This is a genomic window from Streptomyces sp. NPDC047043 (genome assembly GCF_040644055.1).
GTDB lineage: Bacteria > Actinomycetota > Actinomycetes > Streptomycetales > Streptomycetaceae > Streptomyces.
The window spans coordinates 74,265-129,655 of sequence record NZ_JBEYVO010000006.1 but is presented as its reverse complement, the minus strand read 5'-3'; the positions used below and the strand labels follow the sequence as shown (position 1 = coordinate 129,655).

Sequence of the window (55,391 nt, the reverse complement as noted above, 5' to 3'; positions counted from 1 at the left end):
CTCGAAGCCGTCGAGCACCGGCACCTCCTCCAGCAGCAGCTCCGCCGCGTAGGACTCGCTCACGGGACCCTGTCGTCGTACGACGACAGGGTCTCCGGTGTTTCCGGAGCCCCTCTCGGCGCGCTGCCGGGGCCGGATACTGTGCGGCCATGGCGAACGCAGAGATCGGTGTAATCGGCGGCTCGGGCTTCTACTCGTTCCTCCAGGACGTGACCGAGGTCCAGGTGGACACCCCGTACGGCCCGCCCAGCGACTCCCTGTTCTTCGGCGAGATCGCGGGACGGCGGGTCGTCTTCCTGCCCCGCCACGGGCGCGGCCACCATCTGCCGCCGCACCGGATCAACTACCGGGCCAATCTGTGGGCACTGCGGTCGGTCGGCGTACGCCAGGTGCTCGGCCCGTGCGCGGTGGGCGGCCTGCGTCCCGAGTACGGGCCGGGCACGCTGCTGGTGCCGGACCAGCTGGTCGACCGTACGAAGTCCCGGGTGGGGACGTACTTCGACGGGCTGCCGCTGCCCGGCGGCAACGTGCCGAACGTGGTGCACGTGTCCCTGGCCGACCCCTACTGCCCCGTCGGGCGGGCGGCCGCGCTGAAGGCCGCGCGCGGGCGGGACTGGGAGCCGGTGGACGGCGGCACGCTGGTCGTGGTCGAGGGGCCGCGCTTCTCGACCCGTGCCGAATCGTTGTGGCACCAGGCGCAGGGCTGGTCCGTGGTGGGCATGACCGGCCACCCCGAGGCGGCGCTCGCCCGTGAACTGGAGCTCTGCTACGCGTCGTTGACCCTGGTCACCGACCTCGACGCGGGCGCCGAGACCGGCGAGGGCGTTTCGCACGACGAGGTGCTGCAGGTGTTCGCGGCGAACGTGGACCGGCTGCGGGGCGTGCTGTTCGACGCGGTGGCCGCGCTGCCGGCGAACGAGGACCGGGACTGCCTGTGCACGAAGGCGCTGGGCGGAATGGATCCGGGGTTCGAGCTGCCGTGACGAGGTGACGGGGCGGAGGTCGGGGGCGGAGGTCGGGGGCGGAACTTCCCGTTCGGGTGAGGGAGTTGTCCACAACCCGTCCGTCATCCACCGGCCTCGGCGGGCTTCGGCGAAAAGCCTCATCGTGGGCCTGCGAGCCCGTCGTGGGCTTGCGAGCCGACAGCCCGTCTCCTCGTCGCAGGTGGTGATCCGTATGTCCCTGTCCTCTCCGCCTCTCTTCCCCTCCCCTCCTTGTCCGCACCCGCCCGGCACCGATGCCCCCGCCCCGTGCGAGGTTCCGCACTTCGCGCCGGTGCGGGTGCGCGGCGGGCGCTTTCAACTGCAGCGGCTCGTACGGCACCGGAGGCGGGCCGTGGCGATGGGTCTCGCCGTGACCGCGGCCGCGCTGGTGGCGGCGGGCCCGCGGGACGCCGAGGGGGCGCGGGGGCATCCGGTGGCCGATCCCGTACGCAAGCACCGTGCCGTCGAGCTGGTGTCCGCGCCGGTGCGGATCGCCGACGGGGCCACGGTGCGGCTGCTGCGGCCCGGCGACCGGGTGGACGTCATCGCCGCCCAGGAGACGGCGACGGGGGGCGATGCCCGCGTGGTCGCGCGCGGGGCGCGGGTGACGAAGGTGCCGGAGCCGTTGGAGAGCGCGGCCGACAGCGGGGCGCTGGTGGTGCTCTCGGTGCCTCGTACGGCTGCGGCGCGGCTGGCCGGAGCGGGCGCGACGGCACGGTTGGCGGTGACGCTTTGCTGAGCCTCGTACCGTCAAGTTCCCCTTTCGAACCACCCCATTGGACAGAGCGCGCTCGTGTTGACGTAGGTTGCGGAGCTGTTTGTTCCACAACATGCGCGCGCGAGAAGAGGCCCCGAGGTGAGCGAGAAGAAGGAACCGAGCATCTGGCAGGGCTTCAAGGCCTTCCTGATGCGCGGGAACGTCGTCGATCTGGCGGTGGCGGTGGTCATCGGCGCCGCCTTCACCAACATCGTGAACTCGCTGGTGAAGGGGATCATCAACCCGCTGATCGGAGCGATCGGCACGAAGAACCTCGACAACTACGCCTACTGCCTCAAGGACCCGTGCAAGGGAACCGGCGACAGCGCGACGGGTGTGCGGATCCTGTGGGGCTCCGTCCTCGGTGCCACCCTCACCTTCGTGATCACCGCGGCCGTCGTCTACTTCCTGATGGTGCTGCCCATGTCGAAGTACCTCGCCCGCGTGGAGGCCCGCCGCAAGGCGCGGGAGGGCGCGCACGAGGTGCTCGAGGTGACGGAGCTGGAGGTGCTCAAGGAGATCCGCGACGAGCTGGTCGCGCAGCGTGGGGCCGGGCGCAACGAGCGGTAGCGGCAGCGGGGCGCGCGGCTCAGAGGTGGTGGGGCGGCTTCTCGTCGAGGAAGCGCTTCAGGTCGGCCGCGGAGTCGCCGTCGGAGCCCGGCCGCTCGCCCCAGCCGCGGTCGGTGTCGTCCGAGGTCTGCTGGTCCAGCGGGTCGTCGAAGATCAGCGCAGGCTTCGGGGCGCGCGGCTCGGGGGCGGGGGCGGAGGTCATGCGTCCAGGGTACGGCCAGGCAGGTGCGGGGCAGGCGGGTCGCGCCGGTGACTCCCACCGCATGCAGACCGTGCGCCGCGAGAGCGGACCGTGGGTGCCTGCAAGGGAATTCCCGCGGGATATCTGCTGTGCTTGGACCCATGACGACCAGCTCGACTCCGCCTCCCGCGTCCTCCGGCAGACCCGCGGGCCGCAGACCGCTGCGCAGGCTCACGGCCCGGGGCCGCGACGAGGCGCACCGCGTGGCCTCGCCGCTCGAGCTCTTCTTCGACCTGTGCTTCGTCGTGGCCATCGCCCAGGCGGGCGTCCAGCTGGTGCACGCCGTGGCCGAGGGGCACGCGGGCGAGGGGATCCTCAACTACGCGATGGTGTTCTTCGCCATCTGGTGGGCGTGGATGAACTTCACCTGGTTCGCCTCGGCGTACGACAACGACGACGTGCTCTACCGGGTCGTGACGCTGGTCCAGGTCGCCGGGGTGCTGGTACTGGCGGCCGGGGTCTCGCAGGCGTTCGAGGAGCACGAGTTCCTGGCCGTCTGGCTGGGCTACATGATCATGCGGGTCGCCATGACGGCGCAGTGGCTGCGTGCGGCGCGGTCGACCGAGGGCGCCGAGCGAACGATGGCGCTGCGGTATGCGGCGGGCGTATCGCTGTGCATGGTCGGCTGGCTGGGGCTGGTGGTGCTGCCGGAGGACGCCCGGCCGTGGGTCTTCCTCGTGATGGCGGTCCTGGAGATGTGTGTGCCGCCGTACGCGGAGAAGGACCACCCCACGTCCTGGCACCCGCACCACATCTCCGAGCGGTACGGGCTGTTCACGATCATCGTGCTCGGCGAGACCATCGCGGCGGCCACCGTCGCCGTGAAGTCGGGCGTCGAAGAGAACGACGCCCTGGCCGATCTGCTGCCGATCGCGGCGGGCGGACTGCTGATCATCTTCGCCGCCTGGTGGATCTACTTCGTGGTGCCGATCCACGGCCATCTGCGCTCCAACCGGCAGGCCTTCCTGTGGGGTTACGGCCACTACCTGATCTTCTCCTCGGCCGCCGCCATCGGGGCGGGGCTGGAGGTGGCCGTGGAGCAGGCGGTCGGCAAGGCGCACATCTCCACGCTGGCCGCGTCGGCCGCGGTGACCCTGCCGACGGCACTGTTCCTGCTCACGGTCTGGGGGCTGCACTCCCGCTTCTACAAGGTGGGCATCGCCCAGCAACTGGTGCTGCCGACCACGGCGTTGCTGGTGATCGTCTGCACGTTCCTCGGCGGCTGGGCGGTGTTCGCGGCGGGCATCGTGTCGGCGCTGGCGGTGGCGACGGGCACGACACTGACGGCGCGCATGGTCGCCCGGGAGCGCGGCACGAGCGGGTCGAGCGGGGAGCGCGCGACGAGTCCGGTCGCCTGACCGGGGCGCTCGCACGGCGGGCCGGGCGAGACTGGGGGCATGACAAATGACGCATTGACCGACGTCACCGGAGTGCGGGTGGGGCACGCGACGCGCACCGGCAGCGGTTGGCTCACCGGCACCACGGTCGTCCTCGCACCGGAGGGCGGCGCCGTCGCCGCCGTGGACGTGCGCGGCGGCGGTCCCGGCACCAAGGAGACCGACGCCCTGGACCCGCGCAACGTCGTGCAGAAGGTCGAGGCGATCGTGCTGACCGGTGGCAGCGCGTACGGGCTCGACTCGGCGTCCGGGGTGATGGCCTGGCTGGAGGAGCAGGGGCGCGGCGTGCGCGTCGGCCAGGACCCGACGCACGTCGTGCCGGTGGTGCCCGCCGCCTGCGTCTTCGACCTGGGCCGGGGCGGCGACTTCCGGGCGCGGCCCGACGCGGCCACCGGCCGGGCCGCGGTCGAGGCGGCCGCGGCGAGCGCGGTCGGGGCGCGGCTGCGGGAGGGCTGCGTGGGCGCCGGCACGGGAGCCGTCGTGGGGGCGATGAAGGGCGGGGTCGGCACCGCGAGCACCGTTCTGGGCTCGGGGATCACGGTGGCCGCGCTGGTGGTGGCCAACGGGGTGGGGTCGGTGACGGATCCGGAAACGGGGGCTCTGTACGGGGAGTTGCTCCAAGGGCGGGTGACATACCCGGAGGCGCAGGTGCACGAGGCCGCTCGCCGGCGCCTCACGGAGACCTCGGCGAAGAACGCGCGCCCGCCGCTGAACACCACGCTCGCCGTGGTCGCCACCGACGCGGACCTGTCGAAGGCGCAGGCGCAGAAGGTGGCCGGTACGGCGCACGACGGCATCGCGCGGGCCGTGCGGCCGGTGCACATGCTCAACGACGGCGACACGGTGTTCGCGCTGGCCACCGGAGCACGGCAGCTCGACGCCGAGCACCCCCTCGCGCTGAACGACATCCTCGAGGCGGGCGCGGACCTGGTGACCCGCGCGATCGTGCGCGCGGTGCATGCCGCCGAGTCGGTGGACGGGCCGGGCGGAGTGTGGCCGTCGTACGGGGAGTTGTACGGGCGCAGGTAACAGAGGAGTTGTACCGGCCCAGGTAACAACCGAGCTGCATCCGTGGGCGATTGTCCCGGTTCTGTCACGTGATCGCGTTCATGAGGGACGGAGGGAACCTCACGGGCCGTCCCGTCCCTCTTTCCCCACGCACTGGAACGGACCACGCACATCACACGAACCTGGAGCAGCCCGTGACAACGCCGGACATAGCAGCGCGGCGCGCACTGGGGGCCTGTGCCGCCCTGATGGTCGGCGCCCTCACCCTGACCGCCTGCGGCGGCAACGCCAACGCCGACTCCACCATCGACGGCAAGGACGGCAAGGGCTCGGCCAAGACGTCCACGGCGAAGATCGTCATCTCGGCGAAGGACGGCTCGACCTCCGCGTCGATCAACACGACCGGCGTGAAGGTCAGCGACGGCAAGCTGACCGACGTGAAGATGACGGTGGCGGGGACGGGACAGGCCGTACCGGGCTCGATATCCGCGAACGGCGGCGCGTGGAAGCCGAAGGAGCAGCTGGAGCGCGGGACGAAGTACCAGATCTCGGCGACCGCGAAGGACGCGAGCGGCAAGACCGCCGCCGCCAACTCGATCTTCACGACGGTCACTTCGGCCAACAGCTTCATCGGGACGTACACGCCCGACAACGGCACCACGGTCGGCGTCGGAATGCCGGTGTCGTTCAACTTCGACAAGGTCATCAGCGACAAGAAGGCCGTGCAGTCGCACATCACCGTCACCTCCAGCAGCGGCCAGAAGGTGGTCGGGCACTGGTTCGGCTCGCAGCGGCTGGACTTCCGGCCCGAGGAGTACTGGAAGGCCGGCTCCAAGGTCACGATGAACATCGACCTGGACGGCGTCCAGGGCGCGAACGGCGCCTACGGCGTGCAGAAGAAGACCGTCACCTTCACCATCGGGCGCTCACAGGTCTCCACGGTCGACGTGAACACGCAGACCATGACGGTCGTGCGGGACGGCAAGACCCTCAAGTCGGTGCCGATCTCGTCGGGCGCCCCGGACCACACGACGTACAACGGGCAGATGGTGATCTCCGAGAAGTTCGTGCAGACCCGCATGAACAGCCGGACGGTCGGTCTGGGCGGCGAGTACGACATCCCGGACGTGCCGCACGCGATGCGCCTGACGACCTCGGGCACCTTCATCCACGGCAACTACTGGTACAACAAGGGCAATCCACCCTTCGGCCGCACCGGCACCAGCCACGGCTGCGTGGGCCTCGCGGACGTACAGGGTGCACAGGGCGCCACCAACGCCAAGTGGTTCTACGACAACTCACTCATCGGCGACGTCGTGATCGTGAAGAACTCCCCCGACAAGACGGTCTCCCCCGACAACGGGCTGAACGGCTGGAACATGTCGTGGAGCCAGTGGACGGCGGGAAGCGCCGCTTGATCGTCTCAAGGGCTGCATGAACAGCGGGTTCTGACAGTTCGTCGGGCCGCGTGGGAACATCTCACGCGGCCCGCTCGTTTTCTGTGCGTACGTTTTCTCGGTTCCCGGACATGATGTCCGACCGAGGGGCTACGGTATGCACCCACAAGGTGACATGCAGCAACGCCGGGAGAAACCTTGAGCGTTCCGTACGAGACGGCAGCGTACGAACCACCCGAGTCGCCCGAGTCTCCGGAGGAGCACCTCGCGCGGCTCCTCGGCCGTGCCCTGAACTCCTTCGAGCTGCCGGACGAGACCATACGGCGGCTGGACTGCGCGCTGGCGCACGACAGCTCACTGCACTCCGCGCACCACAGCGCGGGGATGCACCGCGAGACGTACCGGCACACCTGGCTGCTCGTCGACGGCTCGGCGCTCACGCTGTGGGAGCTCGTGCACAACACCGCGCCGGGCAGCGCCGCTCAGCACGAGGTGTATGTCGACGAGGAGGAGCTGCGCACCGCCACCGCGCGCTTGCCCCTGCCGCCGGACGCGCCGGACTTCGAGCTGCCGGTGACGGTGCAGCTGTCGCCGATCCCCGCGCCTCGGCATGCGTATGCGCCGGACGACTCGGCGGACCACGCGCGCCGGCTGCTGCGCCGCGCGGAGAACCCGGACGGGCCGGGCGCGGAGACCGCCGCCCTGCTGGCGACGGCGTTCGCGCACCAGATCACGCAGGCCTTCGGCCGCCCCTGCCGCGCGGGGCGCGCCGGGCTGTGCTTCTCGCTCTACGAGCACGCGTTCCTGCTGCGCGACGGCGAGGAGGTCTCCCTCTGGGAGGTCGAGCACACGGCGACGCCGGACGGCCGGCACATGTGCGAGGTCTACGTCAGCGAGGACGCGGCCCGGGACGCGATGGAGCGCCGGGCGGCGCAGGTTTCCTGACGCGCCCGAGCCCCTCCGCCGCGCGGTCTCTCAGCGGCCGTCGCTGAGCCGTTGTACGAGACCCGCGAACGCGTCCCGCTCCGCCGCGCTCAGCTCGACGGATTCCAGTGGGGGCGCGGACCGGCGCTGGCGCGGGAGGGCGCTCAGGGGCCGGCCGTTCGGCCACAGGACCAACCCGAAGTGGCCGCGGCGCGCGAGGCTGATCAGGCCGAACACCCAGACGGCGGCGGTGAGGGCGAGAATCACCACGCCCATCGACTGGAAGACCGAGACGTGCTCATCAGGCATGCGTTCCAGTAGACACCACGGTCCGGGACTTTGGTCCCGGACCGTGACGTATCTCGCAGTCCTGACAGGTGCCGCACTTGCCGCCAACTTGCAGTGATCAACTCACAGCGCGCCAAAAGGACATGCGGTCGGCCGTGGCCCCACCCGCGGGACCACGGCCGACCGTCATGCGATGTGCGGCATTTCGCCGGTTACGCCGCCACCGGCTGCTTCGCCTCGGCCGTCGCCGCGGCCGTGCCGTCCGCCGTACCGGCGCCGACGGCGCCCGGGGCCGGCTTGCGCATGCCCTTCAGGACCACCACCAGGGCGGTGCTGACGCACACGCCGACCGCGATGGCGATCAGATAGAGGAAGGCGTTGCCGATCAGCGGGACCACGAAGATGCCGCCGTGCGGGGCGCGCAGGGTGGCGCCGAAGAGCATCGACAGGGAGCCGGTGATCGCACCGCCCACCATCGCGGACGGGATGACGCGCAGCGGGTCGGCCGCGGCGAACGGGATCGCGCCCTCGGAGATGAAGGAGGCGCCGAGGACCCAGGCGGCCTTGCCGTTCTCCCGCTCGGTCTGCGTGAAGAGCTTGCCGCGGACCGTGGTGGCCAGCGCCATCGCCAGCGGCGGGACCATACCGGCGGCCATGACCGCGGCCATGATCTTCATCGCGGAGTCGCTCGGGTTGGAGACCGCGATACCGGCGGTGGCGAAGGTGTACGCGACCTTGTTGACGGGGCCGCCGAGGTCGAAGCACATCATCAGGCCGAGCAGGGCGCCGAGCAGGAGGGCGTTGGAGCCGGACAGGCCGTTCAGCCAGTCGGTCATGCCCTTCTGTGCGGAGGCGATGGGCTTGCCCACGACGACGAACATCAGGAACCCGACGATCGCCGAGGAGATCAGCGGGATCACCACCACCGGCATGATGCCGCGCAGCACCGGCGGGATGTTGATCTTCTGGATCGCCATCACCACACCGCCGGCCAGCAGACCGGCGACCAGACCGCCGAGGAAGCCCGCGCTGATCGTGGACGCGATCATGCCGCCCACGAAGCCGGGTACGAGGCCCGGCCTGTCGGCCATGCCGTATGCGATGTAGCCCGCCAGGACCGGGACCAGGAAGCCGAAGGCCACGGCACCGATCTGGAACATCAGGGCGGCCCAGCTGTCGGTCTGCGTCCACACGAAGTGGTCCATGACCGAGGGCGCCGACTTGATCTTGTAGCCGCCGATCGCGAAGCCGAGGGCGATCAGCAGACCACCGGCCGCGACGAACGGGACCATGTAGCTCACGCCGGACATCAGCCACTTGCGGAGCTTGGTGCCGTAGCCCTCGCCGGACTCACCGGCGCGCTCGACCGGCGTGCCCGCGCCCGAGGGGGCGCCCGAGGTCACCTCACCGCGCTCGGCCTTGCCGCGCACCTCGGTGATCAACTCGCCGGGCCGGTTGATGCCCGCCTTCACGCCGACGTCGACGGTCGGCTTGCCGGCGAAGCGGTCCTTCTCCCGTACGGGGACGTCGTGCGCGAAGATCACGCCGTCCGCCTCGGCGATGACGGCCGGGTCGAGCCGGGTGAAGCCGGCCGAGCCCTGGGTCTCGACGACGACCTCGACGCCCGCCTCGCGGCCCGCGTTCTCCAGCGACTCGGCCGCCATGTACGTGTGGGCGATGCCGGTCGGACAGGAGGTGACGGCGACGATGCGGAAGGGGCGCTCCTCGGAGGCGGGGGCGCCCGACGCCGGGGCGGACGCGTCGTCGACGCTCGCGCCCGGCGCCGGGGCCGTGCTGCCCGCTGCGGCTTCGGAGGAGGCCGCCTCCGAAGCCGCAGCGGAGTCTTCGGGGCCGGCCGCCGGCTCGTCGCCGCGGATCAGCGCGGCCGCGGCCGCCGCGTCGCCCACCGAGCGCAGTGCGTCGGTGAACTCGGCGTTCATCAGCTGCCGGGCCAGCGACGAGAGGATCGTCAGGTGGGCGTCGTCGGCGCCGGCGGGCGCGGCGATCAGGAAGATCAGGTCGGCGGGACCGTCCGCCGCGCCGAAGTCGATCCCGGCCGCGCTGCGCCCGAAGGCGAGCGTCGGCTCGGTGACGTGCTCGCTGCGGCAGTGCGGGATGCCGATGCCGCCGTCGAGGCCGGTGGGCATCTGTGCCTCGCGGGCGGCCACGTCGGCGAGGAAGCCGTCCAGGTCGGTCACCCGGCCCAGGGCCACCATGCGCTCGGCGAGGGCGCGCGCCGCCGCCTCTTTGGTTTCGGCGGACAGGTCGAGATCGACCAGGTCCGCGGTGATCATGTCGCTCATCGCGGGCTCCTTCGCACGCGTATCGCCCGGGGCGTGGGGTGGGCGGGGGTGGGGACGGGGGTGCAGTGGGGGGTGGGGCATTCGGTGCCGGAGGAGGCGGGGCCGGGGAAACCCCGCCTCCCGAGGGCGGCAGGACGGCTCAGGTGGCCCTGCCTCCCGTCGGCGGCGGCGAGTAACGGGGTGCCTCGCCGCTTCGGGGCCGGTCCGGACGGCATGAGGCCGGACAATACGGGATACGTCATGACACCGGCTCCTCGAGTACGCGGTCCACCGGTACGTCGCTGGTCACGGTCACGGCGGCCGGGTCCAGGTCGGCCGGAGTCGGCATCACACTGCCGGGCAGCTGGACGGCCGCCGCGCCGTGCGCGACCGCGGAGGCCAGCGCCTCCGGTCCGGTGCCGCCCGCGATCAGGAAACCGGCGAGCGAGGAGTCGCCGGCGCCCACATTGCTGCGTACGACATCGACGCGCGCGCTGCCGAACCAGGCGCCCGCGTCGTCCACGAGCAGCTGCCCGTCGGCGCCCAGGCTCGCGAGCACGGCGCGCGCGCCCATCTCGCGCAGCTCCTCGGCCGCCTTCACCGCGTCGCCCACGGTGAACAGGGGGCGCCCGACGGCCTCCGCGAGCTCCTCGGCGTTCGGCTTCACCACGTCGGGCCGCTCGCGCAGCGCCTCCAGCAGTGCGGGCCCGGAGGTGTCCAGGGCGATCCGGGCGCCCGCGGCGTGCGCACGCGCGACGAGGTCGGCGTACCAGGCCGGTGCGAGGCCCCGCGGCAGGCTGCCGCAGCAGGCGATCCAGGACGCGTCGCGCGAGTGCTTGCGCACCGTCTCCAGGAGCAACTCCTGCTCCGCCGCCGACAGTTCGGGACCCGGTGCGTTGATCTTCGTGAGCACCCCGTCCGCCTCCGCGAGCGCGATGTTCGAGCGGGTGGCCCCGGCGACCGGGACCGGCGCGACCTCGATGCCCTGCGCGTCGAGCAGATCGGCGACGAGCGCGCCCGGCGCACCACCGAGGGGCAGAACCGCGACCGTGCGCTGCCCCGCGGCCGTGACGGCTCGCGAGACGTTGACGCCCTTGCCGCCCGGGTCCATGCGTTCGCCGGTGGCCCGGATGACCTCGCCGCGCTCCAGCGACGGAATCTCGTACGTACGGTCCAGGGACGGGTTCGGGGTGACGGTGAGGATCATGCGCGCACTACTTCCGTGCCCCCGCGCTCGATGGCGGTGGCGTCTTCTGGGCTCAGCCCGCTGTCGGTGATCAGCAGGTCCACGTCGCTCAGGTCGCCGAAGCGGGCGAAGTGCTCCTGGCCGTGCTTGGAGGAGTCCGCGAGCAGCACGACACGGCGGGCCGCGGCGACCGCCGCGCGCTTCACCGCGGCCTCGGCGAGGTCAGGGGTGGTCAGGCCGTGGTCGGCGGAGAAGCCGTTGGCCGCTATGAACAGGAGGTCCGCCCGGATCTCGGCGTACGCACGCAGCGCCCAGGCGTCCACGGCGGCGCGCGTACGGTGCCGTACCCGCCCGCCGACGAGGTGGAGCTGGATGCCGGGGTGGTCCGCGAGGCGGGCCGCGATCGGCAGGCTGTGCGTGACGACGGTGAGCGAGGTGTCCAGGGGCAGTGCGGCGGCGAGACGGGCGACGGTGGTGCCCGCGTCGAGGATCATCGTGCCCTCGTTCGGCAGTTCCGTGCGGGCCGCCTTGGCGATGCGGTCCTTCTCGTCCGCGGAGGTGGACTCGCGCTCGGCGAGGTCCGGCTCGAAGTCGAGGCGGCCGACCGGAATGGCACCGCCGTGCACCCTGCGGACGAGGCCCGCGCGGTCGAGGGCCTTCAGGTCCCGGCGGATCGTCTCCGCGGTCACCTGGAACTCCTCGGCCAGCGACACCACGTCCACCCGGCCGCCGTCACGGGCGAGCCGGAGGATCTCCTGCTGCCGCTCCGGTGCGTACATGTCCGTTCGCCTCCGACCTGTGCCCGAACTTGTGGTTTCAATCGGAGGCTACGCCCGGATTTCCGGAAAGTAAACAGGTTCGGGCACGATCGGGCATGAACGGGCATCCGACCTGGGCATGAACGGACTTCCTGCCCGGCTTCCACAGGCGCGAACCGGTCTCCCCAGCACGAAGAAGGGCCCGGCACCCATGTGCCGGGCCCTTCCTCTCCCCTGTTGTCGACGGGCCGTCGCCGCGCCGGCCGCGTGGTTCAGCCGACGAGTTCGGGCTCCTTGTCCGCCACCGAAGGCTCCGCCTCGGCCCCGTCCACATGCTGCGCCGACCGCCTCGGCAGCGCGAACATCAGCAGGAAGATGACGACCATGACGGCGGCGACCCACCACAGCGCGTGCTGGAAGGCGTTCACGAACGCCGGACCCACCTGCGCCGGCTTCAGCCGGTCGGCGATCTCGCCGAAGAACACCACCGACACCAGCCCGAGCCCGAGCGCGTTGCCCATCTGCTGCACGGTGTTGATGAGGCCCGAGGCCGACCCGGCGTGCTCGCGCGGCACCTCCGACAGCACCGCGTCCGTCAGCGGCGCGAAGATCAGGCCCATGCCGACGCCCATCACGACCAGCGGGAGCGCCATCTGCCAGGAGGCGATCCCCATGCCGTAGCGCTCGGACTCCCAGATGTAGAGCAGCACGCCCGCCGCCATGACCAGCGCACCGGCCTGCAGCACCTTCCGGCCGAACCGCGGCACCAGCTTCTGCACGGACATTCCGGCGGCCGTCGAGACGGCGATGGAGAAGGGGACGCCGGTCAGTCCCGCCCGCAGCGGGCTCCAGCCCAGGCCGATCTGCATGTACAGGGTCCAGACCAGGAAGAAGACGCCGAGCCCGACCCCGAACACGGTCTGCACCGCGATACCGGCGGCGAAGCTCTTCACCTTGAACAGCGACAGTTCGACCAGCGGCGAACCGTCCCGCGCGGTCTTCCGCTTCTCGTACGCCACCAGCGCCGCGAAGACGACGAGCGCGCCGGCCATCGACACGTACCCCCACACCGGCCAGCCCAGCTCACGGCCGCGGGTCAGCGGGTAGAGCAGCATCAGCAGACCCAGGGTCACCAGGGCCACGCCCACCAGGTCCAGCTTCAGCGCCTTCGGTGCCTTCGACTCGGTGATGAAGCGGCTGCCCAGGATCAGACCCGCGATCCCGACCGGCAGGTTGATGAGGAAAATCGGCCGCCACTCCAGCCCGAACAGGTTCCACTCCGTCAGCAGCGCGCCCAGCAGCGGCCCGGACACCGCGCCCAGCCCCACGATCGCGCCGAAGAGCCCGAACACCTTGCCCCGCTCGTGCGCCGGGAACGTGGCGTGCACGATCGACAGCACCTGCGGCACCATCATGGCCGCCATACCGCCCTGCAGGATGCGCGAGGCGACCAGCATCTCCGGGTTGGCGGCGAAGCCGCACAGTGCCGACGCGAGTGTGAAGCCGCCGATGCCGACGAGGAACAGCCGCTTGCGGCCGTGGATGTCGCCGAGCCGCCCGCCGGTGATCAGTCCGGCGGCGAAGGCGAGCGCGTAACCGGCCGTTATCCACTGGATCTGGCTGAAGGACGCGCCCGCGTCCCGCTGGATCGACGGGATGGCGATATTGACGATCGTGACGTCGACGAGGTCCATGAAGGCCGCGGTCATCACGATCGCGAGAGCGAACCAGCGGCGCCGGTCCGCGGCGGCGGCCGGTCCGGCCGGGCTGTCGGCAAGGGTTTCGGTGGAGGTCATGTCTCGAAGTTACGACTCCTGTAGGTCAGATCATGTCCTAGTTCTACGGCATCCTCGAACTCATGACGACGGACACCCCGGCACGGCTGCTGACGCTCCTGTCCCTCCTCCAGACGCCCCGCGAATGGCCCGGCGGCGAGCTCGCCGAGCGCCTCGGGGTCTCCCGCCGCACCGTCCGGCGCGACATCGACCGGCTGCGCGACCTCGGCTATCCCGTGCAGGCCAGCATGGGCGCCGAGGGCGGCTACCGGCTGGTCGCGGGCAAGGCGATGCCCCCGCTCGTGCTCGACGACGAGGAGGCGGTGGCCATCGCGGTCGGCCTGCGCGCGGGCGCCGGGCACGCGCTGGAGGGCGTGGACGAGGCGTCCGTACGGGCCCTGGCCAAGCTGGAACAGGTGCTGCCCTCCCGGCTGCGCCACCGCGTCTCCACCCTCCAGGCCGCGACCACACCGCTGACCAGCGGGGACGGCGCGAGCATCGCCCCCGAGACACTGACCGTCATGGCCTCGACGGTGGCCGGCCACGAGCGGCTGCGCTTCGCCTACCGCGCCGGCGACGGCACCGAGTCGCGCCGCGTGACGGAACCGCACCGCCTCGTCTCGACCGGACGCCGCTGGTACCTGATCGCCTACGACCTCGACCGCGCCGACTGGCGCACCTTCCGTGTGGACCGCGTGAGCGAGCCCTTCGCGACCGGCGCGCGGTGCGCCCCGCGGGAGCTGCCGACAGGAGATGCGGCGGAGTATCTGCGGCGGTCGATGCAGCGCCATCAGGAGTCGTACGAATTCGAGGTCACCTTCGCCGCGCCCGCGGAGGCGGTGGCGGCGCAGGTCCCGGCCTGGCTGGGGACACCGGAGCCGGTCGACGCGGACTCCTGCCGGCTGCGGGCCGCGGTGGGGGACTCGCCGGAGTGGCTGGCGGTGCGAATCGCGCTGCTGGGCTTCGAGTTCACGGCCCAGGAACCGGCGGAACTCGTGGATCACGTACGGGAGTTGGGCGCGCGGTTGACGCGGGCCGGGGGCGGGTGACGGCGGCGGCGAAGTGCGGCTCGCCGCTCGCGGCGGAGCGGATGCCGACGTTGTCGGCATCCGCCCTGTTCCGGACCCTGTTTCACGAAGAGTCAGCGGGCCGTGTCCCTGTGGCACAATCTGCCATTCGGCGGGCCACCCCGGGGTTCAGGTTCGGGGTGCCCCGCCGTTCAGCATGCCCGCGTCAGGCAGAAGTGAGAGCCGGGCCCCGGCACCCGGGGGGAGGGGCGCCGAAGCCCGGCTCAGGAGAGTCCCGGCGCCGGGGGGGGGATGTGCGTCGGGACTTGGCTCTTGGGTGGGACGGGAAGAACTTCAGGGCCTGGGACGGATCCGAACTCCCGTGCCCTGAAGTCTTGTTCCCGTGGCATTGACAGTTGAAGCGGCGTTACATGGCCATGTTTGCGCGGTCTTTCGCCACCCGGCGTACGCCCCTGGCTTACGCCGCCGCCTCGAAGCCGGTCTGCCGGGCCAGCTTCTTCAGCTCCAGCAGCGCGTGCTTCTCGATCTGGCGGATGCGCTCGCGCGTCAGGCCGTGCTCCTTGCCGACCTCGGTCAGCGTGCGCTCGCGGCCGTCCTCGATGCCGTAGCGCATCTTGATGATGGAGGCCGTGCGCGGGTCGAGGCGGCCGATGAGGTGGTCGAGTTCCTCGCTGCGCAGGAGGGTCAGCACCGACTGCTCGGGCGACACGGCCGAGGTGTCCTCGAGCAGGTCGCCGAACTGGGTCTCGCCCTCGTCGTCCACCGACATGTTCAGCGAGACCGGGTCGCGGGCCCAGTCCAGGACGTCGACCACGCGGTCCGGGTTCGAGCCGAGCTCGGCGGCGATCTCCGCGGGCTCCGGGTCGCGGCCGTGCTCGCGGTTGAACTCGCGCTGCACGCGCCGGATCCGGCCCAGCTCCTCGACCAGGTGGACGGGAAGGCGGATGGTGCGGGACTGGTCCGCTATCGAGCGGGTGATGGCCTGACGGATCCACCAGGTCGCGTACGTCGAGAACTTGAAGCCCTTGCGGTAGTCGAACTTCTCGACCGCGCGCACCAGACCGGCGTTGCCCTCCTGGATCAGGTCGAGCAGGGGCAGTCCGCTACGGGGGTAGCGCCGCGCGACGGCCACGACCAGGCGGAGGTTGGAGCGGATGAAGATGTCCTTGGCGCGCTCACTGTCGTCGACGAGGGCCTGGAGCTCCTCGCGGGTGGCCTCGGCCTTGGACTCCTCGTACCCGTCGAGAACCTGTCGCGCGAACACACCCGCCTCGATGATCTGGGACAGCTCGACCTCCTTGGCGGCGTCGAGCAGCGGTGTGCGCGCGATCTCGTCGAGGTACATGCCGACCAGGTCACGGTCGGCGATCTCGCCGGCGTGGGCGCGAACACTGCTTGCCGCGTCGGCCGTCTCGCCGGTGGCGGACTTACGACGGGCGACGGCACGGGTTGCCATGCGTGCTCCCTTGCGATGGTGGGCTGGCGGGTGGTCCTTCAGACGCCCGGCACTCGGCTTCGAGTACCGCTCAGCACCTTGGTCGGGTGCCCTGCATCCGATGGAAACAACGACTGGAATCCGGACAGAATTCCCAACCCGCCCCCCGATTTTTCTGATCATGCAGTACCCTGTCCGGCCACGTGAGGAGGTCCGATGCCGTCGGAACGTACAGAGGTGCAGGTCAGGCCGGGAGTCGAGGGGGACCTCGAAGCCCTCACCGACATCTACAACCACTATGTACGTGAGACGCCCATCACATTCGATACCGCGGTCTTCACTCCGGAAGAACGCCGCCCTTGGCTGCTCTCCCACCCTGAAGACGGCCCGTATCGCCTGATGGTTGCCGCGGATGCGGACACACAGGAAATTCTGGGCTACGCCACATCCAGCCCTTACCGCGCGAAACCGGCCTACGAGACCTCGGTCGAGGTGACGGTCTACCTCGCCCCGCACGCCGGCCGGCGCGGCATCGGCACCCTCCTCTACAAGGCCCTCTTCGAGGCCCTGGCCGTCGAGGACCTGCACCGCGCCTACGCGGGCATCGCCCAGCCCAACGAAGCGTCCACGCGGCTGCATGAACGCTTCGGGTTCCGCCACATCGGCACGTACCGGGAGGTGGGCCGGAAGTTCGGCCGCTACTGGGACGTGGCCTGGTACGAGAAGGAGCTGTAGGTCAGCCGAACTGCACCGACCGCTTCGCCATCCCCATCCAGAAGCCGTCGATCACCGACTTCTGCGCGTCCAGCTCGCCGCTGATCTCCGCCGCGCCCATGGTCACGAACAGCGGGGCGAAGTGCTCGGTGCGCGGGTGGGCGTAGCGGCCGGCCGGGGCCTTGTCGAGGAAGTCCAGCAGACCGTCCCAGTCGCGGGCCTCGAGGGCATGCCTGCCCCAGTCGTCGAACTCGGACGACCAGGTGGGCACTCCCCCGCCGGTGTGCCGCAGCGCAGCCAGGTTGTGGGTGAAGAAGCCGGAGCCGACGATCAGCACACCCTCGTCGCGCAGCGGCGCGAGCTTGCGGCCGATCTCCATCAGCCTGACGGGGTCGAGGGTCGGCATGGAGATCTGCAGGACCGGGATGTCGGCGGCCGGGAACATCTCGACGAGCGGGACGTAGGCGCCGTGGTCGAGGCCGCGGTCCGGGATGTCCTGCACGGGGGTGCCGGGGGCGCGCAGCAGCTTCCGTACGGATTCGGCGAGTTCGGGGGCGCCGGGGGCCCCGTACCGCACGCGGTAGTAGTGCTCGGGGAAGCCCCAGAAGTCGTAGACGAGCGGGATCGTGTCCACCGCGCCGATGGCGAGCGGGGCCTCCTCCCAGTGGGCGGAGACCATGAGGATCGCCTTGGGGCGCGGCAGGTCGGCGGACCAGGCGGCGAGTTCGCCGGGCCAGATCGGGTCGTCCGCGAGCGGCGGGGCGCCGTGGCTGAGGTAGAGGGCGGGCATGCGCTCCCGGGTGGCGGCGGACATGGCGGTGACTCCCAAAACTAGAACAATGCTTGAACTCTCAAACTCTCCCTGTCAGGAGGATACGCCCCGTTTGTTTAATTTTCAAGGAGAGCTCTCGTACGATGGATGCATGAACACTGCATCCGCATCCGCCGAAGTGGCACCAGAAGCAGAGCCATCCACTGCCGAGACCCGCTGGCTCGACGACGACGAGCAGCGCATCTGGCGCTCCTACGTACACGCCACCACTCTCCTCGAGGACCATCTCGACCGCCAGCTGCAGCGGGACGCGGGCATGCCGCACATCTACTACGGCCTTCTCGTCGGCCTCGCCGAGGCCCCGCGCCGCCGGCTGCGGATGACCGAGCTGGCCATGAAGGCGAAGATCACCCGCTCCCGTCTCTCGCACGCGATCGCGCGCCTGGAGAAGAACGGCTGGGTGCGCCGCGAGGACTGCCCCTCCGACAAGCGGGGCCAGTTCGCGGTGCTGACCGACCAGGGCCACGACGTCCTGAAGCGGACGGCACCGGGCCATGTGGCGGCCGTACGGCAGGCGGTGTTCGAGCGGCTCACGCCACAGCAGCAGGAGTCCCTCGGCGAGATCATGCAGATCGTCGCCGAGGGACTCCAGCCGAGCGATGCGGGTGCGGACCTGCCCTGGCTCCGCTGAGCCGCTCACTCAGGGGGCCAGGGCAGGTCCTGGGGGTCGTACGTACGAGGCGTCCCCTTCCTCCTACGTACGGATGGTTCCGAAGGGGTACGGCCGGACGGTCGCCGTCAGTGGGCGACCACCGGCACCGCGAGCTCGTCCTCGACGCCGTCCTCGGACCCGGCCACGGTGGTGGAGCCGGGACGGCCGGCGTTGACGAGGGCCACGACGATCACGGCGGCGAGCACCAGCATGCCGACGGCGAACCAGATCGCGTTGGTGTAGCCGTGCACCGCACCCTGCATCTGGACCAGCTGCGCCTGCGACTTGGAGGTCGCGCCGGCGATGTGGTCCTTGATGTACGACGTCGTCGCGGAGGCGGCGATCGTGTTCAGCAGGGCGGTGCCGATCGCGCCGCCCACCTGCTGCGAGGTGTTGACCATCGCGGAGGCGACACCGGCGTCCCGGGGCTCTACGCCCAGGGTGGCCAGGGACATGGCCGGCATGAACGCCGTACCCATGCCGAGACCGAGCAGCAGCATCGAGGGCAGGATCGTCGAGGCGTACGACGAGCCGATCTCCAGCTGGGTCAGCAGGAGCATGCCGCCGGCCGCGACCAGGAAGCCGGGGCCCATCAGCGCCCGGGCCGGGACCCGGGTCATCAGGCGGGTACCGATCTGGGTCGAGCCGATCATCATGCCCGCGATCATCGGCAGGAAGGCGAAGCCGGTCTTGATCGGCGTGTAGCCCTTGATGACCTGCAGGTAGTAGGTGAGGAAGAGGAACGTGCCGAACATCGCGATGATGGCGATGCCGAGCGAGAGGTAGATGCCGCCGCGGTTGCGGTCGGTGACCACGCGCAGGGGCAGCAGCGGGGCCTTGACCTTGGCCTCGGTGACGACGAAGGCGAGCAGGAAGACCGCCGACGCCACGAACAGGCCGACCGTCAGGGAGTCGCCCCAGCCGTCGGACTCGGCGCGGGTGAAGCCGTAGACGAGCGAGACCAGGCCGAGGGTGGACAGCAGCACGCCCGGGATGTCGAGCGGGTTGCGGTTGCGGCCGCCCTCCGGCTCACGGATGACGAAGTACGCACCGAGCGCCGCGACGATCGCGAACGGGATGTTGACGAAGAACGTCCAGCGCCAGTCCATGTACTCGGTCAGCACGCCGCCGAGGATGAAGCCGACGGCGCCGCCGCCACCGGCGATCGCACCGTAGATGCCGAACGCCTTGGCGCGCTCCTTGGCGTCCGTGAACATCACGGCGAGCAGGGAGAGCGCGGCGGGCGCGAGCAGGGCGCCGAAGACACCCTGAAGGGCGCGGGCGCCGAACATCATGGCGCCGGTGGTCGCCGCACCGCCGAGCGCGGAGGCGGCGGCGAAGCCGACGAGACCCACGACGAAGGCGCGCTTGCGGCCCCACAGGTCGGCGATCCGGCCGCCGAAGAGCAGCAGGCCACCGAAGGCCAGGGCGTAGGCCGTGACGACCCACTGCCGGTTGCCGTCCGAGATGCCCAGGTCGGTCTGGGCGGAGGGCAGCGCGATGTTCACGATGGTCGCGTCCAGCACGACCATCAGCTGGGCGAGCGCTATGAAGACGAGCGCTTTCCAGCGGTTGGCGTCGCCGGACTTCTCGACGGCGCCTGGAGCCTTTGCGGCTGTTTCAGACATGGGGGTACCCACTTCGGGACTTCGTGACGGAAAAAACGTGTCTTATGGGGACGGCTCGTCTACGCGTCTACGGCGACGGCCGATGAGTCGGTGTAGTGACTGGCTTCGAGTGCGGAACTAATCGCAGGGCCGGCGCAGATCCTCCACGGTGACGGCCGTGCCCGGCAGGACCGAGCGGGCCGGGGCCCGCAGTCCGTCCAGGAACAGCTGCAGATGACGGTGGACGAAGCGGTCGTTGACGAGGCAGTCGGTGCCGGCCGGGGGCCTGCTGAGCTGGGCCACGACGACCATCAGGTCGCCGACGCCGACGTCGGGGCGGAGTTGGCCGGCCTCCTTGGCGCGGTCCATGAACTCCTCGACGGTTCGCTCCAGACGCTCGCGCGCCGCTTCGAGATCGGGGTGGTTCTGGTCGAAGGTGCTGGAGACCATCGGGCACAGCGCGCTGATCCGCTCGTCGGCGGCGGTGTGCACGAAGCGCTCCAGCGCCTCGAAGGCGTCCCCGCTCTGCGCGAGCGCCTGCTCGGCCGCCTCCGACGTCCGGTCCATGACGGAGCAGACGACCTCGCGGACGAGCGCGTCGCGGTCGGGGAAGTTGCGGTACACCGTGGCGTTTCCGACGCCTGCCCGGCGGGCGATGTCGTCGAGCGGCACATACGGGCCGTGCTCGGTGAACATCTCCCGGGCGGCGGTGACGATCCGCTCCCGGTTGCGCAGGGCGTCGGCGCGCGGCCGGGTCACCTTGCGCTGTGCGGGGTTCGCGGTCGTCGTGGCGGTCACAGTGCCCTCCGTTGGCTGTGTTGTCGCGATCCGGGGAGCCGGTCCCCGGTTCGCTCGGACACCTGACTAAACGGGGAGACGCTCCCCGCTTATTTCAGGTTGACGGGAAGTTTTCGTGTGACCCGAGTCACACCTTCCTGGCACTGAAACCCACGTTCGGACTCCTCCAGCGCGCGCCCGCGCATCCGCACACACAGGGTGATCGAAAGGGCGCAGCCAGAGACGACCCGCGGCTGCCATGGACGAAGGACCCGTGCATGCCGCTCCGTCACCGGATACGCGCCCGCCGCGGGGCCGCCCTCGCCGTCGTGACCGCCCTGACCCTGGCGGTCAGTACGTCGGCAGGCACCGGGCGCCAGAGGGCGGCCTCCACGGCGGCCGGGGCGAATCCCATCGCCCCGGCCCGCACCGCGGCACTCGGCCCCTGCATGATCAACGGCAACCGCGCGGTCCAGATGTCGGAGGGCGTCCCCACCCCCGCCGGTTACTCCCGCTCCACGGGCACCGTCCACGCCCTCACCCTGATGGTCGACTTCTCCGACACACCCGGCCGCGGCAACGCCCTCGGCCGCTTCCACGAGTTCTTCCCGAAGACCCGCCAGTGGTTCCGCACCGCCTCCTACGGCCGCCTGGACTACCGCCCGGAGATCCCCGTCCCGCACTGGCTGCGGATGCCGAAGCCGTTCAAGGCGTACGGCATAGAACGCGGCGCCCCCTTCGACTCCGGCTACCGCAACCTCGTCCAGGACATCGTGAGCGCGGCCGATCCCAAGGTCGACTTCCGCGACTACGACTTCCTGAACGTGCTGATGACCCCGAACGCGGGCCCCTCCGCCCTGGACACGGTCCTGTCGGTGACCTTCGCCGGCAACACGGAGGCCCCCGTGGCGGACGGCGTCCCGGTCGCCAACGCGTCCTTCGTCTACTCCCGCCAGGACGACGGCTCCGGCTCCTACGCGCAGACCGGCTACCGGGTCCTTCCGCACGAGAACGGCCATGTCTTCGGCCTGCCGGACCTCTACACCCAGGAGGGCGGGGGCTCGGTCGGCCACTGGGACATCATGAGCGAGGACTGGGGGGCCAACAACGACCTGCTCGGGTGGCACAAGTGGAAGCTGGGCTGGCTGGACGCCTCCCAGGTCAGCTGCTCGGCGCTGCGCGGCACCTCGGAGTACACGCTGACGCCGCTGGAGCGCGCGGGCGGCCCCAAACTGGTCTTCGTCCCGCTCGGCGCCCGCACCGGATACGCCGTCGAACTGCGCACCCACGAGGGCAACGACGAGGCGGTCTGCCGCCCGGGCGTGCTGATCTACAAGGTGGACGCGGACGTGGACACCGGCATGGGCCCGGTGAAGGTCTACGACTCCCACCGCGACAGCGGCGGCTGCACCCGCAGCCCCAACGTCCAGGCAGAACTCTCGGACGCCCCCTTCGCCCCCGGCGAGGTCTTCAAGGACCCGAAGAGGGGGATCCGGATCGCGGTGGCGGGGGCGGATCTGTCGGGGAAGTACCGGGTGCGGGTGACTCGGCGGTGACTTGGGGGTTGGGGGTGCGGCGGGCCGGGCGCGGGGTGCGGCTGCGTCGTCGCATTACCGTAGGGCTGCCGTGACCGCCGTACCGGAGAATCGATGCCCGCGAATCCCGCACTCGACGCCGTCTCGCCCGCCGTGCCGGACGAGGCGGTCACGCCGCTGATCCGCGGGGTCGCCGTGCTGCACCGGCTGACGGAGGCGGACGGCACCCTGAGCCTCAGCGCCCTGGAGCGCGCCACGGGCCTGGCCCGCTCCACGGTCGACCGCGTCACCGCGACGCTGGCCCGGATGGGATACGTCCGCCTCGACGGCCGGGACGCGGTCCTCACCCCCCGGCTGATGGAACTCGGCAACGCCTACCTGGCCGCCCTGCGCCTGCCCGCCCTGCTGGACGCGAGGGCCGACGCGCTCGCCGACGAACTCGACGAGTCCGTCTCCCTCGCGGTGGCCGACCGCGACGGCATCCGCTTCATCCACCAGGCCACCCGCCGCCGCGCGATGTCCCTCAGCTTCCGCATCGGCGACCTGCTTCCTGCCGAACGCACCGCCCCCGGACCGCTGTTCGCGACGGAGTGGACGAAGGAGCAGTGGCAGGCGTGGCGGCAGCGCCGGGCGGCGGACCCGGAGGACCACGGCTTCCCCGCCGTACCGCCCCGTCAATCCCCTTACCCGGATGAGGACTTCGAACGATCGGCCGCCCAGTCCGCCGCGGACGGCTGGTCGTTGGACGACCAGCTGATCGAACCGGGCCTGGTCGCCGTCTCGGTTCCGGTACGTGACCCCCGTACCGGCAGGATCGCGTGCGCGGCGAACGTGGTCAGCCACACCAGCCGGCACACGGCGGCCGATCTGCGCGAGTCGCTGCTGCCGCGGCTGCGGGCGGCGGTGCGGGCGATGGAGGACGACCTGCGCACCACGGCGCCCGCGGAGCCGGGGGCGTCGCCCTCGGGCCTGGCGACCTGGACCGGCGCGTCGAAGCAGGAACTGGGCAGGGAGTTCGTCGAGTCCCTGGCCCGCGGCCTGACGGTACTGACCGCCTTCGGAGAGGGCCGCGCGGAGCTGACGCTGACGGAGGTGGCGAAGGCGACGGGCCTGGCCCGGGCCACGGCACGCAGGGCACTGATCACCTACGAGCACCTCGGCCTCGTACGCGCCCGGGACCGTGTCTTCGAGCTGACGCCGCGCGTACTGGCGCTGGGCTTTCCGCCTCTGTCACGCACGACCCTCCCCGAGATCGCCGCCCCGCACATGGCCGAACTGGCCCGCGCGGTCCACGAGTCGACGTCCCTGGCCGTGCTGTCGGGCGACGACATCCAGTACACGGCGCGGGTCGCCACGAGCCGCGTCATGAGCGTCAACGTCGCGGTGGGGACGCGCCTGCCGGCGTACGCGACGTCGATGGGCCGCGTACTGCTGGCGGACCTGCCCGAGTCCGACCGCCGCCTCCCGCTCCCCCTCCGGGCCCTCACCCCGCACACCCTCACCGACCCGGAGACCCTGGCCCGCGTCCTGGACGACGTACGGACGCAGGGCCACGCCCTGGTCGACGAGGAGCTGGAGGAGGGCCTGCGCTCGATCGCGGTCCCGGTCCGCGACCGCAACGGCCGCGCGGTCGCCGCCCTGAACGTGGCGATGCACGCGGCCCGGCACACGGTCGAGGAGTGCGTACGGGAGATCCTGCCGGCGCTGCGGGCGACGGCGGACGCGATCGAGGGGGAGCTGCAGGTGGCGGGGAGGTTCACGCGGGTGCCGGTGTCGTGAGCGCGTGCCCAGGATGTCCCGGGGTGCCCCCGGCTTCGCGTCGCGCTCGGTGACGGCGCATGATCGGAGCAGTCATTACGAACGTGGAGAGGCAGGCAAAACCCTCATGGATGACCGCTTCGACGTCGTCGTACTAGGCGCAGGCCCCGGTGGCTACGTCGCCGCCATCCGCGCCGCCCAGCTGGGCAAGCGGGTCGCGGTGGTGGAGGAGAAGTACTGGGGCGGGGTCTGTCTGAACGTCGGGTGCATCCCGACCAAGGCGCTCCTGCGCAACGCGGAACTCGCCCACATCTTCACCCGCGAGGCCAAGACCTTCGGCATCAGGGCCGAGGGGCAGGTCTCCTTCGACTACGGCGAGGCGTACCGGCGCAGCCGCCGGGTCGCGGACGGCCGGGTCAAGGGCGTCCACTACCTGATGAAGAAGAACAAGATCACCGAGCTCGACGGCCGGGGCACGTTCCTGGACGCCAACTCGCTGCAGGTCGCGCTGAGCGACGGCACGACCCGCACCATCGGCTTCGACAACTGCATCATCGCCACCGGCGCCACCCCGAAGCTGCTGCCGGGCACCCGCCGCAGCGAGCGCGTGGTCACGTACGAGGAGCAGATCCTCGCCGAGGACCTGCCGGCCTCGATCGTCATCGCCGGCGCCGGCGCGATCGGCATCGAGTTCGCCTACGTCCTGCACAACTACGGCGTGAAGGTCACCGTCGTCGAGTTCCTCGACCGCGTCGCGCCACTGGAGGACGCGGAGGTCTCCGCGGAGCTCGCCAAGCAGTACCGCAAGCTCGGCATCGACGTGCTCACCTCGACGCGGGTCGACGCGATCGACGAGTCGGGTCCGCAGGTACGCGTCACGGTCACCGCCAAGGACGGCACCCAGCAGGTACTGGAGGCGGACAAGGTCCTCCAGGCCATCGGCTTCGCCCCGAACGTCCAGGGCTACGGCCTGGAGAACACCGGGGTGGCGGTCACGGAACGGGGCGCGATCGACGTGGACGGCCGCTGCCGCACCTCCGTCCCGCACATCTACGCCATCGGGGACGTCACCGCGAAGCTGATGCTCGCGCACGCCGCCGAGGCGATGGGCGTGGTGGCCGCGGAGACGATCGCCGACGCGGAGACCATGGAGCTCGAGTACGTCATGATCCCGCGGGCCACCTACTGCCAGCCGCAGATCGCCAGCTTCGGCTGGACCGAGGCCCAGGCCCGCGAACAGGGCTTCGACGTCAAGGTCGCCAAGTTCCCCTTCACAGCCAACGGCAAGGCCCACGGCCTGGGCGACTCCACGGGCTTCGTGAAACTGATCAGCGACGCCAAGTACGGCGAACTCCTCGGCGGCCACCTGATCGGCCCGGACGTGACAGAACTCCTCCCGGAACTGACCCTGGCCCAGCAGTGGGACCTGACGGTCCACGAGGTCGCCCGCAACGTCCATGCGCATCCGACGCTGGGGGAGGCGGTGAAGGAGGCGGTGCACGGGCTGGCCGGGCACATGATCAACTTCTGAGGTGCGCGGGTGGGGGTGGGGGCGGGACGTCGCCCCCACCCCCCACCAATCCGTCACCCCTTGAACGGTCACCCGCTACACTGACGACCATCCCGCCTTCGTAGCTCAGGGGATAGAGCACCGCTCTCCTAAAGCGGGTGTCGCAGGTTCGAATCCTGCCGGGGGCACAGCATTAAGGGCCAGTTCAGAGGCTCGATCCTCTCGAACTGGCCCTTTGCCGTGATCGCGGCCGTGCCACGCACGTGCCACAAAGTCCACTAAGAGTCCACATCACCCCGAGTCTTGCGGATCATCGAGCCGAGCCGATCAGCGATCTCGCGGTCACGGCCGTCGACCACATGCTGATAGATCAACGCCGCGCGGGGAGTGCTGTGCCCCATCCTGGTCATCAGCTCACGCAGGCTCGATCTGGTACGCCTTGACCACGGTCGGCTCACCAGTCCGTATGAGACATGCCGTACGCCAGGCCCGCACCTGAGCCGTCGTGATCGAAGACAGCGGGCGCTCACGAAAGGTCGGCAGTAGGTGCAGCCGGATCACCGACTCGTGCCGCTCACGCGAACGGACCGCAAGCTTGCGGTCTTTGAGCCACGCCGTGGCGTACTGACCGAAGTGGACCTTGCCCGCGTCTGGGTCGTTCCACTGGCCCCGGGTGATGTCCGCCTCGATGTGGGTCAGTGCGACCTCAGCGTCGGTCTTGGTGGCGTACGTCTCCTCTGCGCTGCGGAGCTGGCCCGTGTGCGGATCACGGTAACGCGCTTGCCAGCGACCGGAGTTGAGTTTGCGGACCGGGCCGAAGCGGCGCCGCTTGCCCTGGTTGTTCGCCATCAGGCAACCCTCCTGAGGACGCCGGGCCGGACGGTGACCGGCTGCACGGTGTTCGCGGCGATGTACTCGTTCAGCACTCGCTCCGAGATCCGCACGTTGCGACCGACCTTGACGAAGGCAATTCGACGCTCTTCGATCAGGCGGCGAGGAAAGCGGACTCCTGTACCGAGGCGAGCAGCGACCTGCTTTACGTCCAGGAGCTGATCAGCCATCACCACTCCCCCTCTATCTCGTGATCCGGCAGGTCGGCGAGTGCTTCACGTGCGGTTTCGCGGTTGAGTTGGATGTCGCGGTGGATGGTGGCGGCTAGCCAGGATTCGCCGGGGGTGTGGCCGTGGCCGGCGTAGGTCCAGTAGGTGAGGGTGAGCGTGGTTGCCTCCGGGTTGTCGTCGGGGTCGGGCAGGCCGAGCACTTCGCGTTGTTGGGCGGCGCGGTAGTCGGCACGGACCTGGCGCAGGGCGCCGAGGGTGGTCGAGTAGCGGTGTGACTTGGTGGAGGCACCGGCGGGGCCCCCGGGAGGACGGCTGTCGGCGCCGGACCGTCGGGCGCCGGGGCCTGGGCGCGGGCGCGGGGCGCGAACGGGCGACGGAACACGCCCGTCGGGTCGGGCGCGCCGGTCGGCCCGGCGTCCGCCGTGCCGGGCTCCTGGCCCGGCGGTGGGAGGAATGGCAGCAGTCCCGCGTCTCCTTCGGCAAGGGCGCCGAATACCAAAAACGCGGCGGCGTCCACTTCCACGCCGTGATCCGCTTCGACGGCCCCGACGGGCCCGACGATCCTCCGCCGGCCTGGGCCACCCTCGATCTCCTCACCGATGCGATCCGCGACGCCGCCGAACGGGTCGCGGTCGACGTTCCCCCGGCGGGAGAACAGCCCGCGCGTGTCCTGCGGTGGGGCAAGGAACTCGACGTCCGCGCGATCCGGGCCTTCGGTCAAGGCAAGGAGATCACCGAGCAGGCCGTCGCCTCCTACGTCGCCAAGTACGCCACCAAGGCCGCCGAGACAACCGGCACGGTAGATCGTCGGATCGGCAACAAAGAGGCCCTGGTCTTGCTCGAGGTGCCCGAGCATCCCCGCCGGCTGATCGAAGCGTGCCTGGACCTGCACCCGCTCTACCCGGACCGCAAGCTGCGCGACTGGGCCCACATGCTCGGCTTCCGCGGCCACTTCCGTCCCCGCCCGGCTGCGCGAGGACATCAAGGAGGCGTACGCCCACTCCGACGCCCTGCTGGAGGAGGAGCGGTTCGCGCAGGCCGCCGAGGTGCTCGGCGAGGTCATCGAACCCGCCGCCCTCGCCCTCGGCTCCGAGAGCAAGCAGGTCCTGGCGCTGCGCCGCCAGCGAGCGGCGATCCGCCTCCTCGGCGGCGACTACCGGGCCGCCCTGCCCGAGTTCGACGCCCTCGCCGACGCCTATGCCCGTATGGCCGGGCCCACCGGCGAGCAGGCCCGCGCCTGCCGCGCCCAGGCGGCCCGGTGCCGCGCCGAGCTCGGCCAGGTCACCGACGCGCTGGCCGCGCTCCAGGGCGTGTTGAACGTCGTACGCACCGTCGACAGCGACGTGAGCGAGGAAGCCGTGGAGCTGCGGCACAACATCGGGATGCTGCTGCTCGCCCAGGGCCGGACCGCCGAGGCGCGGCAGGTCCTCGAACCGCTCCACCAGGACATGTGCATGGTGTTCGGCCCGGAGGACGAGATGACCACCGAGATCGCCGAGGCGCTCGCCGTGATCCGCCTCGACCTCGACAGTTCGGCTTCCTGACCCGCTTCCTCCAGAAGCAGCATCGCCAAAACCATGCTGCTCTGCGGCCGAGGGTTTCGCGACGGTCACGTCGCCGGGTGGTTCAGCGCTCACCGGTGTGGCCGCCAAGTCAGTGGTACCGCCGGCCGTGTTCCGATCCTCTGGCGACGAGTCCGCCGCGCCGGTTTCCCCCGGTCGTGGGCTTGCTGGTCGGACGTCGGCCGACGGGAGGGAGCGTGAGCGAGATCAGCGTGCCGGAAGGACGGCAGACAGTACGCTGAATCCAGCGGGATCGGGCCCGCAGCACAGTGTCCGGGAGGTGCCTGATGACGGCCGAGATGGTGGCCCCGGCGTGGATGCATGAGCAGATCACGGCGGAGGAGTACGACTCCTGGTCCGAGGAGCAGTGCGCCGGTATCGAGGTCGTGGACGGGATGGTCGTCGTGAGTCCGAGCGCGTCCAAGCGGCACAACCGGCTGGCTCGGATTCTGGCGAACGCCCTGGATGCCGCCGCAGGCCCGGAGTGGAACGCCGACACGGACTTCGACGTCCGGCTTCAGGACGTCCCGCTCACCAATCGCCGCCCGGACGTCGTCGTGTACCGCGCAGACACGATCGACATCACCCCCACCCGCCCTGAGCACGTGCTACTGGTCGCGGAGGTGGTGTCGCCGGGCTCGGAGACCACCGACCGGATCGTGAAGGTCGACCAGTACGCCAAGGCAGGCATCGGCTTCTACTGGCGGATCGAGCAGGCCGTGACAGGCGTTCCTCTCGTGTACACCTATGTTCTCGACCCCGCGACGAAGACCTACCGCGACGGAGACGTCTTCACCGGCTTCCTCAAGGTCGTGGCCCCCTTCCCGCTGGAGGTCGACCTCGGCCAGGTCTGACCATGCACTGCTTGGCAGTTGGCGACGCGTGAGCGATGAGTGAGCGGACTGCCCGATACAGGGCGGCATGAGCCGGATCAAGCGGCTCGCCGCGGTTCTGACTAGGGAAACAGCACCGTACGGCAACGCCAGGCAGCCCTCGGCAGGGATTCGATCCCACTCCCAAAGCGGGTGTCGCAGGTTCGAATCCTGCCGGGGCACCAGATCAAAACGGCCCGGACCGATCATGGTCCGGGCCGTTGACGGCAGCATTCATTGGCAGTCGCCTCTCGGAGTTCGTGTCATTGCCCGATCCGGGCATACTCCAAGCATGGAGACGGACCGGCCGGGTGCGGAGCACGCTTCGGTCGACGCTGCCGCAGGTGAGCGGGAGCGGATGGCCGACGAGCGGGAGCGCGCGGCCGGCGAGCGGGAGCACGTGGCCGACGAGCGGGAGCAGGTCGCCGACAAGCGGGAGCAGGTGGCCGACGAGCGGGAGCGCGCGGCGGACGAACGCGAAGAACGGCTCGCCTCGTGGGAGAGCCGGCTGGACAAGCGGGACCGTACGGCAGGGCAGACAACCCCCAGCCATCGGCAGCGTTCGTACGAGGCGATCGAGCGGGCCCGAGGACTGTTGGACGCCAGCCAGGACCGGCTGGACCGCAGTGAAGCCGCGCTGCGCCGCGCGGATGCACGCGATGAATGGGAACAGCGCACCGTCGAGAGCGAGACGGCCGGCTCCCGGCAGCGACAAGCCGGCAAGGGGCCCGCGCCGCAGGAAGTTCTGGAAGCCAGGCTGCGCCGCCTGCACAAGCGGTTTGCAGCGATGGCGGCCGCGCTGAGCGCTACCCAACATGCACTGGCCGGCGAGTACGAGCGGCTCGCCCTGGAACAGCCTCAGCGGGCCGCGGAGTACCGGCGTCGCGCCGAGCAGGCTCGCCTGACGGCTGCCGGCCTCCGTGCCGCCGAGCTGACCGGTGAGCAGGACAGCGATTGACCCGCTCGGCCGGAGGGGATCTCTCCCGGTCTGACCCTTTGCCGTGTTCGAGACTTCGACTCTGACCGGAAGCCGGGAAACTCGTCCGGTTCGTCCCGCAATGGAAGATCAGTACAACTCACGGACGCCATCTCGTCGATAAGACCTCGTACTAGTCTGATCACTCTCAAACGGCTTTTCGAAGCACGGCACACGGGAAAGGTGACCGGTGATGTCGCTGAGCCCCGGCGATCCGGCGTCCATAGGCGGCTATGAGCTGGCCGGCCGGCTCGGCAGTGGCGGCATGGGCGTCGTGTACCTGGGCCACTCGGAATCGGGGCGCAGGGTCGCGGTCAAGGTCGTGCACGCGCAGTACGCGCAGGACGAGGAGTTCCGCACTCGCTTCAGGCAGGAGGTCGCGGCGGTCCGCCGGGTGAGCGGGGCGTTCACGGCCCCGGTGGTGGACGCCGATCCCGACGCCGAGCAGCCGTGGATGGCGACCCTGTACGTGCCGGGCCGCACGCTGTCGGACATCGTGGCCAAGGACGGCCCATTGCGCGGACGCGAGTTGCGCACGCTCGCGCTGGGCCTTGTCGAGGCGCTGCGGGACATGCACCGCGTGGGTGTGGTGCACCGGGACCTGAAGCCCAGCAACGTCCTGATGGCCGACGACGGGCCGCGCGTCATCGACTTCGGCATCTCGCACGCCGTCGACAACGAGGCCCTCACGGTGACCGGGCGGCTGATCGGCACCCCGCCCTTCATGTCCCCGGAGCAGTTCGCCGCGCCGCGTGACGTCACCGCGGCCTCGGACGTCTTCTCGCTGGGGTCGCTACTGGTGTACGCGTCCACCGGCAACCGTCCGTTCGACGGGAGCAGCCCTTATCTGACCGGCTATCAGGTCATGTACGAGGCACCGGACCTGGACGGAGTCGCCGAACCGCTCCGGAGCATCGCCGAACGCTGCCTGGCCAAAGACCCGGCCACCCGGCCCGAACTGGCCGAACTGCAGCGGATGCTTAGGGCGTTGCCGGATTCCGACGCGCCAGGCGCACCGGGCGCGCCAGTCGCGACGACCGCGGCCGTCGCGCTCGGAGTGGTCGACGCGGCGGAAACCAACCCCCGGGTTCCCCATACTCCCTCCGGTCCTCGAGACCCCGCCACCGCCTTGGGAACGGGGGGAATGCACAGGGCCCGCACCGGAAACAGGCGCCGAGGGCGGTACGTCCTCGTCGGCCTCGCCGCAGCGGTGGCAGTTACCGGGTTGAGCATCACGGCCGTGAGCATCGGGTCGCACCAGAGCGGCAACTCCCAGTCGCCCACTGCCCCCACCTCCGCCCATGCGCCCGCGCCGGCCACCGCGGTGACCCTGCCGCCGAAGCACGTGCCGTGGGACTACCAGATCGGCGGCTCGTACCCCCTGCCGACGGGTGTGCGGGTTGTCAGCCGCAGCTACGAGGACCCGCCCGCGCCGGGTGCGTACAACATCTGCAACATCAACGCGTTCCAGGCGGAGGAGCACGCGGAGGGTGACTGGAAGTCCGACCTGCTGCTGCGCGACGCCAACGGGGATGTCGTCTACGACAAGGACTGGGGCGAGGCGGTCCTGGACATCCGCACGGACGCGAAGCGGCAGCGCATCGCCGCCAAGCTGAACACGTGGATCGACGAGTGCGCGGCCGACGGGTTCAAGGCCGTCGAGCCCGACAACTACGACTCGTTCACCCGCTTCCCGAAATACCTCACGGCAGACCAGGCCAAGGCGCTCATGAAGCTGCTGGTGGCACACGCCCACGCGAAGGGGCTGGCCGTCGCCCAGAAGAACACCGCGGAACTCCTGCGTGACCGGGCGTCAGTGGGCCTGGACTTCGCCGTGGTGGAGGAGTGCGGTCGGTGGGACGAGTGCGGTGAGTTCGCGGAGGCGTTCGACGACAACGTGTTCGTGGTCGAGTACACGGCGAAGGGCATGTCGAAGGCGTGCTCCAGTTGGAGCAGCCAGCTGAGCATCGTCCGCCGCGACCAGGACGTCACGCCCAAGGGCGCAAGCGGCTACCTCCGCAAGACCTGCTGATCCAGCGAGTTGCCCGTGTGGCGAAGGCCGTGGAAGGGATACGAACTCGCGGCACGGCCACACGGGTGGTCCTGCGCGGAGCGCCCACGGCCGCGTCCGGCCTCGTAACGCCTTGACCGCGCAGGGAAGTTGAGCCGACCGGCGAGCCGATGTCCGCGTTCGTTCATCGGACGATCCGGCGTGCCAACGAGCAGATATCAGACATTTGCACATTAACCTCTCGTCACCTTATGACGTGGCGGATCGCCTACGCGTCCGCTTCAACGCTCGGAGAAGACATGCGCAAGACTCGCAAGACGGCTGTCGTTGCCGTCCTCCTCGGCACCGTCTGCTTCCTCGGCGCCGGCACCGCCTACGCCCACGAGCACGGGAACGGGCACGACAAGGGACACGGTCACGGGCACGGGAAAGGCCACGGGAAGGGGCACAAGCACCAAGGCGGGGAGACCAAGACGATCGTCATCACCCAGAGCACCACATGCAGCACGACCGACGAGAACACCGACGTACAGGGCCAGACCGCGTCCGGCAACTGGTCCACCGGCGAGGTCACTTCCGGCCCGCAGACCACCAACGTCGGCTCACACCTGGGGTGCGACAACACCCTCGTCCTCGGCAAGTAACCCACTCGGGTCCCGGCGCCGAGCCACACGGCCGGCGCCGGGACCGGCGCTGCACGGAGCCGGCGACAGCAAATCCAAGGGCCCGACGTTTCACGTCGGGCCCTTGGCAGTGGCTGGTCAGGCTGTTGTGGTCACCCAGCTGTCGCAGTGCTCGAGATAGGTACCGCCGGAATGCCCCCGGCACGCCCTGAACTGCAGCTTGTAGCCTTCCGTGAAGTCCTTGTTCTGCCAGCGGGACTCACCGGCCCCCAAGTTCATCCAGACATACCCACCCCGCACGAGCGTGCCACTCGTGTTGTAGAGACGCCATTCGGCGACACCGGAGAAGCCATCCGCTCTATTGTCGGAGACGAAGAACCAGTCGCCATTTTCCTGGAACGCCGCATTCGCGTCTTCGTAGGGACTGTAGGACCAGACGGACGACCCGCTGGAGGATGGGCTGAGCCCGGTGGCAAAGTCGTTCTCCCATGTAATGGCAGACGCCTGAGTGGAAAAGAGCGTAAAAGCTCCCACCGTGGCAGCAATTGCTGTTGCTATGCGCCTATTGCGCATGTACCCTCCCTGATGAATTTCCACTGGACAGAGATCATCTTAGTCCGAACGGGGGAAGTGTCAAACAAATTGAACAACGTCAGCACCGGCCCATAAAAGGAAACAGGTCACGCCCGCCCGGAAATCGGGACAGGGTGTCACAGATGGGCGCGTTCAGCCCATGTCGAGTCCGAATTTGCAGGTCAGGGCCTGGTCGGCTTGATGGTGTACGGGCGCCCGGCGTAGTGCGAGTAGATGACACCGGGGTTCCCTGAGATCTTGCTGTTCCGGAGGTGATGGTCGCGTACTGCTTCTTCCCGAGACCGCTCGATGAGCCGGCTGGAATTCCGGTGGGCGATCGGCCCGTCCTTGGAGCTGACATCGGCGCCATACCTTGCCACGGCACCCCCGGACGGGATGTCGTACTCACCGGAATGATGGATTAGGAGTGCTTGGTCTTTACGCCGATGCAGGTGGTCCGGCGGTCGACGTTCTGGTATTCGATGGGAACCTGGAACCGCTTCTTTCCGGTGATCGACCGGTTCTCCCCGTCGACGCTTCACGGCGCTGCAATCGACACCGTTGACGGTGTCGGGGCTGAAACCGGTGGTGGACCCGCCATCCACCGACTGCCAGGTGTTCGCCGAGCCGCCGGAGGAAGCATCGGAGGACGTGTCGGCGGCAGCGTCCGAGGCGCTGTTCGCGGTGTCGACCAAGGTCGAGTCCGCGGGCGTCACCTGAGCCCCGTCCACGTCGGGGTGGATCGCCACGGTGTCCGGGCCCTCGGCGCGGGCCGCAACCGATCCTTCCGTCGTCGCGGAGCCGGTGGCCACTCCGGTGTACACGTAGTCGGTGCCGGTCGGCAGCGTGCCGTCGGGGGCCTTTCCGTCGAAGGACGCCTCGAGGGAGAGCACTCCGCCGCCGTCGGCGTGCCCACGACCGTCGGCGTGATGTCGCTGCCGTCCTCCGGCACCTCGTCCACCGGTGTCAGGGTCACGGTCGCGCCGTGCCGGCGGTGAGCGTTGCCCAGGGTGAGGACACCCTTGACCGTGACGGCGCCGGACACGGGAGTCAGGGTGCCCGGGCCCGGAGCCGCGGTGATCGTCGGCCCGCCGGCGGTCAGCGCCTCGGAGGCCGTGGGCCTGGCGCCGGTCGCCATGGGCGTCGGAGTCGGGCTGCTGGTGCTGCCGACGAAGGCCTGCACCGGCATCCACGTCGACATGGCGAAGGACCTCGCGGGCAGTCCGGGCGTGAAGGCCCGGTTCGTGGCCACGAGTTGGGGTGTGCTCATGGGCGATCCGACCGCGGGCAAGTGCGACGTCGGGATGGGTGGCGTCTCCGTGACGCGGGTCGTCAATCCCGGCGGCATCAACGAGGCGTTCGTCAGCGAGACCGAGTACCAGGCCAAGCTGCACCCGGAGTCGTGCGCGGTCGACTCCGGCGAGCCGTTCGGCTTCGCCGAGCAGGCGTACCTTCTGCCGCGTGGCGACGAGGAGTTCAAGGAGTACGTCGACCAGTGGGTTCACCTGGCGACTCACGACGGCACCTACGACCGGTACGCCGCGGACCGGCTCGGCTGATCCGCCGTCGGGCCCCAGCAAGAAGCGCCGCCCGCGAGCACTGCCACCACCCCGCGGAACACAGTCGCAGTCGTCCGCTTGAGCCGGTCGCGGGCCGGGTCCAGACTTGCCGTATGGCCGACCTTTTGGACCGGATCATGCGGTTGTGGATGGATCCGCCCGCCGACGACGAGGCTGCGGTGGCCGCCTTCCGGGAGCTGTACGCCGATCCCGTCCCGGTCAACGGCGAGCCGATGTCCGCGGCCGATCTGCTGGCCCGTGCCCGGGCACTGCACAGGGCGTACGACGATCTTCGGCACGAGCCGGTCAGAGAGGTGGACGTCCCCGGCACGCTGGTGGTCGCCTTCCGGATGCGCGGCAGGCACACCGGTCCGCTGAGCACCCCGATCGGTGACGTGGCGCCGACGGGACGCGAGGTGGAGGTCCTCACGATCGACATCCTCACCGTCGCCGACGGCAGGGTCACCGAGGTGTGGGTCGTCGCCGACCAGCTGGGCCAACTGGCCCGGATCGGTGCGCTGTTGCTCAAGTGACGGCATTCGTAGGGAAACGGCTCCGTTTCGGCCCGCGCGGCGCGTGGCTTTCGCGCGCCCGAACCGGTACGACCTTGAACCAGTTCGAAAGCGGTTGCCGGTTCCGAGCGGCCGTTCCCCGGACTCCGTGACTCCTCTCTGCAACAAGACGACAACTCTCTTCGTGTTAAGACCACTTGTCGCGCCGCTTCGAAAGGACCACAACTCCATGGCCACACCCCTGTCCGCCGAGAAGACGCTCGCCGTGCTGACGGCCGAAGGCCTCACCGTGCACGAGCACACCGGCTGGGCGACCCACAACCGTGACGCGGCGACCGGCAAGAGCTTCGGTCCCGTGATCGGTGTGCTGATCCACCACACCGCCGGGCACAACGACAAGGAGCTCTGCTTCAAGGGGAGATCGGACCTTCCCGGCCCGCTCTGCCACTCCTGGCTCGGCAAGACCGACGGCCTGTGGATGATCGGCCACGGCCGCACCAACCACGCCGGTTCCGTCGACCTCGACGTACTGAACGCACTGCGCGAGGAGAAGTCCCCGCTCCCCCTCGACAACCAGGCCGACGCCGACGGCAACGACTGCCTCTACGGCCTGGAGATCGAGAACACCGGCAAGGGCGACGACCCCTACCCGGACGAGCAGTACCGCCAGGCCGTGCTGTGGGCCGCGGCCCTGTGCCGGGCGCACGGCTGGTCGGAGAAGTCCGTCGCCGGGCACAAGGAGGTCCAGCCCGGCAAGATCGACCCCAGCTTCGACATGGACGACTTCCGGGCGGAGGTGAAGAAGCAGCTCGACCTCACGGTGGGCAAGACCGCCCCGACCAAGCCCACGCCCACCAAGCCCACGCCCACCAAGCCGACCCCGACCAAGCCCACCACCGGCAAGGCGAGCAAGCCCCGCGTCGACCTGTCCCGCCTCGTCAAGGCCGCCAAGACCGACCCCGGCGCCAAGCAGGGGCACGTCTCGTACATGGCCGGCACCAACCTCACCGAGGCCGCCCTGGTCAAGCTGGGTTACCTCGCCAAGACGTACGCCGGCGACGGCTCCTTCGGGACCACGACCATCGCCGCCTACGCCAAGTGGCAGCGCCACCTCGGCTACACGGGCGCCGAGGCCGACGGCATCCCCGGCAAGATCTCGCTCGGCAAACTCGGCGACGCGAGCGGCCTGTTCACCGTGGTCGCCTGAGCCGTCGCCCACAGTCACCGCCTCCGCCGGCCGTGCGCGCAGTACATCTGCGAGGTCGGCGGGGCGGTGCGACCATCAAAAGAGGTGCCCCTGTGCCGTACGAATCGAAGAGGTGCCCCTGTGTCGCCTGAGGCGTCAGGGAGGAGGCATGCCATGACCAAGCGTCTGGTCGTCTGCTGCGACGGGACCTGGAATCTCGCCGACCAGCCCAGCAAGACCAATGTCACCAAGGTCGCCCTGTCCGTGCTGCCGCGGTCCGCCGACGGGACGGAACAGCGCGTGTACTACCACAGCGGTGTCGGCACCCGCCGATGGGAACGCCTGCGCGGCGGGGCGTTCGGCGTGGGCCTGTCCCGGAACGTCCTCGCCGCCTACCGCTTCCTCGCCGAGAACTACGAGCCCGGGGACGAGCTGTACCTGTTCGGCTTCAGCCGGGGCGCGTTCACCGCCCGCAGCCTGGCCGGGCTGATCAACAACAGCGGCATTCTGCGCCGGCGCAACGCCGACCGGGTCAAGGAGGCGTGGGCGCTGTACCGCAGCCGGATCGAGAAGCCGAACGGCGCGGCCTCCACGCTCTTCCGCCGGGCGTACGCGCACGAGGCGGACATCCACTTCATCGGGGTGTGGGACACGGTCGGCGCCCTCGGTATCCCCGTTCCCGGCCCCCGGTGGCTCGGGCCCGCCGTGAACCTGGTCAACCGCCGCTGGGCGTTCCATGACACCGACCTCGGGCCCCACATAAGGACGGCCCGCCACGCACTGGCGATCGACGAGCAGCGCGAGGCCTTCCCGCCGACGCTGTGGCACCAGAAGCCCGCAGCCGCCGCGGCGGGCCAGACGCTGGAGCAGATCTGGTTCACCGGCGTGCACTGCGACGTCGGCGGCGGCTACCCGCAGACGGGCCTGTCCGACATCACCCTCCTGTGGATGGCCGAGCAAGCCGCGCGGCACGGGCTGGAGTTCGACGCAGAGGCGTTCAGCGAGCACGGACCCGAGGTGATGACCCCGCAGCGCAGCAGCGAGTTCCGTGTGGATGCGAACCCCATGGGCGAACGGCACGAATCGCGCACGGCCATGTGGCGCCTGTTCAAGCCCCTGCACCGGCCCATCGGCCACGAGCAGGACAGGCAGTTCGTGTCCGAGACCGCCCGCCGGCGCTACGACGCCGACCAGAAGTACCGGGACCAGTCACCGGAACTCGGCCGCTACCTCACCGCCGCGACCCCCCTCGACCTCGCGCACGTCCCGCTGACCGCCGCCGAGGCGGGCCTGGCGCCCACACCTCGCCCGTCCGGGGGAGAGCGTCGTGAACTGCCTGTCCAATAAGGGAGTTGACCCCTACGACGGCTTGCGCTCCTCCTCTGCGCCCTTCGTGTCCTTCGCAAGGAGCGTGATGCCCGCGAATGCCCCCGTGCCCCAGAACACGTAGGCCGCACCGGCGTATCCCAGCACCGTTCCCGCGACGAAGCCGAGTAGCGAGAGGGTGAGGAGGACGGTGCAGGTGCGGCGGAGGCCGCCGGCCGTCCAGGCTCGGCGCAGGCGGTCGTCCCTGCGCCACACGCGGATCATGACCAGGGTCATGACGACGAGCGCGAAGACGGCGACGGGCAGCGGCATGATCGCGGCGGACCTGTGGAACGAGCCGAGTTCGCCCCGTGCCACCTCGCGGACGCCCTCGACCAGCGCCACCGCGCCCCCCACCGCGAGCGCGCCGCCCACCAGCCGGGCCAGTACCGGGTTGAAGCGGCGCCGCGACCCATGAGTGGCGAAACGGTCCGCGAATCCACGGAAGTTGGTGACCGCGAGCCCGCCGGCCGTCGCGAACAAGACCCCTGCGGCCACCATGTACAGGCCCGACCCGCTGTGCTCGTCGGCGGCTCTCTCCGCCAGCAACTCGTACATCACGCGCCCCCTCGATACGTCTCGGCAGCGCAGTGTGCGGCCACCCGCCCCGTAGGCTCCAGAGCCGGGCCTCCGATTTGACGCGACCTTGATGGAGAGTCCGCCCTCCGCACAGGACCCCTACCTGGACGGAATGAACCTGAACTCGGAAGCGGCCGGCCGACGCGTGCGGTCCGCGTACTCGCCCATGTAACCGGGCCAGTTGGCGACGTTGCGGCCGTCGGGGGTGCGGTACCACGAGGAGCAGGACATCCACGCGGTGCCCTCGAAACGGGCACGCAGGGCGTCCAGGCCCGCCTCCTGGACCTCCGGACGGACGTCCAGGGCCGCCGCCCCGCTGCGGCGGGCCAGCTGCAGCGCCCTGCGGACGTAGGCGGCCTGGGCCTCCAGGAAGAACAGGATCGAGCCGCCGGAGGTGTTGGTGTTCGGGCCGTACATCAGGAACAGCGACGGGAACCCGGAGACCATGATGCCGAGGTGCGCCCGGGGGCCCTTCGTCCAGTCCTCCTCGATCGTGCGGCCGTCGCGGCCGGTCACGCTCATCGGCAGCATGAAGGTGTTGGTACGGAAGCCGGTCGCGTGGATCACGCAGTCGACCTCGTGCAGCCGGCCGTCCTCGGTGAGCGGGCCCTCGGGGGTCATACGGGCGATCCGTTCCGTCACCAGTTCCACGTTCGGGCGGCGCAGGGCCGGCAGGAAGTCCGAGCTGAGCAGGACCCGTTTGCAGCCGAAGGGGTAGTCGGGCCAGACCCTGCGGCGCAGTTCGCGGTCGGGCAGCTGGCGGCGCATGTGCGCGGCGGAGAGCAGGGTGCCCACGCGGCCGGCGGTACGGGGGTGCCGTACGCAGAGAGTGATCAACTCAATGCCGTGGTAGAGGAGTTTGCGCCAGGCCCGGCGTGCCCACGGGCGTCGCAGGAGACGGTCCAGGGCGGCCGGCATGGGGCGGTCCTTGCGCGGCAGGAACCAGTTGCCGGTGCGCTGGAACACCGTCAAGTGATCGACCAGCGGAGCGATTTCGGGGACCAGCTGGGTCGCGCTCGCCCCCGTCCCGATGACCGCCACGCGCTTGCCGCGCAGGTCGTAGTCGTGGTCCCAGCGGGCGGAGTGGAAGCTGCGCCCGGCGAAGTCGGGCAGCCCCGCCACGGCAGGGTAGGCCGGTTTGTCGAGCTGCCCGGTGGCGAGGACGACGGCGTCCGCGACCCACTCGCGCCCCGAGCCACGCACCGTCCACGTCCGGGTGCTGTCGTCCCACGTGCACGAGGTCACCGTCGTGTCGGTGACGATCCGCGGGGTGATCCCGAGGGCGTCCGCCGTCTCGCGCGCGTACCGGAGGATCTCGTCCTGGTGGGAGAACACATGGGCCCAGGAGGCCCGTTGGGCGAAGGAGTACGAGTACAGGTGGCTCGGCACGTCGCAGGCGGCGCCCGGGTAGCGGTTGTGGTGCCAGGTGCCGCCGGGCTCCGGTGCCGCCTCCAGCAGGGTCACGTCGTCCATGCCGTGCCGCAGGAGCTCGGCGGCGACGGCGATCCCGCCGAAGCCCGCGCCCACCACGACGACCCTCGGCGAAGGACGGTCCATTTCTTGACGATCTCCTGACGCTTGCGACCGCATCCAACCGCCCGGGTCCGGTGTCCTCTTCCTTGTCACAATCCTTACGGGGAATGGAGTGCCATGGAAGGCACTGTCGTCGCGGTCGTGTTCCTGGCCCTGCTGGGCCTGCTCGTGCTGCGCAGTGGGATGCGGGTCGTCAACCAGATCGAGCGCGGGGTCGTGTTCCGGATGGGCAAGGCGCTGCCGACGTACCGGCAGCCGGGCGTGACGTTCCTGATCCCGTTCGTCGACCGCATGCGCAAGGTGAACACGCAGGTCGTGACCATGCCGGTGCCCACCCAGGAGGGCATCACCAAGGACAACGTCTCGGTCAAGGTCGACGCCGTCGTCTACTTCCGGGTGACCGACCCGCTGCGGGCCGCCATCGAGGTGCAGGACTACGTCTTCGCCGTCGGCCAGGTCGCCCAGTCCTCCCTGCGGTCCATCATCGGCAAGAGCGACCTGGACGACCTGCTCACCGACCGCGAGCGGCTGCACGAGGGGCTGGCGCTGATGATCGACAGCCCGGCCGCGCAGTGGGGCGTCCACATCGACCGCGTCGAGATCAAGGACGTACAGCTGCCGGAGTCGCTGAAGCGGTCCATGTCCCGGCAGGCCGAGGCCGAGCGGGAGCGGCGGGCCCGGGTCATCACCGCGGACGGCGAGTTCCAGGCCGCGCAGCAGCTCGCCAACGCCTCGAAGATCATGTCGGACACCCCGGAGGCCATGCAGCTGCGGCTCCTCCAGACGGTCGTGGAGGTCGCGGCCGAGAAGAACTCGACGCTCGTGATGCCGTTCCCGGTGGAGCTGCTGCGGTACTTCGACAAGGCGACGCAGAAGATGGCGAGCGGGGAGGCCCCGGTTCCGGCGGCCCCGCCGGCGGTTCCGGCGCCTGCCGTCGAGCCGGCTGCTGCTACGCCTGCCCTTGCGCCGGTTGTTCCGCCGGCGCCGGCGGTTCCGGCTCCGACCCCGGTGCCCGACCCGCGGACCACGGCCGTCGAGCAGCCGTAGCCAGCGCGAGCGTCACGACGGCCGACGCGGCCGCCATGACCGTCATCGCCGTGGCGGGTGAGGTGAGTTGGGCCACCGAACCCGCCACGGTCGCGCTCACGCCCTGCATCGTGAGCATCCCGGCGGAGAGCAACCCGAGGGCCTGGCCCGCGAGTTCGTCGGGCGTGTGGGACATCAGGCGTTCCTGCAGCACCAGGCTCGCGGCGAACCCCACGGAGGCCACGGCCGAGGCGACGGCCGCAAGCACCACTCCGGGCCGCAGGAAGAAGAACAGATACGGCGCCGCCAGCAGCAGCCGCAGCGGGATGTCCAGACGGGGGCGCAGCGCGGGCGGTACGAGACGCCCCACGGTGAGGTCACCGGCGAGCATGCCCACCGCCCCGAACGCGAACAGCGCACCGGCGTGCCGCGGGTCGTAGGAGACGAACAGGGAGTCGCAGCCGACGACGAGGCCGTTGGGGACCCACAGGCCCAGATAGGTCAGGCGGCGCGGGCGCGAGGACCACAGCAGGGCGTTCGTGCGCCAGGTCGCGGCGACGGACGGGCGGCCCGAGGAGCGCGGCGGCCGGGCCGTGAGGCCCAGTCGGGTGACCAGGGCCGACATCAGGTACAGCGCCGCCGCCGACAGCAGACAGGTGCGCGGGGACAGGACGGTCAGCAGGACGCCGCCGATCGCGAAGCCGCCGATCTGGATGAACCCCCAGAGCATGTTGAACACCGAACGCCCCAGTACATAGCCCTCCTTGGAGAGGATCTCGTTCATCAGACCGCCGCGCACCCCGCCGCCCAGCGAGGCGATCAGCCCCTGCAGGAGTACGACGCCGAAGACCGCCCCGACCGGCAGTCCGGGCAGCGCCGTCACCGCCGTGGCCGCCGCGAAGGCGAGCTCCATCCCGGACAGCGTCGAGCGCGGGGGCAGCCGGTCGGAGCCCGAGAGCAGGAAGGTCGCGCCCAGCACCTGTGCGAGCTGCGGACCGAACATGCTCAGCGCCGTCAGCAGCGGCGAGTCGGTGGCCCGGTGGACCAGCGTGGCGAGCGCGAGGCCGTTGATCGTCTGGGCCGCGCCGTGGGCGGCGAAGGAGAGGAGGAACGGGGTGTACTCCGGGGTGCGGAAGAGCTGTCGGTAGCTGCGCATGGACGGGAGTCTCGGAGCGGCCGGGAGAACGCCGTTATTGTTTCGCGCGGCGGCGAAACATCGGGGGTGTTGATGGGCTGGTGGCAGCTGAACGCCGACACCCTCGTCCGCAGCCGGTTCATGATCTGCCCGTTCACCGAGACCTTCGCGAGCCTGCGACTGCTGCACAAGGGCACCGCCGCCCATCCGGGCGAGGAGGCCTGGCTGCGCGCCCACCTGCCCGGATACCGCGCGCTCCTCGCCGCGGACCCGGTGACCGGGCTGCTGGTGCGTTCCGCGGTCGGCACGTCCTGGATCGCCGACTTCCTCGCGCCCCTGCCGCGCGACGGGGCACCCCTCGAGGAGACGCTGGCCCGGATCCGGGCGACGGACCCCGCCGAGGCCCGCGCCGACGTCGGCGTCTCGCTCCGCGGCCCGCTACCGGCCGCCCTGGAGCGGGACGACCTCCCTCAGCGGGCGGCCGAACTGCTCGCCCATGTCTGGAGCCGGACCGTACGGCCGTACTGGGACCGTCGGCGGCGCATCCTGGAGGCGGACGTGGTCGCCCGGACCGCACAGGTCAGCCGGGGCGGCTGGGCGGCCGTACTGGACTCCCTGACGCCGGGGCAGACGCGCTGGCTCGGCAACGACCGGCTCCAGGTGAACCGGCTCGAGCGCCCGCCCCGCGAGATCTCCGGCGCCGAACTCGTCTTCGTCCCGGTCACCCCGGGCCGCGGCTGGGTGACATGGGAGGAACCGACGCGGTACGCCATCGTCTACGGCTGCACGGGCGCCCTCGCCGACCCGGGTGCCCGGAGCGTGCCCGCGAGCCTCGGCGCACTGCTCGGCACCGCGCGGGCCGCGGTGCTCGTCCTGCTCGACTCCCCCATGAGCACGAGCCAGTTGGTCGCCGTGACCGGCCAGGCGCTCGGCTCGGTCGGCCGGCATCTGCGCGTACTGCTGGACGCGGGGCTGGTGGAACGGCGGCGGGCGGGGCGGTCGGTGCTGTACGAGCGGACGGCGGCGGGCGACGTACTCGTCGAGGCCCAGCAACGGCCCGACACATACCGGAGTTAGCATCCGTTTCATGACGACCACTGACAGCAACTCCCCCCTCGCCGTCGACATCGACTCCCTCCAGGGCGGCTCCGCCGACCTCTCGCAGTACGCGGGCAAGGCCGTGCTCATCGTGAACGTGGCCTCCAAGTGCGGGCTGACCCCGCAGTACACGGGTCTGGAGAACCTCCAGAAGCAGTACGCGGACAAGGGCTTCACCGTGCTCGGCGTGCCCTGCAACCAGTTCCTCGGGCAGGAGCCCGGCAGCGCCGAGGAGATCGCCGAGTTCTGCTCGGCGACGTACGGCGTGACCTTCCCGCTGACCGAGAAGGTCGAGGTGAACGGCGAGGGCCGGCACACCCTCTACGACCGTCTGGTCGGGTTCACCGACGCCGAGGGGCACACCGGGGACATCCGCTGGAACTTCGAGAAGTTCCTCATCGGCCGCGACGGCACGGTCGTCGCGCGCTTCTCGCCGCAGACCGAGCCGGACTCGGCCGAGCTGGTCGCCGCGCTCGAGGCCCAGCTGGCCGTTTGACCTTGCCCCTGGGGCAGGGCTGAGCCTCCTCGTCACCGGGCGGAAAGAACCCGCCCGGTGACGGAGGATGCTCGCGTGGACGACGAACTGCTCACCATCGGCGCGTTCGCCGCACGGGCCCGGCTCTCGCCGAAGGCACTGCGGCTGTACGACCGCCTGGGCCTGCTCGCACCGGCACACGTCGACGAGGCCAGCGGCTACCGCTACTACCGCGCGGAACAGGTGGAACGGGCCCGGCTGGTCGCTCTGCTACGGCAGCTCGACATGCCGCTCGCCCGGATCGCCGAGCTGGTCGAGACGGACGGGGAGGCGGCCGCCGACCTGCTCGCCGCCTACTGGTCGGACGTCGAGACCCGCATCGCGGGACAGCGGACGCTCGCCGAGTACCTCCGTGGACGACTGTCGGGGAGGAGCTCCGAGATGTACGGAAAGTTCGTGGTCGAGACGGTGGACGTGCCCGAACAGGTGGTGATCACCCAGTCCCGGCACACGCTGCAGGACGAGCTGCCTGCCTGGATCGGGGCGTCGCTGGACCGCCTGGAGGAGGCGGCGGGCGTCTGCGGAGGCGCAGTGGGAGCACCCTTCATCGTCTACTACTCCGAGGTGTCCATGGAGAGCGACGGGCCCGCCGAGTCCTGCGTGCCGATCGCCGACAAGGCGGCTGCGCGGGCCTGGGCCGAGCAGCACGGGAGGGCCTGGGAGACCACCGTGCGGGTCGAGCCGGCCCAGCGGCTGGCGTACACCCGGATCGCCAAGGCCCAGGTGGCCGCCCCGCAGATCGGAGCCGCCTTCGAGGCGGTGGAGCAGTGGATCGCGGCCCAGGGGCTCCAACAGGCGGGACCGTGCCGGGAGATCTACTTCGCCGACTGGAACGCGGCGGGCCCGGAGGACCCGGTGTGCGACGTGGCGTTCCCGGTGAGGTGAGACGCGAAGTGAGGACTCACTTCAACTCGTCCGGGCACGGAGTGCCGCGCGGCAGCGTGTAGGGCGCCGCCAGGCGGTAGGTCCCGGCCTTCGGAGCGATCAGCATGGTCCACTGGTCGCCGTTCGCGTCCTTCTCCGTCTCCATCAGACAGCCGTTGGGGTTGTCGTACGTCTTCGGGGTGTCCTCGGCCCGGTGCTTGGACTCCTCGGTCTCCTGGGGCGACTTGAGCTTCTTGCCCTCGGCGTCGACGATGCTCAGCCACGGCGAGTACGGGATGCGGATGAGGACGCGGCCGGCCTTCTTGACCCGCATCGTCATCTCGCCCTGCTCGGCCCGCTCGACCACGGCGTTCGGCTCGGCGAGCGGCGCCGGGTCGGTGACCTTGAACAGCTGCCAGCTGGCGTCGCCCCAGATCTGCTTCAGATACGGCATCCCCCGCTGGACGAGCTGCCGCTCGCGCTCGCCGCCGTCGCCGTCCGGCTCGTCCTTCGGCAGGACGACGTAGTGGACCGCCCAGCGCTGCAGCCACTCGTGGTAGTTCGCCGAGTTGAGCGTGTCGTCGTAGAAGAGGGGGTTGCGCTCCATGTCGGCCTGGCGGTTCCAGCCGCGGGCGAGGTTCACGTACGGCGCGAGGGCGGAGGCCTCGATGTGGGAGCGGGCCGGCACGACCTCGACGCGCCCCTTCTCGGCGCCCACGTCCTGGAGTTCGCTGACCAGCGGCGCCAGCTCGCGCGCCCAGGCCGCCGCGGGCGTGGTGTGCAGGATGTCGTCGACCGACTTGAAGCCGATCCAGCCGGCGAAGCCGAGGAAGGCCAGCACCGTCACGTACCACTTGCGGGAGCGGGGGACCGTGAACGGGAGCGCCGCGATCAGCGCCACACCGGCGAACAGCATCGCCAGCCGCGAGATGTTGGAACCGATCTGCGAGCTGACCAGCCAGACACCGACGACCGCGATGCCGTACACCGCGGCCGTCAGACGGACCGTCGTCCAGTCCTTCGGGACGAGGGCGAAGACGAGAACGGCGTACAGGAACGGGAGGATGACGGAGCCGATCGTCATCGGCTGGGTGCCCGAGAAGGGGAACAGCCAGGCCGAGACCGCCACCACCGCGGCGGGTGCGAGGCCCAGGGCCCAGGCGCCGGGACGGCGTCTCTGCAGGAACATCCCGACGGCCACCAGACCGACGAACAGACCCGCCACCGGCGACGACATGGTCGCGAGCGCCGCGAGCGGCGCCGCGCACAGCGCCTTCGCCCAGCGCTTGTACCGCCACCGGTGGGGCCAGCAGAAGACGACGGCGACCGCGGCCAGCGCGAACATCGTGCCGAGACCGAAGGTCACCCGCCCCGAGGCCGCGTTGCACAGGAACGCGAACAGGCCCGCCAGCGACGCCCACAGGGGGTTCTTCACCGACCGGCTGCGGATGAGGATCATCGTCAGCAGACCGGCCGAGACCGTCCCCGCGATCATCATCGTCGTACGGACCCCGAGCACCGACATGAGATACGGCGACACCACGCTGTACGACACCGGGTGCATACCGCCGTACCAGGCCAGGTTGTACGCCGAGTCCGGGTGCCGGCCGACGAACTCGGCCCACGCGTCCTGCGCCGCGAGGTCGCCGCCGCTGTTCGCGAACGTGAAGAACCACACGACGTGGAGCGCCCCGGACAGGGCGGTCATGGAGAGCACCGGGTGACGCAGGAGACGCTCACGCAGAGCGAGCACGACGCGCGTAGCCGCACGCTCCGGATGCGGAACCGTACGACCGCTGTCGCGGCTCTCCTCCCGCGGTGCGGGCACGCGTATTCGCGGGCCGGCTCCCCTGCCCGGATCGGCGTCGTCGGCGCGTGTCGGCTCCGCAGTGGCCACCTGAAGGCACTCCCCGTGCTGTCCCGTCTTTTGTTCTAGGACGCGTCCCGTTGGCCGCCCGTTGCCGCCACGTCCTCGGGGATTTCCCGCCCGCGTCCCGTGCGCGACGGCCTGCCCCGTTTCGTGACGCTAGCACGCACCCCGCCGGTGAGCGCCCTGGTGGGCACGCCGACGGGGTGCGGTGGTGTCGTACTCGTCCGGTACTCGTCCGGTATCAGCCGAGGCGCTTCAGCTTGGCCGTGAAGCCCGGTTCGGTCAGGTCCTTCTGCAGCGCCACGGGGACCTTGACCGCGCCGCTCGTACCGTCGCCCACGGTGAGCGTGCCCACCGTGGTGCCGGCCTTCGCCGTGTGCGGCACCTCGTCGCCGGCGAAGGACAGCTTCACCTTCAGGCCGGCCCAGCCGACCGCCGCGACGTCCTTGGTGAGCACGATCGGGGTGTGGCCGCCGAGCTGGTCGTCCACGTACCCGACGACGTCGCCCTTCTTCAGGATCTTCGTCGACTTCAGCGCGTCCTGGGCGGCGAGCATCGCCGTCTTGCTGACCGCGTTGACGGTGTCGATGATCGGCGCCGTGTGCTGGCCGAGGATCGCGCCGACCACGGTGACCGTCTCACCGCCGACCTCCTTGGTGGCGGCGAACAGGAGGTTGCCGCCGGCCTTGGTGGTCGTGCCGGTCTTGATGCCGATGGCGCCGTTGTAGGGGACGAGCGCGTTGTAGTTGCGCCACTTCTGGCCGGAGGGGTCGATCCAGTTCGGCAGCTTGGTGATGTCCATCAGGGCCGGGATCTTCACCAGCTCGTTGCCGAGCTTCACCTGGTCCTCTGCGGAGGAGACGGTGGTCTCCTTCAGGCCGGAGGCGTCGGTGTAGGTCGTGTTCTTCATCCCCAGTTCCTTGGCGGTGTCGTTCATCTTCTTGATGAACGCCGCCTCGGAGCCCGCGTCCCAGCGGGCCAGCAGCCGCGCGATGTTGTTCGCGGACGGGATCATGATGGCCGACAGGGCCTGCTTCTCGGTGAGGACGTCGCCCTTCTTGACGGTGTTGAGGGTGGACTCGCCGTCCTTGTCGTAACCGCCCTCCTTCTCCGCGAGCGCGTCGACCGTGATCTTCTCGCCCTCCTCGCCCGACTTCATCGGGTGGTCCTTGAGGACGATGTACGCGGTCATCGCCTTGGCGACGGAGCCGATGGCGACGGGGGTCTGCTTGCCGAAGTCGCCCATCGTGCCGATGCCGTTGACGTCCATCCAGCCCTGGCCCTCGTTCGGCCACGGGAGGGCGGCCTTGGCGCCGTCGAAGGTGTACGAGTCTTCGGCGGTGAGCGCGAGGGTGGGGGTCGGGAGGGGGCGTACGGCCTGCACGATCGCAAAGACGACCGCCAGGAGGAGGACCAGCGGGGTCCAGATCTTGACCCGCCGAACGATCGTGCGGACCGGGGTCTCCGGGGGCGGAGGCGTGTTGGTCAGCTCGGCGAGCAGGTCCAGCGGAGGCTTGGGCGGAAGGGGCTGCTGGGCGGTGCGCTCGGGGCCGAGCTGGGGGCTGGGGGCCGTGACGTCCGGCTTGGAGTCCGGCTTGGAGTCCGGCTTGAGGTCCGGCTTGAGCGCTACGAATTTGCTGGTGCGCTCGGCTGCGGAGGGCTCGGGGGTCTTGGTGCCGCCGAGCTTGAGCATGGTGGTCGGCTGGTCGACCTGGGGCTTGGCCGGGCGCTTGAAGATGGCCGTGGGGTGGTCGACGGCCTCGGCTTCGCCTTCGGCCTTTTCGCTCCCACCCGCACCACCCGTGTCACTTTCGTCGTCGGGTGCGGGTGGCCCCTTCGGGGCTTCCTCGCCGTCGGCGGCTGCGGGTTCGTCGTCGGATTCGGGGGATGCGTCCGCTTCGGGGGTTGCATCCTCTTCAGACGTCGCGTCCGCCTCTGCAGGGGCTGCGTCCGCTTCGGGACCGGCGTCCGCTTCGGGGTCGCCGGCCTCTTCGTCGGCGGGCGCCTCGTCGTCGGCGTCCGGCCCGGAGGCGGCAGACTCGCCGGCTTCCGTGTCCGCGGCCGCGTCCTCGGGGGCCTCGTCCTCATCGGGCTCGGCATCCGTGTCGGACTCGGGCTCAGCGTCGGCCTTCGCCTCGGCCTCGCTGTCGTCGGACTCCGGCTCGGCGTCGGACTCGGGCTCAGCGCCGGCCTTCGCCTCGGCCTCGGACTCGGGCTCAGTGTCGGCCTTCGCCTCGGCCTCGTTGTCGTCGGACTCCGGCTCGGCGCCGGCCTTCGCCTCGGCGTCGCTGTCGGCGTCGGGCTCGGCAGCGGGCTCCGCCGCGTCGGCGGGGTCGCCCTCCGCCTCCCCGGCAACGCTCTCGTCGCCCTCAGCAGCCGTCTCCGCGTCTCCGGAGGCCTCGGCGCCCTCGGAGGCGCCCGTACGGACCCACGCCGCCACAGCCGCCCGGAGCCGCGCGTCACCGGTCTCGTCGCCGTCGGCCGGCTCCGCATCGTCGGCCGTGGTCTCGCCGTCGGGCGACTCGGCACCCTCAGTCACGGCGTCGTCACCTGCAGTCGCCGAAGGGTCCTCCGTCTCGGTCTCCTCGACCTCGGGCTCCTCGGCCTCGGTCTTCAGATCACGTACCGAGAACACCCGCGTCGCCGTGTCCACCCCGCCGCGGGACTCGGACTCCCGGGCCACCGCCAGGCGAGGATCGCTCGCCGCGCGTTCCTGCGCGCCGGATTCGGGAACCGCGCCCTCGCTCCCCGACGTCGGTTCTGCCGACGACTCGCGCTGCTTCGACCTGTCGGGGGACTCGCCCGCCACCGATGCCTCCTCCATGCCGCACGCCCTCCGTGCGCCTACCGAACCGTGAACCGACGCCCGCAACACCGCTCGATCGCGCTGTCCGAACCATGTACCAGTGTCCTGTGTGCGGGCTTAACCCCTGCGGTAGACGAGAACGACATACCTACCGGTTCCCTCACAAACAGGTCACGCACCCTCGACAGACCAATGTGAGAGGGGTCACCCTGTCTTTCATCCACGCGGGGAGGCATGGATGGGCAGGAGCCGCAGAACACTTCCGGAGGAGCTTCTGCTGCTGGCATTGGACCCGGCCACGGGTACCACTGCACAGCCGCAGTCGCTCGACCTCGGTCTGGCCGGAGCACAGCTAGTGGAGCTGGCGCTGGCCGGACGGATAGCCCCAGACGGGGATCGTATCGCCGTGGTAGCCCCACGGCCGACTGGAGATCCAACATTGGACTGCGCGTTGGAGTTGCTGCGAAGGCGTGGCGCTCCCGTGCGGGCAGTGAACTGGATTGGCGGGCCGCGTCTCGGGCTGCGCCAGACCTACCTCTCGCATCTGGAGCGGTGCGGCATGGTGCACGCCGTTGCGGGCCAGATGTGCGGAGTGCTGCCGACGACTCGCTACCAGGCGACGGACACCGAGATCAGCCGGGAGATCAGGGCCCGGCTGGACTCCGCGATCCGCACCGGCGTACCGCCGGACCCGCGGACCGCGGCACTCGCCGCACTGGCACACGCGGTCGGCCTCGGCAAGCACCTGTATCCGGGGAACGAGGGACGGTCGTCCCGGTCCCGGCTGCGGGACCTGATCAGGCACGACCCCATGGGCGGTCTCGTCGCGCACGCCGTGATGGACGTCCAGAACGGTGTGGCCGCCCAGCCGCGCCGCAGCCCGGCCCCGGCCGGCCGACAGGCCGCCGCCGGACCAGCCAGGTCCGCACCGGAACCCGCTCGTGGTGTTCCGATGCAGCCGCGCCGAGGATCCATGGCGCGCGTCGTGGCCCACTGAGCCGCAGTCCCACGACGTCCCGAGACCCGGTACGGGAGCCGCTGGCCCGCGCGGGGTGACGAGACCGCACGTCGTCCGTCCATACGGATGCCGTAACGGTTCCGCCGCCCCGCGCGGGCCGCTTTTCGTGGCCCGTTTTCCCCTGCACACCGCGATCCGGCGCGCATGCAGCGCATATCCACCGTTTCCCAGCGGTAGTAAGCACCTTGGTGGCAGTCTGCTCAACAGCAGATACGCAAAGTGGCAAAGTACAGCCAGTCCAGGCACGCAGCCGGAGGTGCACGTTCCCGTGGCGTCCAATGTCAATCCCACCGTCAGGCGACGCCGGCTGGGCCAGGAGCTGCGTCGGCTCCGTGAGCTCAAGGGCATGACGGCCGAAGAGGTCGCCGAGCGGCTGCTGGTGTCGCAGTCGAAGATCAGCCGGCTGGAGAACGGACGGCGGAGCATCAGTCAGCGCGATGTGCGTGATCTGTGCGGGGTGTACGAGGTCGAGGACCATCGCATCGTCGACTCGCTGATGCAGATGGCCAAGGACAGCCGCCAGCAAGGGTGGTGGCACTCCTTCGGAGACATTCCGTACAGCGTCTACATCGGCCTGGAGACCGATGCGGCGAGTCTGCGGGTCTACGATCCGCAGGTCGTCCCGGGGTTGCTGCAGACCCGGCAGTACGCCGAGGCCCTCATCGCGGGCGCCCTGCCGGAGACTGCCGCCGCCGACGTCGAGAAGCGCGTCCAGGTGCGCCTGCGTCGGCAGGAACGAATCACCGCCCCGGAGAGCCCGCTCCGGCTGTGGACGGTGATGGACGAGGCGGCCCTGAAGCGCGTGGTGGGAAATCGCTCTCTCATGCGCGACCAGCTCGAGCACCTCGTCGAGCAGTCCCAACTGCCGCACGTCACCGTGCAGGTGATCCCCTTCGAGATGGGCGCGCACCCGGGCCTCAACGGCCAGTACGCGATCCTGGAGTTTCCCGACGCGGCCGATTCCAGCGTCGTCTACATCGAGGGCGTCACCAGCGACCTGTACCTGGAGAAGGCCAACGACGTGCAGAAGTACAGCGTGATGTACGAGCACCTGAGGGCGCAGGCCCTCAACCCGGACCAGTCACGGCAGTTCATCGCGGACATCGCGAAGGAGTACGCCCGCTGAAGCGCCGTACAGTACACCTTCCCGGGGGTGGACTGGAAGACTCACCTGGAATATGCCACCCGGTCGAGTGAATGGTCACTTCGTACGCCGAGGTTGGCGAGTAGCGTCGATCACGCCACCACACACCAAAGGTTGGCGCAAACCGCGCTGTGGGTTCGGAGTCGAACGCGTCGTGCGGTGACAGCAACTCAACAACTGGCACTCCGGAGCAAAAATGGCAATTCGTCAGGGCGCCACGGACACGTGGACCAAGTCCTCGTACTCCACGGGCAACGGCGCGTGCGTCGAGATCAAGTCACCGGTTCGCGCGGCGATGGCCGTCCGGGACTCCAAGGTCACCGAGGGCCCCGTACTGGCTTTCCCGGCCGACGCGTGGAACGCCTTTGTCGCCTCGGTCAAGGCGTAGCAGCACAACCTCACAAGAGGTACAACTTCACAAGCAGCACAGGAAGAGCCCTCTCGACCAGCATCGCCGTCCTTGCCGAGAGGGCTCGGCTTGTGCCTACCGCAACCGGTCGACGTACCTGTCCGTCCCCGGCACGGTGGGCACGAACGGCGCCACCAGCTCCACCCTCCCCAGCCCTGCCTCCCGCACCGGCGCGTCCAGGTCCGTGTAGTACGCCTCCCAGCACTCCCGCGGATCCGCCTCCAGGAACCACAGCAGCGTCAGCCTCGTGTCCACGCCCTCGACCTGCTTCACGTACGTCATGCGATCGCCGGGCAGCGGGGTCGGCCGGAAGACGGTCACCATCGCGGCCGGCGAGCCCGCCACCCGCTTCGGCAGATGGCGCGATCGCAGCCACTCCAGCAACTCGGCCCGCTGCTCGGCCGATTCGGCGTCGATCACCTCGACGACGAGACCGGCGTACGGATGGTCGAGGGCATGGAAGTCGCGGGGCCCGGCGGCCCCGTCGCGGTACACCGTCGCCTCGTGGTCCTGGAACGCCGTGAAGACGTGCGTACGGTCCTGGTAGACCCGTGCGTCGCGGTTGAGCCGCTTGTTGATCGCGACGGTCCACTTCATGTGGTCGTCGTAGCGGCCGTCCGTGATCCAGTACGTCGAGATGTAGCAGCCGGCGGTGACCGGCTGGGCGATCGCCGACTTCTCGGGGTAGCGCAGGAGTTGGAGATCGCGGGTGGCCACCCAGCGGCGCCCGGAGTACATCCAGGGCATGGCCATCGCACCGGCGTAGAAGTGGTCGTCCTCGTACCAGCGGTTGTAGGCGTACTCGTGGCCCGGGTGCGGCTCGACCATGGTGATCAGCGCATGGCCGGGGCGGACTCCGTACGGCCCGACGGCGGCCAGCTCGGCGTACACGTCGCTGCGGGTTTCCTCACTCACGTCGCTCCCCTTCCGTCCTCCGTCGGTCGCCCATACTCTGACGCCCCGTCAGATAATTGGCCATACCCCCGGAGGCTCGGATGTCACTGCTCACGGGCAAGACCGTCGTCGTCTCGGGAGTCGGCGCCGGGCTCGGTCATCAGGTCGCGGCGGCGGTCGTGCGCGACGGAGGCAACGCGGTGCTCGGGGCGCGCACCGAGGCGAACCTCGCCAAGAGCGCCGCCGAGATCGATCCGGATGGGGCGCACACCGCGTACCGCCCGACCGACATCACCGACGAGGCGCAGTGCGAGGCGCTCGCGGCGCTGGCACGGGAGCGCTTCGGCCGGATCGACGCGGTCGTCCAAGTCGCCGCCTGGGACAGCTACTTCGGCGGCGTGGAGGACGCGGACTTCACGACCTGGCAGTCGGTCGTCGACGTCAATCTGCTGGGTTCGCTGCGGATGACGCGGGCGTGTCTGCCGGCGCTGAAAGTGTGCGGCGGTTCGGTGGTGTTCATCGGTACGCAGTCGGCGGTCGCCGCCCCGTCCCAGGTGCGGCAGGCGGCGTACGCAGCCTCGAAGGGGGCGCTGACGAGTGCGATGTACTCGCTGGCGCGGGAGCTCGGCCCGCACCGGATCCGGGTCAACACCGTGCTGCCGGGCTGGATGTGGGGGCCGCCGGTGCAGGCGTACGTCCAGTTCACGGCGCAGACGGAGAAGGTGCCGGAAGCCGATGTGCTGAAGCGGCTGACCTCCCGCATGGCGCTGCCCGATCTCGCCACGGACGGGGATGTGGCGGACGCGGCGGTGTTCTTGGCGTCGGATCGGGCACGGGCGATCACCGGACAGTCCTTGCTGGTCAACGCCGGGGAGCTGATGCGATGAGTTCACATAGGTGAACCAGGACCATCAATCCGAATACTTTTACCTCCCTTTGACCTTACGCTCACTTGTCGTGTTCACGTAGCAACGCACACGATGAGCGCCGGGCTGACCCTTTGGGAGGCGTACATGAACGGTCTCGACTGGGCCGTGCTCATCGGCTACTTCGGCGTGATGGTGGCGATCGGCGTCTGGTCCCACAAGCGGGTGGACGACGTCAGCGACTTCTTCACGGCCGGCGGCAAGATGCCCTGGTGGCTGTCCGGCATCTCGCACCACATGTCGGGCTACAGCGCGGTGATGTTCACGGGTTACGCGGGCATCGCCTACACCTACGGCGTGACGTCCTTCGTGACGTGGTCCTTCCCGATCGCGCTGGGCATCGCCATCGGCTCGAAGCTGTTCGCGCCGCGGATCAACCGGCTGCGTTCGCGGCTCCATGTGGCCTCGCCCCTCGAGTACTTGAAGAACCGTTACGACCTGAAGACCCAGCAGGCCCTCGTCTGGTCCGGCATGCTGCTGAAGATCGTGGACGTGGGCGCGAAGTGGGCGGCCATCGCAACGCTGCTGTCGGTGTTCACCGGCCTCTCCCTCAACCAGGGCATCCTCATCACCGGTGCGATCACCGCGGTGTACTGCACGATCGGCGGCCTGTGGGCGGACGCGCTGACCGAACTCGGCCAGTTCGTCATCCAGTTGCTGGCGGGCATCACGATGTTCGTGGCGGTCGTACTGAAGTTGAACGACAAGGGCATCGGCTTCTTCGGCGCCTGGGACGAGCCGGCCCTGCAAGGTCACGGCAAGCCGCTGGTCGGTCCGTACGGCACGGTGTTCCTGCTGGCGTTCCTCTTCATCAAGCTCTTCGAGTACAACGGCGGCATGCTCAACCAGGCCCAGCGCTACATGGCGACGGGCAGCCCGCGGGAGGCCGAGCGCTCGGCCCGTCTCTCCGCGGTGCTGTGGCTGGTCTGGCCCGTGGTCCTGTTCTTCCCGATGTGGATGTCGCCGCTGCTGGTGCACGCCCAGAAGCCGGACGGCTCCGACTCCTACGGCCTGATGACCGAACAGCTCATCCCGCACGGTCTGTTGGGCCTGGTCATCGTCGGCTTCTTCTCGCACACGATGGCCATGTGCTCCTCCGACGCCAACGCGATCGCGGCCGTCTTCACCCGGGACGTGGCGCCGGTGTTCTCGCAGCGGGCACGGGAGTGGGGTCAGCGGTCCGGTCTGATCGCCGCCCGCGTCACCACCGTGATCTTCCTCGGTCTGTCGATGTCGGTGGCGACGCAGGTCAACTCGCCGACGTTCAAGGACATCATCACGGTGGTCATCAAGTGGGTCGCGGGTCTGATGGGCCCGATCGCGATCCCGATGATGCTGGGCCTGCTGCGCCCGTTCCGCCGCTCCGGCCCGACGGCGGCGCTGACCAGCTGGTCGATGGGTCTGCTGGCCTTCTGGCTGGTCAACTACCCGATCAACTGGAACGTCGAAGGCGGTGTCCCCCTGGAGTACCAGGTCTCCGTCCCGCTGGCCGTCTCCCTGGTCCTCTACGTCCTCATCGGCTACCTCAAGCCCGAGGACACCCCGGACCGCCTCGCGATCATCGACCGCGTCAACACGGACGACGACGGCACGGCAGCGGCCGCGATCCCGACTCCGGCGGAGGACGTGGAGGACACGGTGGGCCGAACACCGGTGAAGGACTGACCGGGCCGACAGCCGGGCGGGCCCAGCCCCAGGATCTGTCCGGCGGCTCGGGTCGGCCGCGGGCAACAGCACATGTCGGCCGCCCCGAGCGGGGTCACGGGGGCCCGCTCGAGCGAAGCCGAGAGTGGGGGAGCGTGCGGCTGCACGGCGGAGGAGGGAAGTCCACGCGGAGCGT

At 70.1% G+C, this 55,391-nt stretch carries 51 protein-coding genes, 1 tRNA gene and 3 pseudogenes (1 of these 55 only partly in view); 34 read left to right on the top strand and 21 right to left on the bottom strand.

Annotated elements, in window-relative coordinates; genetic code table 11:
• From ABZ880_RS11370 to mscL, 4 genes are all read left to right on the top strand, one after another.
• On the top strand, window positions 1-52 hold the 3' portion of the coding sequence (locus tag ABZ880_RS11370; RefSeq protein WP_361260183.1) for an FmdB family zinc ribbon protein. 266 nt of this gene lie to the left of the window's left edge; 52 of the gene's 318 nt are visible here — the last part of the coding sequence; its start codon lies beyond the left edge, outside the window; it ends in the stop codon at window positions 50-52.
• A 97-nt stretch (window positions 53-149) separates the two neighbouring features.
• A complete protein-coding gene (locus ABZ880_RS11365; RefSeq protein WP_361260181.1) occupies window positions 150-983 on the top strand; it encodes an S-methyl-5'-thioadenosine phosphorylase in 834 nt (277 codons plus the stop codon).
• Between the two features lie 193 nt (window positions 984-1,176).
• Window positions 1,177-1,722: a hypothetical protein gene (locus ABZ880_RS11360; protein WP_361260179.1), complete on the top strand. Its 546-nt coding sequence runs from the start codon at window positions 1,177-1,179 to the stop codon at window positions 1,720-1,722.
• A 117-nt stretch (window positions 1,723-1,839) separates the two neighbouring features.
• Window positions 1,840-2,310 (top strand): large conductance mechanosensitive channel protein MscL, encoded by a 471-nt coding sequence (mscL, locus tag ABZ880_RS11355; RefSeq protein WP_361260177.1) that lies wholly within the window; start codon window positions 1,840-1,842, stop codon window positions 2,308-2,310.
• A gap of 19 nt (window positions 2,311-2,329) precedes the next feature.
• On the opposite strand, the gene ABZ880_RS11350 is transcribed toward mscL, so the two are convergent.
• Window positions 2,330-2,512: a hypothetical protein gene (locus ABZ880_RS11350; protein ID WP_361260175.1), complete on the bottom strand. Its 183-nt coding sequence runs from the start codon at window positions 2,510-2,512 to the stop codon at window positions 2,330-2,332.
• A 140-nt stretch (window positions 2,513-2,652) separates the two neighbouring features.
• Between ABZ880_RS11350 and ABZ880_RS11345 the strand changes: the two genes are divergently transcribed.
• From ABZ880_RS11345 to ABZ880_RS11330, 4 genes are all read left to right on the top strand, one after another.
• Window positions 2,653-3,909 (top strand): low temperature requirement protein A, encoded by a 1,257-nt coding sequence (locus ABZ880_RS11345; RefSeq protein WP_361260173.1) that lies wholly within the window; start codon window positions 2,653-2,655, stop codon window positions 3,907-3,909.
• Window positions 3,910-3,948: 39 nt separating this feature from the next.
• Window positions 3,949-4,977, top strand: a complete 1,029-nt coding sequence (locus tag ABZ880_RS11340; protein WP_361260171.1) for a P1 family peptidase — start codon at window positions 3,949-3,951, stop codon at window positions 4,975-4,977.
• Between the two features lie 173 nt (window positions 4,978-5,150).
• The gene (locus ABZ880_RS11335; RefSeq protein ID WP_361260169.1) at window positions 5,151-6,374 is read left to right on the top strand and encodes an Ig-like domain-containing protein; all 1,224 of its coding nucleotides are present in this window, start codon (window positions 5,151-5,153) and stop codon (window positions 6,372-6,374) included.
• A 177-nt stretch (window positions 6,375-6,551) separates the two neighbouring features.
• Window positions 6,552-7,298, top strand: a complete 747-nt coding sequence (locus tag ABZ880_RS11330; RefSeq protein ID WP_361260167.1) for a DUF6227 family protein — start codon at window positions 6,552-6,554, stop codon at window positions 7,296-7,298.
• A 30-nt stretch (window positions 7,299-7,328) separates the two neighbouring features.
• On the opposite strand, the gene ABZ880_RS11325 is transcribed toward ABZ880_RS11330, so the two are convergent.
• From ABZ880_RS11325 to ABZ880_RS11305, 5 genes are all read right to left on the bottom strand, one after another.
• Window positions 7,329-7,586, bottom strand: a complete 258-nt coding sequence (locus ABZ880_RS11325) for a hypothetical protein (protein ID WP_361260165.1) — start codon at window positions 7,584-7,586, stop codon at window positions 7,329-7,331.
• Window positions 7,587-7,777: 191 nt separating this feature from the next.
• A complete protein-coding gene (locus tag ABZ880_RS11320; protein WP_361260163.1) occupies window positions 7,778-9,868 on the bottom strand; it encodes a fructose-specific PTS transporter subunit EIIC in 2,091 nt (696 codons plus the stop codon).
• 238 nt (window positions 9,869-10,106) lie between these two features.
• Window positions 10,107-11,054, bottom strand: a complete 948-nt coding sequence (gene pfkB, locus ABZ880_RS11315; RefSeq protein ID WP_361260161.1) for a 1-phosphofructokinase — start codon at window positions 11,052-11,054, stop codon at window positions 10,107-10,109.
• A complete protein-coding gene (locus ABZ880_RS11310; protein WP_361260159.1) occupies window positions 11,051-11,812 on the bottom strand; it encodes a DeoR/GlpR family DNA-binding transcription regulator in 762 nt (253 codons plus the stop codon). The genes pfkB and ABZ880_RS11310 overlap by 4 nt, the downstream gene beginning before the upstream one ends.
• Window positions 11,813-12,063: 251 nt before the next feature.
• Window positions 12,064-13,587: an MFS transporter gene (locus tag ABZ880_RS11305; protein WP_361260158.1), complete on the bottom strand. Its 1,524-nt coding sequence runs from the start codon at window positions 13,585-13,587 to the stop codon at window positions 12,064-12,066.
• Between the two features lie 62 nt (window positions 13,588-13,649).
• On the opposite strand from ABZ880_RS11305, the gene ABZ880_RS11300 reads away from it, so the two are divergent.
• Window positions 13,650-14,615: a YafY family protein gene (locus ABZ880_RS11300; protein ID WP_361260156.1), complete on the top strand. Its 966-nt coding sequence runs from the start codon at window positions 13,650-13,652 to the stop codon at window positions 14,613-14,615.
• A 436-nt stretch (window positions 14,616-15,051) separates the two neighbouring features.
• Here ABZ880_RS11300 and ABZ880_RS11295 read toward each other — a convergent pair whose 3' ends face one another.
• Window positions 15,052-16,050 carry a sigma-70 family RNA polymerase sigma factor gene (locus ABZ880_RS11295; protein ID WP_361260154.1) on the bottom strand — a complete coding sequence of 333 codons (999 nt, stop codon included), beginning with the start codon at window positions 16,048-16,050 and terminating at the stop codon, window positions 15,052-15,054.
• 195 nt (window positions 16,051-16,245) lie between these two features.
• Between ABZ880_RS11295 and ABZ880_RS11290 the strand changes: the two genes are divergently transcribed.
• A complete protein-coding gene (locus ABZ880_RS11290; protein WP_361260152.1) occupies window positions 16,246-16,764 on the top strand; it encodes an N-acetyltransferase family protein in 519 nt (172 codons plus the stop codon).
• A gap of 1 nt (window position 16,765) precedes the next feature.
• Here the strand turns inward: ABZ880_RS11290 and ABZ880_RS11285 are convergent, their stop codons facing one another.
• Window positions 16,766-17,557, bottom strand: a complete 792-nt coding sequence (locus ABZ880_RS11285) for a class III extradiol ring-cleavage dioxygenase (protein WP_361260150.1) — start codon at window positions 17,555-17,557, stop codon at window positions 16,766-16,768.
• Window positions 17,558-17,666: 109 nt separating this feature from the next.
• Between ABZ880_RS11285 and ABZ880_RS11280 the strand changes: the two genes are divergently transcribed.
• On the top strand, window positions 17,667-18,206 hold the full coding sequence (locus ABZ880_RS11280) for a MarR family transcriptional regulator (protein ID WP_361260148.1): 540 nt from the start codon (window positions 17,667-17,669) through the stop codon (window positions 18,204-18,206).
• A gap of 107 nt (window positions 18,207-18,313) precedes the next feature.
• Here the strand turns inward: ABZ880_RS11280 and ABZ880_RS11275 are convergent, their stop codons facing one another.
• Window positions 18,314-19,855, bottom strand: a complete 1,542-nt coding sequence (locus ABZ880_RS11275) for an MFS transporter (protein WP_361260147.1) — start codon at window positions 19,853-19,855, stop codon at window positions 18,314-18,316.
• Window positions 19,856-19,972: 117 nt separating this feature from the next.
• Window positions 19,973-20,632 carry a TetR/AcrR family transcriptional regulator gene (locus tag ABZ880_RS11270; RefSeq protein ID WP_361260145.1) on the bottom strand — a complete coding sequence of 220 codons (660 nt, stop codon included), beginning with the start codon at window positions 20,630-20,632 and terminating at the stop codon, window positions 19,973-19,975.
• A 257-nt stretch (window positions 20,633-20,889) separates the two neighbouring features.
• On the opposite strand from ABZ880_RS11270, the gene ABZ880_RS11265 reads away from it, so the two are divergent.
• The 4 genes from ABZ880_RS11265 (at window position 20,890) to ABZ880_RS11250 (ending at window position 25,602) form a co-directional block, all read left to right on the top strand.
• Window positions 20,890-22,167, top strand: coding sequence for a M6 family metalloprotease domain-containing protein (locus tag ABZ880_RS11265; protein ID WP_361260143.1), 1,278 nt, complete (start codon window positions 20,890-20,892; stop codon window positions 22,165-22,167).
• A 93-nt stretch (window positions 22,168-22,260) separates the two neighbouring features.
• A complete protein-coding gene (locus ABZ880_RS11260; protein WP_361260141.1) occupies window positions 22,261-23,925 on the top strand; it encodes an IclR family transcriptional regulator C-terminal domain-containing protein in 1,665 nt (554 codons plus the stop codon).
• Between the two features lie 106 nt (window positions 23,926-24,031).
• The gene (gene lpdA, locus ABZ880_RS11255; RefSeq protein ID WP_361260139.1) at window positions 24,032-25,435 is read left to right on the top strand and encodes a dihydrolipoyl dehydrogenase; all 1,404 of its coding nucleotides are present in this window, start codon (window positions 24,032-24,034) and stop codon (window positions 25,433-25,435) included.
• Between the two features lie 94 nt (window positions 25,436-25,529).
• Window positions 25,530-25,602, top strand: a tRNA-Arg gene (locus ABZ880_RS11250).
• 226 nt (window positions 25,603-25,828) lie between these two features.
• Here ABZ880_RS11250 and ABZ880_RS11245 read toward each other — a convergent pair.
• From ABZ880_RS11245 to ABZ880_RS11235, 3 genes and pseudogenes are all read right to left on the bottom strand, one after another.
• Window positions 25,829-26,263 carry a hypothetical protein gene (locus tag ABZ880_RS11245; protein ID WP_361260137.1) on the bottom strand — a complete coding sequence of 145 codons (435 nt, stop codon included), beginning with the start codon at window positions 26,261-26,263 and terminating at the stop codon, window positions 25,829-25,831.
• Entirely contained in the window at window positions 26,263-26,475 is a 213-nt protein-coding gene (locus tag ABZ880_RS11240) for an excisionase family DNA-binding protein (protein WP_030966898.1), read from the bottom strand. The genes ABZ880_RS11245 and ABZ880_RS11240 overlap by 1 nt, the downstream gene beginning before the upstream one ends.
• Window positions 26,475-26,759 (bottom strand): annotated as a pseudogene (locus tag ABZ880_RS11235) (replication initiator); the annotation flags it as partial. The gene ABZ880_RS11240 and the pseudogene ABZ880_RS11235, both read right to left, overlap by 1 nt.
• Window positions 26,760-26,935: 176 nt before the next feature.
• Between ABZ880_RS11235 and ABZ880_RS11230 the strand changes: the two are divergent.
• The 6 genes and pseudogenes from ABZ880_RS11230 to ABZ880_RS11205 form a co-directional block, all read left to right on the top strand.
• Window positions 26,936-27,430 (top strand): annotated as a pseudogene (locus tag ABZ880_RS11230) (replication initiator); the annotation flags it as partial.
• Window position 27,431: 1 nt separating this feature from the next.
• Window positions 27,432-28,019, top strand: a pseudogene (locus ABZ880_RS11225) (serine/threonine protein kinase); the annotation flags it as partial.
• A 305-nt stretch (window positions 28,020-28,324) separates the two neighbouring features.
• Entirely contained in the window at window positions 28,325-28,891 is a 567-nt protein-coding gene (locus ABZ880_RS11220) for a Uma2 family endonuclease (RefSeq protein WP_361260134.1), read from the top strand.
• Between the two features lie 310 nt (window positions 28,892-29,201).
• Window positions 29,202-29,867 carry a hypothetical protein gene (locus ABZ880_RS11215; RefSeq protein WP_361260132.1) on the top strand — a complete coding sequence of 222 codons (666 nt, stop codon included), beginning with the start codon at window positions 29,202-29,204 and terminating at the stop codon, window positions 29,865-29,867.
• Between the two features lie 211 nt (window positions 29,868-30,078).
• The gene (locus ABZ880_RS11210; RefSeq protein ID WP_361260130.1) at window positions 30,079-31,917 is read left to right on the top strand and encodes an endo alpha-1,4 polygalactosaminidase; all 1,839 of its coding nucleotides are present in this window, start codon (window positions 30,079-30,081) and stop codon (window positions 31,915-31,917) included.
• A 278-nt stretch (window positions 31,918-32,195) separates the two neighbouring features.
• Window positions 32,196-32,540: a hypothetical protein gene (locus ABZ880_RS11205; protein WP_361260128.1), complete on the top strand. Its 345-nt coding sequence runs from the start codon at window positions 32,196-32,198 to the stop codon at window positions 32,538-32,540.
• Between the two features lie 117 nt (window positions 32,541-32,657).
• Here the strand turns inward: ABZ880_RS11205 and ABZ880_RS11200 are convergent, their stop codons facing one another.
• Window positions 32,658-33,092 (bottom strand): hypothetical protein, encoded by a 435-nt coding sequence (locus tag ABZ880_RS11200; protein WP_361260126.1) that lies wholly within the window; start codon window positions 33,090-33,092, stop codon window positions 32,658-32,660.
• Window positions 33,093-33,274: 182 nt separating this feature from the next.
• Window positions 33,275-33,985 carry a hypothetical protein gene (locus ABZ880_RS11195; protein ID WP_361260124.1) on the bottom strand — a complete coding sequence of 237 codons (711 nt, stop codon included), beginning with the start codon at window positions 33,983-33,985 and terminating at the stop codon, window positions 33,275-33,277.
• A gap of 162 nt (window positions 33,986-34,147) precedes the next feature.
• On the opposite strand from ABZ880_RS11195, the gene ABZ880_RS11190 reads away from it, so the two are divergent.
• The 4 genes from ABZ880_RS11190 (at window position 34,148) to ABZ880_RS11175 (ending at window position 37,696) form a co-directional block, all read left to right on the top strand.
• On the top strand, window positions 34,148-34,651 hold the full coding sequence (locus ABZ880_RS11190; RefSeq protein ID WP_361260122.1) for a transporter substrate-binding domain-containing protein: 504 nt from the start codon (window positions 34,148-34,150) through the stop codon (window positions 34,649-34,651).
• Window positions 34,652-34,764: 113 nt separating this feature from the next.
• On the top strand, window positions 34,765-35,184 hold the full coding sequence (locus ABZ880_RS11185) for an ester cyclase (RefSeq protein ID WP_361260120.1): 420 nt from the start codon (window positions 34,765-34,767) through the stop codon (window positions 35,182-35,184).
• 208 nt (window positions 35,185-35,392) lie between these two features.
• The gene (locus ABZ880_RS11180) at window positions 35,393-36,370 is read left to right on the top strand and encodes an N-acetylmuramoyl-L-alanine amidase (RefSeq protein ID WP_361260118.1); all 978 of its coding nucleotides are present in this window, start codon (window positions 35,393-35,395) and stop codon (window positions 36,368-36,370) included.
• 153 nt (window positions 36,371-36,523) lie between these two features.
• The gene (locus tag ABZ880_RS11175) at window positions 36,524-37,696 is read left to right on the top strand and encodes a DUF2235 domain-containing protein (protein WP_361260116.1); all 1,173 of its coding nucleotides are present in this window, start codon (window positions 36,524-36,526) and stop codon (window positions 37,694-37,696) included.
• Between the two features lie 12 nt (window positions 37,697-37,708).
• Here the strand turns inward: ABZ880_RS11175 and ABZ880_RS11170 are convergent, their stop codons facing one another.
• Window positions 37,709-38,272 (bottom strand): hypothetical protein, encoded by a 564-nt coding sequence (locus ABZ880_RS11170; RefSeq protein ID WP_361260114.1) that lies wholly within the window; start codon window positions 38,270-38,272, stop codon window positions 37,709-37,711.
• A 120-nt stretch (window positions 38,273-38,392) separates the two neighbouring features.
• Window positions 38,393-39,850, bottom strand: coding sequence for an NAD(P)/FAD-dependent oxidoreductase (locus ABZ880_RS11165; RefSeq protein WP_361260112.1), 1,458 nt, complete (start codon window positions 39,848-39,850; stop codon window positions 38,393-38,395).
• A gap of 93 nt (window positions 39,851-39,943) precedes the next feature.
• Between ABZ880_RS11165 and ABZ880_RS11160 the strand changes: the two genes are divergently transcribed.
• Complete coding sequence (locus ABZ880_RS11160) at window positions 39,944-40,873, top strand: slipin family protein (protein ID WP_361260110.1); 930 nt, start codon at window positions 39,944-39,946, stop codon at window positions 40,871-40,873.
• Here the strand turns inward: ABZ880_RS11160 and ABZ880_RS11155 are convergent.
• Window positions 40,776-42,008 carry an MFS transporter gene (locus tag ABZ880_RS11155; RefSeq protein WP_361260108.1) on the bottom strand — a complete coding sequence of 411 codons (1,233 nt, stop codon included), beginning with the start codon at window positions 42,006-42,008 and terminating at the stop codon, window positions 40,776-40,778. The two genes, ABZ880_RS11160 and ABZ880_RS11155, sit on opposite strands and share 98 nt — an antisense overlap.
• Window positions 42,009-42,080: 72 nt before the next feature.
• On the opposite strand from ABZ880_RS11155, the gene ABZ880_RS11150 reads away from it, so the two are divergent.
• The 3 genes from ABZ880_RS11150 to ABZ880_RS11140 all read left to right on the top strand — a co-directional run bounded on the left by ABZ880_RS11150 (window position 42,081) and on the right by ABZ880_RS11140 (window position 44,505).
• The gene (locus ABZ880_RS11150; RefSeq protein WP_361260106.1) at window positions 42,081-43,064 is read left to right on the top strand and encodes a winged helix-turn-helix domain-containing protein; all 984 of its coding nucleotides are present in this window, start codon (window positions 42,081-42,083) and stop codon (window positions 43,062-43,064) included.
• Between the two features lie 10 nt (window positions 43,065-43,074).
• Window positions 43,075-43,581, top strand: a complete 507-nt coding sequence (locus ABZ880_RS11145) for a glutathione peroxidase (protein ID WP_361260104.1) — start codon at window positions 43,075-43,077, stop codon at window positions 43,579-43,581.
• 75 nt (window positions 43,582-43,656) lie between these two features.
• The gene (locus ABZ880_RS11140; RefSeq protein WP_361260102.1) at window positions 43,657-44,505 is read left to right on the top strand and encodes a MerR family transcriptional regulator; all 849 of its coding nucleotides are present in this window, start codon (window positions 43,657-43,659) and stop codon (window positions 44,503-44,505) included.
• Window positions 44,506-44,521: 16 nt separating this feature from the next.
• Here ABZ880_RS11140 and ABZ880_RS11135 read toward each other — a convergent pair whose 3' ends face one another.
• Both ABZ880_RS11135 and ABZ880_RS11130 read right to left on the bottom strand, forming a co-directional pair.
• Window positions 44,522-46,381, bottom strand: a complete 1,860-nt coding sequence (locus tag ABZ880_RS11135; RefSeq protein WP_361260100.1) for an MFS transporter — start codon at window positions 46,379-46,381, stop codon at window positions 44,522-44,524.
• A 214-nt stretch (window positions 46,382-46,595) separates the two neighbouring features.
• Window positions 46,596-49,178: a D-alanyl-D-alanine carboxypeptidase gene (locus tag ABZ880_RS11130; protein WP_361260098.1), complete on the bottom strand. Its 2,583-nt coding sequence runs from the start codon at window positions 49,176-49,178 to the stop codon at window positions 46,596-46,598.
• Window positions 49,179-49,398: 220 nt separating this feature from the next.
• Here ABZ880_RS11130 and ABZ880_RS11125 point away from each other — a divergent pair, with 220 nt between their 5' ends.
• From ABZ880_RS11125 to ABZ880_RS11115, 3 genes are all read left to right on the top strand, one after another.
• Window positions 49,399-50,157, top strand: coding sequence for a GPP34 family phosphoprotein (locus tag ABZ880_RS11125; RefSeq protein WP_361260096.1), 759 nt, complete (start codon window positions 49,399-49,401; stop codon window positions 50,155-50,157).
• A gap of 289 nt (window positions 50,158-50,446) precedes the next feature.
• Window positions 50,447-51,304 (top strand): helix-turn-helix transcriptional regulator, encoded by an 858-nt coding sequence (locus ABZ880_RS11120; RefSeq protein ID WP_361260094.1) that lies wholly within the window; start codon window positions 50,447-50,449, stop codon window positions 51,302-51,304.
• A gap of 214 nt (window positions 51,305-51,518) precedes the next feature.
• The gene (locus ABZ880_RS11115) at window positions 51,519-51,710 is read left to right on the top strand and encodes a DUF397 domain-containing protein (protein ID WP_361260092.1); all 192 of its coding nucleotides are present in this window, start codon (window positions 51,519-51,521) and stop codon (window positions 51,708-51,710) included.
• Between the two features lie 96 nt (window positions 51,711-51,806).
• On the opposite strand, the gene ABZ880_RS11110 is transcribed toward ABZ880_RS11115, so the two are convergent.
• Window positions 51,807-52,646, bottom strand: coding sequence for a hypothetical protein (locus ABZ880_RS11110; RefSeq protein WP_361260090.1), 840 nt, complete (start codon window positions 52,644-52,646; stop codon window positions 51,807-51,809).
• An 80-nt stretch (window positions 52,647-52,726) separates the two neighbouring features.
• Here ABZ880_RS11110 and ABZ880_RS11105 point away from each other — a divergent pair, with 80 nt between their 5' ends.
• Together ABZ880_RS11105 and ABZ880_RS11100 are read left to right on the top strand one after the other, a co-directional pair.
• Window positions 52,727-53,512: an SDR family oxidoreductase gene (locus ABZ880_RS11105; RefSeq protein ID WP_361260088.1), complete on the top strand. Its 786-nt coding sequence runs from the start codon at window positions 52,727-52,729 to the stop codon at window positions 53,510-53,512.
• Window positions 53,513-53,638: 126 nt separating this feature from the next.
• On the top strand, window positions 53,639-55,216 hold the full coding sequence (locus ABZ880_RS11100; RefSeq protein WP_361260530.1) for a sodium:solute symporter family protein: 1,578 nt from the start codon (window positions 53,639-53,641) through the stop codon (window positions 55,214-55,216).
• Window positions 55,217-55,391 lie beyond the last annotated feature (175 nt).

What these genes read in the sequence shown, in the direction of transcription:
- ABZ880_RS11365 (WP_361260181.1), top strand. Translation starts at nt 150, where the DNA reads ATGGCGAACGCAGAGATCGGTGTAATCGGCGGCTCGGGCTTCTACTCG.
- ABZ880_RS11360 (WP_361260179.1), top strand. Translation starts at nt 1,177, where the DNA reads ATGTCCCTGTCCTCTCCGCCTCTCTTCCCCTCCCCTCCTTGTCCGCAC.
- ABZ880_RS11350 (WP_361260175.1), bottom strand. Translation starts at nt 2,512, where the DNA reads ATGACCTCCGCCCCCGCCCCCGAGCCGCGCGCCCCGAAGCCTGCGCTG.
- ABZ880_RS11345 (WP_361260173.1), top strand. Translation starts at nt 2,653, where the DNA reads ATGACGACCAGCTCGACTCCGCCTCCCGCGTCCTCCGGCAGACCCGCG.
- ABZ880_RS11340 (WP_361260171.1), top strand. Translation starts at nt 3,949, where the DNA reads ATGACAAATGACGCATTGACCGACGTCACCGGAGTGCGGGTGGGGCAC.
- ABZ880_RS11325 (WP_361260165.1), bottom strand. Translation starts at nt 7,586, where the DNA reads ATGCCTGATGAGCACGTCTCGGTCTTCCAGTCGATGGGCGTGGTGATT.
- ABZ880_RS11320 (WP_361260163.1), bottom strand. Translation starts at nt 9,868, where the DNA reads ATGAGCGACATGATCACCGCGGACCTGGTCGATCTCGACCTGTCCGCC.
- pfkB (WP_361260161.1), bottom strand. Translation starts at nt 11,054, where the DNA reads ATGATCCTCACCGTCACCCCGAACCCGTCCCTGGACCGTACGTACGAG.
- ABZ880_RS11310 (WP_361260159.1), bottom strand. Translation starts at nt 11,812, where the DNA reads ATGTACGCACCGGAGCGGCAGCAGGAGATCCTCCGGCTCGCCCGTGAC.
- ABZ880_RS11305 (WP_361260158.1), bottom strand. Translation starts at nt 13,587, where the DNA reads ATGACCTCCACCGAAACCCTTGCCGACAGCCCGGCCGGACCGGCCGCC.
- ABZ880_RS11300 (WP_361260156.1), top strand. Translation starts at nt 13,650, where the DNA reads ATGACGACGGACACCCCGGCACGGCTGCTGACGCTCCTGTCCCTCCTC.
- ABZ880_RS11295 (WP_361260154.1), bottom strand. Translation starts at nt 16,050, where the DNA reads ATGGCAACCCGTGCCGTCGCCCGTCGTAAGTCCGCCACCGGCGAGACG.
- ABZ880_RS11290 (WP_361260152.1), top strand. Translation starts at nt 16,246, where the DNA reads ATGCCGTCGGAACGTACAGAGGTGCAGGTCAGGCCGGGAGTCGAGGGG.
- ABZ880_RS11285 (WP_361260150.1), bottom strand. Translation starts at nt 17,557, where the DNA reads ATGTCCGCCGCCACCCGGGAGCGCATGCCCGCCCTCTACCTCAGCCAC.
- ABZ880_RS11280 (WP_361260148.1), top strand. Translation starts at nt 17,667, where the DNA reads ATGAACACTGCATCCGCATCCGCCGAAGTGGCACCAGAAGCAGAGCCA.
- ABZ880_RS11275 (WP_361260147.1), bottom strand. Translation starts at nt 19,855, where the DNA reads ATGTCTGAAACAGCCGCAAAGGCTCCAGGCGCCGTCGAGAAGTCCGGC.
- ABZ880_RS11265 (WP_361260143.1), top strand. Translation starts at nt 20,890, where the DNA reads ATGCCGCTCCGTCACCGGATACGCGCCCGCCGCGGGGCCGCCCTCGCC.
- ABZ880_RS11260 (WP_361260141.1), top strand. Translation starts at nt 22,261, where the DNA reads ATGCCCGCGAATCCCGCACTCGACGCCGTCTCGCCCGCCGTGCCGGAC.
- lpdA (WP_361260139.1), top strand. Translation starts at nt 24,032, where the DNA reads ATGGATGACCGCTTCGACGTCGTCGTACTAGGCGCAGGCCCCGGTGGC.
- ABZ880_RS11245 (WP_361260137.1), bottom strand. Translation starts at nt 26,263, where the DNA reads ATGGCGAACAACCAGGGCAAGCGGCGCCGCTTCGGCCCGGTCCGCAAA.
- ABZ880_RS11240 (WP_030966898.1), bottom strand. Translation starts at nt 26,475, where the DNA reads ATGGCTGATCAGCTCCTGGACGTAAAGCAGGTCGCTGCTCGCCTCGGT.
- ABZ880_RS11220 (WP_361260134.1), top strand. Translation starts at nt 28,325, where the DNA reads ATGACGGCCGAGATGGTGGCCCCGGCGTGGATGCATGAGCAGATCACG.
- ABZ880_RS11215 (WP_361260132.1), top strand. Translation starts at nt 29,202, where the DNA reads ATGGAGACGGACCGGCCGGGTGCGGAGCACGCTTCGGTCGACGCTGCC.
- ABZ880_RS11210 (WP_361260130.1), top strand. Translation starts at nt 30,079, where the DNA reads ATGTCGCTGAGCCCCGGCGATCCGGCGTCCATAGGCGGCTATGAGCTG.
- ABZ880_RS11205 (WP_361260128.1), top strand. Translation starts at nt 32,196, where the DNA reads ATGCGCAAGACTCGCAAGACGGCTGTCGTTGCCGTCCTCCTCGGCACC.
- ABZ880_RS11200 (WP_361260126.1), bottom strand. Translation starts at nt 33,092, where the DNA reads ATGCGCAATAGGCGCATAGCAACAGCAATTGCTGCCACGGTGGGAGCT.
- ABZ880_RS11185 (WP_361260120.1), top strand. Translation starts at nt 34,765, where the DNA reads ATGGCCGACCTTTTGGACCGGATCATGCGGTTGTGGATGGATCCGCCC.
- ABZ880_RS11180 (WP_361260118.1), top strand. Translation starts at nt 35,393, where the DNA reads ATGGCCACACCCCTGTCCGCCGAGAAGACGCTCGCCGTGCTGACGGCC.
- ABZ880_RS11175 (WP_361260116.1), top strand. Translation starts at nt 36,524, where the DNA reads ATGACCAAGCGTCTGGTCGTCTGCTGCGACGGGACCTGGAATCTCGCC.
- ABZ880_RS11170 (WP_361260114.1), bottom strand. Translation starts at nt 38,272, where the DNA reads ATGTACGAGTTGCTGGCGGAGAGAGCCGCCGACGAGCACAGCGGGTCG.
- ABZ880_RS11165 (WP_361260112.1), bottom strand. Translation starts at nt 39,850, where the DNA reads ATGGACCGTCCTTCGCCGAGGGTCGTCGTGGTGGGCGCGGGCTTCGGC.
- ABZ880_RS11160 (WP_361260110.1), top strand. Translation starts at nt 39,944, where the DNA reads ATGGAAGGCACTGTCGTCGCGGTCGTGTTCCTGGCCCTGCTGGGCCTG.
- ABZ880_RS11155 (WP_361260108.1), bottom strand. Translation starts at nt 42,008, where the DNA reads ATGCGCAGCTACCGACAGCTCTTCCGCACCCCGGAGTACACCCCGTTC.
- ABZ880_RS11150 (WP_361260106.1), top strand. Translation starts at nt 42,081, where the DNA reads ATGGGCTGGTGGCAGCTGAACGCCGACACCCTCGTCCGCAGCCGGTTC.
- ABZ880_RS11145 (WP_361260104.1), top strand. Translation starts at nt 43,075, where the DNA reads ATGACGACCACTGACAGCAACTCCCCCCTCGCCGTCGACATCGACTCC.
- ABZ880_RS11130 (WP_361260098.1), bottom strand. Translation starts at nt 49,178, where the DNA reads ATGGAGGAGGCATCGGTGGCGGGCGAGTCCCCCGACAGGTCGAAGCAG.
- ABZ880_RS11125 (WP_361260096.1), top strand. Translation starts at nt 49,399, where the DNA reads ATGGGCAGGAGCCGCAGAACACTTCCGGAGGAGCTTCTGCTGCTGGCA.
- ABZ880_RS11115 (WP_361260092.1), top strand. Translation starts at nt 51,519, where the DNA reads ATGGCAATTCGTCAGGGCGCCACGGACACGTGGACCAAGTCCTCGTAC.
- ABZ880_RS11105 (WP_361260088.1), top strand. Translation starts at nt 52,727, where the DNA reads ATGTCACTGCTCACGGGCAAGACCGTCGTCGTCTCGGGAGTCGGCGCC.
- ABZ880_RS11100 (WP_361260530.1), top strand. Translation starts at nt 53,639, where the DNA reads ATGAACGGTCTCGACTGGGCCGTGCTCATCGGCTACTTCGGCGTGATG.